Genomic DNA, 55,735 nt, shown 5'->3' on the forward strand with positions numbered 1-55,735 from the left:
AGGTTCATCCGGCCCTCGGCGCCGGACGGCACGGTGTCGATCTCGGCGGCGCAAATGGCTTACATGATCGGCATCGCGAGCTGTGCCGGTGTGAGCGTGATCGAGCCATCATAGCCCGCCATCACTGGCCATACGAAGCCGCCCTGGTCGATGTGTTTAGTGAACAGACAAAGCCCGTTTCCGTCCCGGAACAGGACCTTCAGGATCTATGCCTTTTTGCCGCGGAAGGCAAACAGATGACCGGGGGGCGTATCCTTCTTGAGCGTGTCCTGGACCTGCATTGCGAGCCCATCCATGCCTTTGCGCATGTCGGTGTAGCCGAGCGCCAGGTGCACTTTCACGCCCTGCAGGAACGAACATCATTGTGCGGCCTCTTTGCTCTCGATCTGCGCTCGCACGGCGTCCGGATCGCTCCCGGGGGGAGCGAAGACACGCCGTTCATCGACGAGGTCGATGGCCACCATGCCCTCCGGTGGGCGCACGAGATCGCGCAGGGCGCGCGCGGCGGGCAACACGACACGGGCGAGCTTGGAGCGCTTCTTTTGCGGGATGCCGGACTGTGCGCGCCAGCGGAACAGCAGCCCGGTGACGATGCCGTGCTTGCGCGCGACGGCAGAGACCTTGGCGCCCGGCAGCTCGGTTTCCTCGGCGATCGCGAGCCTTTCCTCGTCGCTGAAGAAGCGGCGAACCGGTGCCGGCGGCGCCGCCGGATCGCCGATTTCGGCGGCTGTCAAGCGGCGTTCGGGCCGTGAGTTCCTAGCACTAGTGCTAACGGCGGGGGCGGGCGGAGGGATGAAGATGGGCGCGCCCGTCGATCGTGACCTCCCCAGTCGCCAGTCGGTCGCGCCATTTGCGCAGCGAATGCGGCGACAGCTGCATCGCCGCGTAGGCGCGGAGCTCCATTCCGCTCCAGTTCAGCGCCTCGACATGCATCGCCCAGAACGCCTGGGACGCCCGATTGCGTACATCCGAGGTGATCGTGAACCTGCGCCGCTTCTGCTTTCGGAGCGCCTTTTCCCGCTCTTCCCGGGCGCGCTCGCGGCGCAATTCCGTCTGATATTTCTTGAGCCTAAGCGCAGTCTCGTTGCCGGCCAGCCGCTTCAGCCAACGCCGCAGAGTGTTCTCGGTCAGACGTTGTTGGTGGCAGTATTCGCGGATCCCGAGACCGCTGCGACGCCACGCTTCGATGTGCAGCGACCACTATTCGCGGCGCGCTCTGTTCTCGAAATGTGTGGATCCCACCGGAGATTCTCCACAGCAGCAGAGAACTCGAAATGGAACGACAACACACGAGGGGGGAAGGTGTGCAGGGACCGGACGGTTACAGGGCGGTAGGCGTCCGGCCGCTGCACATGCCTCAGGTCTTGACATGATCAGCCAGCTTCCAATTCCACGGCAGCAATTCGTCGAGGCGGTTGACCGGATGACCGTCGATCATCCGCTGCAGGACGTCCCGCAGATAGCCGTAGGGCTCGACCTTATTCAGCTTGCAGTCCGTGATCAGCGAGCTGATGACGGCCCAGCGATGTCCGCCACCATCGCTGCCGGCAAACAGGTGATTCTTCCGGCCAAGCGTGACAGGACGGATTGCACGCTCGACCGGATTGGTGTCGAGCTCGACGCGGCCATTGTTCAGGAAGCGCGTCAGGCCGTGCCAGCGCGAGAGCGCAGCGGATTGCTTCGGCGAGCGTGCTGCGGCCGGAGACCAGGCGGAGCTGTGCATCGAGCCAGACGTTCAGAGCGTCGACGATCGGCTTGGAGAAGGTCCTGCGTTCGGCAAGACGGTAGTCAGGCGATTGGCCGCGGATGCGCGCCTCAACCGCATAGAGCTCGCCGATCCGGCGCAGGGCTTCTGTCGCCACGGGAGACGCCGTGGCTTCGGCCACATCGTAGAACTTGCGTCGCGAATGGCTCCAACAAGCTGCGAGCGTGATGCCCTCCTTGTCGGCCAATTGCTCGAAGCCGGCATATCCGTCGACATGCAAGATGCCTTTGAAGGCGGCAAGATGTGCGACCGGTCGCTCGGCCTTGCGGTCGGGTGCGAACAGGTAGATGGCCGCGGGAGGTTCGGGTCCGCTACACGGCCGTTGCTCGCGTGCGTACACCCAGAGCCGTCCCGTCTGGGTTCGCCCACGGCCAGGATCGAGTACCGGGATCGGCGTGTCATCGGCAAAGAGATGGTTGGAGGCGAACACGTTCTTGCACAGCCGTTCGTGCAAGGCCTCGAGCCACCAGCATGCGCCGCCAACCCAGCCTGCGAGCGTCGAGCGGCAGAGATCGGCGCCATGACGGTCGAAGATCTGCGACTGCCGATAGAGCGGCAGGTGATCGCAGTACTTGCTGATCAACACGTGCGAGAGCAGCGCGGGTGTCGCCAAGCCACCGGCGATCGATCGTTCCGGCGCGCCGGCTTGCACCACGGTGTTGCAGGCGCGGCAGGCGTATTTAGGACGGGTCGCACGCACGACGCGAAGCTGGGCGGGCACCCAATCCAGCATCTCGCTGACGCTCTCGCCGATCAGATGGAGAGCGGCGCCACAGCAGCTGCAGACCCGCTCCTGGACGTCAAGCAGAACGTCCTCGCGTGGCAGATGATCGGGCAGCGCACGACGTCGCGGCGGAGAGTTGGCTTCCGGCGTGACCTTCGGTTGCGCTTCGTCGACGCGGCCAATGTCGCTGTCGAGATCCTCCAGACCGAGTGCAAGCTGGTCGGGATCGATGCGCTCGGAGCTGCGGCCGAACTGCATCCGCTGCAGCTGCTTGATGATGGACTTGAGACGCTCGATCTCGGTGTCGCGATGATCAATCGCAGCAGCAATGTCGCGCACCAGGCGCTGCAGAAGCTCAGGATCGGAGGGGAGATTGGTGAGATCAAGCTGCATGTCCGATGGTACTGGAACACGCTGATTCGTAGAAGAATCGCAACTCGGTTCATCACCAGTTTTTGCAGATCATCCTGCAATCGCAGGCTTCCATACGCGTTCTGGCGCGCGCCAGTCGATGCCTTCGATCAGCATCGCGAGCTGCGCAGGAGAGAGCGCTACGGTGCCTCCCGCATCGCTTACACGCGGCCATACGAAGCCACCTCGGTCAATTCGTTTCGTGAACAGGCAGAGCCCGTTGCCGTCCCAGAACAGGATCTTCAACATCGATGCCTGCTTGCCGCGGAAGGCAAAGAGATGGCCCGAGAACGGGTACTTCTTCAGCGTGTCCTGGACCAGCATTGCGAGCCCATCCATGCCTTTCCGCATGTCGGTGTAGCCGAGCGCAAGGTGCACTTTCACGCCCGCGGGAACGATCATCATGATGCAGTCTCCTTGTTCTCGACATGCGCCCGGACCGTCGCTGGATCTGTGCCCGACGGTGCAAAAACCCGGCGTCCATCGGACAGCTCAACGGTCACCATGCCGTCCGGCGGTTGCAGGAGATGGTTCAAGACGAGCTGTTCGGATGCCCCTCCGGTGAGCGTCACTGCTGCAAAATTCGCTTTCGATCGCTTACCGAAGCCGAACTGGACGCGCCAGCGGAACAGCATGCTGGTGACGATGCCGTGGCGCCGACAGAGTTCGGCAGCGGACGTACCCGCAACGTCGGACTCACGCACGATCGCGAGCTTCTCCTCGTCCGTGAACCGGCGCCGGTTCGCGCGTCCATCACGTGGCTCATCTGTCAAGCTCGTTTCGCAGTCGGGCGCCTTAGCAGCGCTGCTTACGACGCTGCTAACGATGGGCCGGGCGGAGGGATCAAGATGGGCGCGCCAGTCGATCATGACCTCGCCGGCGTCCAGTCGGTCACGCCATTTGCGCAGCGAGTGCGGCGACAACTGCATTGCGACAGCGTAGGCGCGGAGACCCATTCCGCTCCAGTTCAGCGCCTCGACGTGCATCGCCCAGAACGCTTGGGACGCCCGATTACGTACATCCGAGGTGACCGTGTATCTGCGTTGCTTCTGCTTTCGGAGCGCTTGTTGCCGCTCCTCCCGGGCGCGTTCCCGGCGCAATTCCGTCTGTTGTTTCTCAAGCTTGAGCGCAGCTTCTTCCCCGGCCAGCCGCTTGAGCCAACGCCGGAATGTGTTCTCGGTCAGACGGTGTTGTCGGCAGTATTTGCGGATCCCGAAGCCACTTCGGCGCCACGCTTCAATGTGCAGCGACCACCATTCGCGGCGGGCCTTGTTCTCGAAATGTTTGGGTCCCACCGGAGATTCTCCACAGCAGCAGAGAACCCGAAATGGAGCGACAATGTACTACCGAAAAGACGTGCAAGGTCCGGAAGCTTACACAGGGCGACGGTCTAGGGCAAGATAAAAGGGGCTCGCCGGTTGAACACCAAGCCATTGACATGGCTTATGTTCAACCGTGCCGGTCGGTCGGAGGGCGTGCCGCTGTTGAGAGTTTTGTTAGCAAAATCAAAGAGCATTTCGGCACTGATCGTACTGTAGCGAACGCTGGCGAAAGAACAGGGTCATTCCCATGATGCCCTATAGCGGCCGTCGTGCCTGCGCTGACGCAGACCGCGCGGGGCAGGCGCGAAAGCCGTCTTAGCTCATGCCTCGGAACGCGCATCAGGCGGTGTCGTTGTTGCCACCTTCGGCCTGCTGCGTGGTCGCATCGACCTCCGATCCCTGCCGCTCCAGCCAGAAGCCGGGCGCCTGATACCAGACCCGCTCGGACACGGCGGATGATGGAATGCCACGGTGGAGTGCTTGGATCGGAACATTCATCGTCGGCGAGTTCTTGAGGGCACTCTTCAGCCGGCGGCCGGCGTCGTCATCGCGTCCGTTTGTACAGGGATAGATGCTGACCCCTCCGATCGACGAAGCCGCGAAGGAGGCACCGCGGCGGACCACGCGCAGCAGGAAGCCGGACCAATCCTCGCAGGTCAGCGGGAGCAGCAGCCGGCCGTTGTCGGCGAGGCCATCCAGCCATTGCGGAGCGGGATGCGTGCAGCCTGCGAACACGACCACGACGTCATGGTCGCTCGCGTCGGCGTGGGCATCCCGGCCGTCGCCCGAGATCACCTGGACCTGCGGCCAGGCCTTCAGGTTGGTGTGGGCTCGAGCGGCGAGAGCCGGGTCGACTTCGATCGCCGTCACTTGCCCGGAGGGCCCGACGATTTCGGCGAGCACGGCTGAATAGTAGCCGCTGCCCGCTCCGATCTGCAGCACCCGTTCACCTCGGGTGATATCGAGGTGCTCGAAATTGCGCGCCCAAAAGCTCGGCATCCCATTGTTGAGCTTCCGGCTCGGGTCGATCGAGACCAGGACGTCGTGGTAGAGCCAACGCGGATCGTCGTCCGGGGTGATGAACGACTCCCGGTAGGGGTAGGGTATGATCCACCAAGGACCTGGGCCGACGAACGCCTCTCGCGGGACGGCGCCGAAGGCCTCGACGATGTGTGGGTTGCGCAGGATTGGCGTCTTGCAGCGTAGGTCCTCGGCATACCAGCGGCGTGCTTTTGATATCTGATCCATGGTTCGCTCCTCTCGCATGGAGAGGATGCGGATCGCGGATCGGTCGCGCGGACATGGCGGAAAATTTTTCCCGAGGCTGTCCGCAACGGATCTGCTCGGCCGCATAATAGGGGTGATGGAACGATCGATTGGCACCCCTGGAGTTGGCTCGAACGCCGGTCGCACTGTCGCCGATGCGGCGGCGGCGATCGAGGCCTTGTCCGAGACCGATCTGGTGCGGCTGAAGGCTCTGGCGCAATTGTGGAGCCGCGGGCTGCCCGGAGGGATCGGCTGGACCGACGTGCTGCATGAGGCCATCCTCCGCGTTCTCGACGGATCGCGGGTCTGGCCGCTGGGTGTGCCGATCCTGGCTTTCCTGTCCGGCGTCATGCGCAGTCTCTGCGACGATTATTGGCGGCGCGTTCGCAGCGAGCAGCGGTTGCTGGTCAGCCGCGATGATCCCGGCCAGCACGGCGTCCCGAGCGATCCCGTTGACGAACTGGCCGATCCCGAACGCGTGGCTGTGGCGGTCGCAGGGCTCGCCGAGGTGTTCCGGCTGTTTGCAGGAGATCGGGTCGTGTTGCAGATCATCGACGGGCTGGCCAACGGCCTCACGGCCAGGGACATCTGCCGGGCGTATGGCATCTCGGCTAACGATTACGATACTGCGCGGCGGCGAATGCGGCGCGCGCTGCTCCGCCACCAACGGAATTGGAGCTCGCCATGACACGTTGGCACCCGCGTCTCGAACTCGCGCGCCTGCTCCAGGCGCTCAGCGATGACGTCATCGCGGCGACTGATGAGGAGCTCCGGGAGATCCAGGGACGTGCCCTGGCCGGCACGGCACGGCAGGTCAGGCGTCTCGTCAAGGCGGCGCAAGCTGCCGAGGGCGGCGAGCCCCGAATTGTCAGCTCTAGCGATACAGAACGCGGCCTGGAGCCTGTTTTATCGCATCACAATCGGCACTGATCGAGTGGGAGAAGGCCTGGAAGAGGAGGGGAGCCGGCCTCTTCGAGGGGCGGTCGGTCGAGGAGGGGCGGCCGGTTTGGGGGACTGCATGCGGTGCACGGCGAGCCTCGCACTGGCGAAGCTCATTGCGGTCGACGCCTGTCGCATCTCCGACCCACGCGGACTTGTCCATCGTATAGCGGCGTAGCACAGCGAAGACTCGGCGATATGCGAGCCCGGAGTTGCTGTGGCACAATCGATCTATGTCGCCGTGCGGCCATCGCCAGTTTGAGTTGCGCACACGGACGATTGCGAGACCCGGCAAGCGGCCGAACGAGGCGAATACTCAGGTCGGCCTCGCACGCCGTTCCGTGGGAGCAGGGTGCCGTCGGCCGGCTGAAGTTCGCGCCGATCTGCGTGGTCTTACCTGGACGGTCACCCGCCCGTGACCATCGTCCGTCGCGAGCACAGGGCGCAGTTCACCATCGTTCCGAACGCGGTCTTTGCGGATACCCGCCTCTCTGTCGAGGCCAAGGGCGTCCTCGGCTATCTCTTGTCGCGTCCTCACAAGTGGCACGTCCGCCTCGATCATATCGGGCGAACCCTCCTCGTCGGCCGCAAGAAGCTGCAGCGCATCTTCCGAGAGTTGATCGCCGCCGGCTACGTCACCCGCGAAGCACAACGAATTGTCGACGGACATCGGTTCGGTGAGATTGATTACGTCGTCCGTGACGTGCCGGTGCCTGTGGATAAGTCGGCGCGTCCGCGGGGTCGAAAGGGACCTGCGGCTCCGCGGGTCCAAAAGGGACCTGCGTATAAAGACTCACCGCGGGGCCCTGAGGGACCTGCCTATAAAGAACTATATAAAAACAGACCTGATCTGCTGGGAGCACGCGCTTTCGATGATCGGCCTGACATCGTCGGCACGGCGCGCGATGAGATGGCCGAGCTCCAGGATGACGCCTGCCTCGATCCGAGGATTGTCGAGCTTTTCGACGATGCTGCTGAAGGTTGGGAGTTGATTGTCGCGCTTCCGGACCCAGCACGGGACGAGTTGCGTCAACGCTACCGGCGGGGTGAGCTCGACCGGTTTGCGATCATGGAGCTCCGGATCCGATATCGACATTTGCTGGATGGCGGTCGGCCGAACGGCAGGTAAGCGATGCTGGGTGCAGTGACTTGACGAAGCTCCAAACCGCTGGGGGGAGTTGGCGGGGCGATCCAGGGGCCGCACCGGAAGCTATGCCGCGGATCGTCTTGATCTCTGCCTCTTCGTGAACATGCGCTGCAAGGGCCAGAGCGGGCGCAGGAGATTGAAGCGAATGAACCGGCCTCCATCCGCGCCGATCTCCTCCGAGGCACTCCAAGACGTCCGGAAGGATTTTAAGAGCTGTTGATCCGAGGGCGCAGCAAAGGGGGCAACAGTCGCCACAGGATATTGGCACTACGTGCGGCCGCGCTCTTGGCTGGTCTCGGCATGCGCGCTTCGCTCAGTTCAGTTAAGTCAGAATTCTCAACCATCCCAATTGTACGACATCGTATCCGAAACTCCGTCTAACGGATTTCGGATGTTGCCAAGCATTCGCTTAGCCGTCATCCGTCGGATCTGCGTGCCTTCGATGTCGCCGCGGCCATCAAATGAAGCGAGACCACCTCGAAATGCCAAAGCGCGAACCGATGCTTCGAAACGCTGCGGAAAAGCTCTGCCTCACCATTCCTGAGGCTGCGGTACTGTCTTCGCTGGGCCAGACGTCGCTCTACAAGGCGATCAAAGAAGGACGGCTGCGAATCCGAAAGTATGGCACGCGGACGATCATCACGCGCGCAGATCTGGCGTCCTTCTTGGAGAGCCTGCCCGATGCGACCAGGCAGCCCGAGCGGTGACATCCTCGGCGGGGCAGGGGATGGTCTGACCTTTCAGGCGACCTTCATCGGGGTCACGTTGCTCTTTGGTGGTTGCGTTGCGAAGTCTGCGAATGTCTGCATCACATGCAGTCGCTTCTTCAGGGCCTCGCCGCGCTTATAGGCCTTCTCGGCATCATCGCCCGTGATGTGGTGCAGGCAATGCTCGACGATTTCCTCCTCGAAGTGGGTTTGCTCCTGCGCCCAGGTTCGAAACGTCGTCCGGAAGCCGTGCACAGTCAGGGAGTCGTCTCCGGTGAGCTCCTTGAGATACTTGAGCATCGTCATGTTGCTCATCGGTCGCTTTAGACTGCGACCGGGAAAAACGAATTCGTCATTGACGCGGCTCTCGTAAGCCTCGCGCAGATAGGTCAGCGTCTGCCGGGGCAACGGCGTGCGCTTCAACCGCTCATTCTTGGTGCCGAGAAAGCCAAGATCCCAGATTCCGTTTTCGAGATCGAGTTGCGCCCAGCGCATGTTCTGAACTTCGGCGGTTCGTCCCAAGGTCAGGATGATGACCTCGAGTGCCCGCGCGCTTTGCGTCGAGATGGCGCTGAGCTTGTGCATGAACGCCGGCAGGTCCTGGTAGTCCATCGCCTTGTGGCCGCCCCGGATCGTGCCACGCCGCCGTTGCCTGGGCATGATCGGTTGCAGTCGGCTGGCCCAATCAGCGGGGTTGTCTTTCGGTCGCAGGTTGTGGGCGATCGCCGCGTCGAGAATCTTCTTGATGATCTGGCGAGCGGAGCGGGAGGTCTCAGGCTGCTGCCAGATCGGCATGAGCACGTTGACGACATGGGCGGTTTCGATCTCGTGGACCCAGTGCTTGTGGAGCGGGCGGCAGATGACCTGCACGATGCGCTTCAGCTTTGCTCTTGCGGCCTTGTGCCTCATGCCGGTCTCGTAGGTTCGCCGCCATTCCTCGGCGAATTCACCGAACTGGCGCGATCCCTGGGTGCGGCGTTTCTCTACGTCACGGTGCTCTCGCGGATCGGTCCCCTTTGCCAGCAGCCGCAGAGCGTCAATCGCCTTGTCCCTGGCCTCGGAGAGCTTCAGGCCGGTCTCCTTCGCCGAACCGAAACCCATCTTCTTGACGATGCCGTTGCGCTGGTAGCGGAACGCCCAGCGGCGGCCGCCGCTTGGGGTGACGATCAAATAGAGGTTGTTGCCGCACGGGTATTCGCCGGGCCCGACGGAGAGATAGTTCTTGGCGGTGATCTCGGGCTTTTGAGTTAGAAACTGCATGGGAGATTCGAACTCTTGTCCCTCGCCGAAAAATGCAGCGTTTCAGGTGAGGGGGATTCTAACTCAGATCGAGGGATGGCCAAATGGACGGGTCTGGCGGAGTTCGCCGACGATCGCCGATCCTACGCTGCAGTGACCGAAAGCGCGAAAAACCACGATCTGACAAGCGCTTATCGTGCGCTTCGGTGATGATCGGCGATGGCGGGTGAAGGGGGGCGAAGGCGGGCCTGGCGCGCTCGGAGAGATTCGAACTCCCGACCCTCGGAATCGAAATCCGATGCTCTATCCAGCTGAGCTACGAGCGCGTGCTGACGGACCATGATCCGCACGAATCCGGATACCAGACTTGCGCGGCCAAGGCCAGCCTTCGCGGTGGATCGTCAGGTGGCCAAAAGCCGGCCGGCGGCCGCGTCAGAGGCAGGGGTGCCGGCGGCGGTCCTGGCCGATATAGGCGGCCGAGCTCTGGTAGCAGTGGTTGGTCGACGGACCGTCGTAGAAGCCAAAGGTGCCTGGCAGCGGGCCTGGACCATAATTGTGCAGGAAGCTGATCGCATAAGGCAGCCCGTGATGGTGGCGGTGATGCCGGTGGTGGCCACGCGCCTCCGACGGCACTGGTGCGAGGGCGACGGTGGCCACGATCAAGGCGATGGCAGATGATGCGAGCTTGCTCATGTCTTTTCTCCGAAACCGCCTTTAAGGCGAAGTATTGGGCCGGCAATCTAACTTCGAAGTGTCGAAAAGGGTGCGTCAAAGCGGCTGTTCTGTCAAAATTTTGGCCTTTTCCGCAGGCTTAACGAATCCGTGACAAGGTCGGCCAGGTGCCGTTGGGCTGCCGTGCCTGGCCGCAAACCTCGCCCACGAGACCAGGTTGACCGTCCCGCCGATGAACCGCCTGATCCCATGCGTGGTGCTTTCGTTGGTCGCCGCGACCCCGGCGCGCGCGGATCTGCACATCACGCGCGATCATGGCGGATACATCGAAGAGTACAAGGCCAAATACCAGCACATTCGGGATACGCGTCAGCGCGTGATCATCGACGGCATCTGCAATTCCGCCTGCACGCTGGTCTTCGGGATCGTGCCGCTCAACAGGATCTGCGTCACCCCCAAAGCGAGCCTCGGCTTCCACCAGGCCTATTACGACAAGGCCTTCACCTTCGGTATCAAGGTGACCAGCTTCGAGGGGACGTCCGAGCTGATGTCCTATTATCCCGAGACCGTGAAGGATTGGCTCCGGCGCAACGGTGGGCTGACCACCGAGATGAAGCGGATCAAGAATGGCGTCGACCTCTGGAGGATCGTCGACCCCTGTCCGGACTCCTGGTGAGCTGTCTGGCTCGGTCAGGGATCGCTGCGGGGCCGCGATGGGTTCGTTCCTGCTGACACCACGAGCACCGGCACCTGCGACGCGGCGAGGACCGAGGCGATCATGGCGCCGAAGTCGAGAGCCGCGCCCTGCAACCGGTCGACGCCGAGCACGACCAGGTCAGCCTTGATTTTCGATGCCTCGGCCAGGATGGCGATATCAGGTCCGGCATCGGCGACGGCCGTCGTCACCTCGATGTCGTAGCGGCGGGCGGCCGCTGCATTCTCTGCGAGAACCTGGTCGGCGCGGTCCTTCTCCTCTCCCGCGCGCGGCCCGCTCGAGCTGGCCTGCGTCGTTGAGACATAGAGCAGACGCAGCCGGGCCGGCCCGACATGCGCGAGCGCGACGGCCACGTCGACGCCACCGCGCGAGACCCCGCGCCCGGACACGGGGACGAGGATGCACGCATCACGCTGCGGGACAGCCTCGTTGGACCCTGCCGCAGGCGCAAAAGCCAGCGCGAGCGGTCCGTCGAAGCCGGATGCGATCTCTTCGCAGGCCTTGCTGAACCTGCCATGCGGCGTCAGGCCGTTCGCGAGACCGATCAGCATCAGATCGAAGCCCTTGCGCGCTTCGTCCTCGACCGCCTCGCGCAGGCCCATTGTCGGTATGCGCGTCGTGATGTCGACCTCGGCATTGCTCTCGCTTTTTTCCGCTCCCTGCTGCGCGGCGTCCTTGACGACCGCCTCGGAGTGCGACGGGCCGTCGGCCTCCGACCGGGCTGCGTGCCGGATGCCTTCCACGTCGAGCATCGTGACCGGACGGCCGCCAGGGCCGGCGAGCAGCCCGGCGATGCGGGCGGCGAGCCGACCGCTGCTGCTGTCGTCGGCGGCCAGCAGCAGCCGTTCGAGGCCGCCGACGAAGCCGCTGCGCTCATGCGCCTCGCGCTCGAGCCTCGCTTGCTCCGAGCGGTCCGGCGGCAGCCGGCGCAGCGCGGCGCGGAGCATCGGCGGCATCGCCAGGGTGGTGAGGATCGCCATGGTGACGATCATCGTGAATAGCGGCTGGCTGAGCACGCCGATCGAGAGCCCGATGGAGGCGATGATGACCTCGGTCGAGCCGCGCGCATTCATGCCGCTGGCGAGCGCCAGCGACTCGCCGCGCGTCAGCCCGCCGAGCTTGCCGCCGGCCAGTGCACCCGCGAACTTGCCGAGGCTCGCGATGACGACGAGCCCGGCGGTGAAGAGCAGCAGCTCGGGTGTGTGGAGCTGGGTGAGGTCGGTGCCGAGCCCGGCCAGGCCGAAGAAGACGGGCATAAACAGGCTGGTGATCAGGCCCCGCAGCCGCTCGTCGATCTGCCGCGTCAGGATCGGAGATTCGCCCACCAGCACGCCGGTGACGAAGGCGCCGAGCACGGTGTGCACGCCGATCAGATGGGTGATGAGCGCCATCACGCTCATCAGCAGCAGGATGATCGTGACGACGGGGGAGGCGCTGACCAGGTGATCATTGGCAAGGCGGATCAGGATCGACACCAGGCGGCGCCCGACGGTGAAGCTGAGACCGAGGAACACCAGCGTTCCCAGCACGGACTGCGTGATGCCGCGGAGGTCGAGGCTGCCGCGGGAGGCGAGGCTGAAGATCACGGCGATGATGATCCAGCCGAGCGTGTCGTCGATGATCGCCGAGGCCACGATGATCTGGCCGACGTTGCGGCGCATGAAGTTCATCTCGCGGACAACGACGGCGACGATCTTGACCGATGAGATCGACAGCGCCGTTCCGAGGAACAGCGAGGCCACCAGCCGCGCCTCGGGATGCGGAAGCAGCATCTCCGGCATCCATTGGCCGAGGGCGAAGCCGCAGGCGAAGGGGACGGCGATGCCGAACACTGATATCGTCAGAGCGGGGCGGCCGACCTTGCGCACCAGCTTGAGGTCGATCTCCATGCCCGTGAGCAGGAGCAGCAACAGGATGCCGAACTGCGCCAGGCCCTCGATCATGGCCTGCTGGGCCGGATCGTGGGGGAAGATCGCAGCTTGCGCCGAAGGCCACAGCCAGCCGAGTAGCGAGGGTCCGAGCAGCAATCCCCCTAACAGCTCGCCGAGCACCGAGGGCTGGCCGATGCGCTGCATCAGCTCGCCGAGGCCGCGGCCGACGCCGATCAGAAGCGCGACCTGGATCAGCAGCAGCACTTCGGAGCCGTGCCGGCCTGCGCCAGCCTCGGCATGGGCTGCAGAGACGGGCAGGGCGACAAGCAGGCTTGTCCAGACGAGTGGTCGCCGCCACGCTTTGAGCGGCCAGCGCTCGATCAACCGGCGCCCACTCTGCCCTTGCCGCATCAGCGCCTCGGTCTCGCATCTCCCGCCATTCGGGAGGGGCTAAGGCGCCTATGACGAATATGTTCCAGCCTGCAATGGCCGCCGATCGAGCCGCGGCAGCGAGGCCAGAGAAATGCACGAAACAATCCAGCGCCAGATTGTCCCCACGACCGGGCACTGGATTGTTTCGCCGAACCGGCCAAGCGGGCGATGGCTTGCCCTCGGGCCGCACCAAGCGAGGTTAGCGCTTGGCCTTCTTCGTCTTCTTGGCCGCTTTCTTGGTGGCCTTCTTCGCCGTCTTCTTTGCAGCCTTCTTGGCGGCTTTCTTCACGGTCTTCTTCGCAGTCTTCTTGGCCGACGTCTTGGTCCGCGACCTTCTTGGCCTTCGCGGCGGCTCGCTTCGGTGCAGCCTTCTTGGCTGCCTTCTTCGAAGCCCGCTTCGCCTTCGGCGCAGCGGCAGTCACTGGATCCGTCGCAGGCTCGGGCGGGGTGCTCGGCGCGGCGATGGTCGGGTCGGTGAGTGTGGTGTCGTCCATATCGGGTCCCCCGATCTGTTGGAAACGCTATGACGATAGCTGGATTCTCCGTGCTGTCAAAGTGAGCGCAACTAATCACTTGTGCGCAAGCTCGCATAGGCCGCCAGCGCCCGCTCGCGCCCACGCTTGTGATCGATGGTCGGCGCGGGGTAGGAGCGTCCCAGCGTCACGCCGGCCTCGGCGAGCTCGAGCGGCTTTGCCGCCCAGGGTTGGTGGATCAGCGCAGCCGGCAGGCGCGCGAGCTCGGGAACCCAGCGCCGCACATAGGCGCCGCTGGCATCGAACTTCTCGCCCTGCAGCACGGGATTGAAGACGCGGAAATAGGGGGCGGCATCGGCGCCGGAGCCGGCGACCCACTGCCAGCTCGCCGGGTTGCTGCCGGGATCGGCATCGACCAGCGTGTCCCAGAACCACTGCTCGCCCTGCCGCCAGTCGATCAGCAGGTGCTTGACCAGCAGCGAGGCGGCGACCATGCGGACGCGGTTGTGCATGCTGCCGGTGTGCCAGAGCTCGCGCATGCCGGCATCGACGATCGGATAGCCGGTCCGGCCGCGTTGCCACGCCGCCAGCGCGGCGTCGTCCTGGGTCCATGGAAAAGCGTCGAAGGACGGTTGCAGGTTGCGGGTGGCGAGGTCGGGATTGTTGTAGAGCAGATGTCGGCTGAACTCGCGCCAGCCGACCTCGCTCAGAAACTTGTCGATCCCCTTCGCCAGAGCCGGCCTCTCCTCCGCGGCAAAGCGCGCGGCGTGAAAGATCTGGCGCGGGCTGATTTCGCCAAAGCGTAAATGCGGCGACAGCCGCGAGGTGGCCTCGACGTCCGGCCGGTCGCGATCCGCCGCGTAGGTCCCGACAGAGCTCGTGAGGAAGTCGTTCAGCCGCTGCTGCGCCGCGCGCTCGCCGGCCTGCCATGTTTCGCGCAGGCCACCCGCCCAGTCCGGCTTGGTCGGCTCGAGACCCAGTGCGTCGACTGCAAGGCTTGCGATCCCGGGCACCGGCGGCAGACGGACCGGCGTGGGCAAGGGCTTCGGCGGATCGCCCAGCGCCAGCACGCGCTTCCAGAACGGGGTGAACACGCGCGGGCCGCGCCCGTCCTTGCCGCGCATCTCCGCGGGATCGACCAGCAGGTCGTCAGCAAACACGCGCGAGGTGACGCCGATCTCGCCGAGCGCGGCTTCCACGCGCTCTGCGACGGCGCGCGGGCCGCGCTGCGCGACGTCGTTCCAATACACCGCGCCGGCCTTGGTCTCGCGCGCCAGCTGGCTGAGCACCGTCGCTGCCTGGCCGCGGCGGATCACCAGATCGGTGCCAAGCGACTGCAACTCTATGCGGAGTGCACGCAGTGATTGCGCCAGCCACCATCGCGTTGCGCCTCCAAGTGGACGAAGTCCACAACTCTCCTGATCGTAGATGTAACTACAAACAACCGGCACGCCGGCCTGGGCTGCGGTATACAACGCGGGGTGGTCAGAAAGTCGCAGGCTCTCGCGAAACCATACGATGATAGGGGTGGGAGCCATGCTCAGGTATCTTGTTGCTGCTTTTTGGGGTGATGTCCGTATTCTTCCGGCCGGAAAATAATCGGATGGAAACGAAGTACGGGCACTTTAAGTTTTAGTTGCAGTTCCCTCGGAAGGTTTCTGACGTGTCCGTCAAGTTGAAGCTCGGCACCAAGGCGCTGATCGGCGCCGTTGTCGTCATTGCGCTGAACACGGCCCTCGTGGTCGGCGCAGCCTACTGGTCCCTCACCAACGATTTCGCGGATCGCGCCAAGCGCGACATCGAAGGCAATCTGCGCACCTTCGCCCTGACTTTCGCTGAGACGTTCAAGGACGCCAAGGTCAGCGTGCAGAACGGCGCCGTCACACGCATCGAGATTCCGGCAATCCCCGAAATCAAGGATCACGCGATCGTTGACCGCGCGGTGTCCTATGTCGGCGGCAGCGCGACCTTGTTTGTTGTCGACGACAGCGGCCAGTTCGTGCGCCGCTCGACCAATGTGAAGAAGGAGAATGGTGATCGCGCCGTCGGCACGCAGCTCGCGGCCGACCATCCGGCACAGGCGCTGCTGCGCAAGGGCGAGGCCTATAAGGGCCCGGCGACGCTGTTCGGCAAGCCGTTCATGACCGCCTATTTCCCCGTCACCAACCCCGCGGGCAAGGTGACCGGCATCCTCTATGTCGGCGTGCCCATGGCCGAGCTCGACGCGATGCTGGCGCAGGCGATGCAGACCATGATCATCGCTGCCGTGGTCGCCGCGCTGCTGGTGCTCGCCCTGACCATGCTCGCCGTGAGCCGCGTCACTAAGCCGCTGAGCGCGGTGACGGAAGCGCTGACCGCGATCGCCGAGGGACGCGAGAATGTCGACATCAAGTCGGATGAGCGCGGCGACGAGATCGGCGAGATCGCCCGTAGCCTGGTCGTGTTCCGCAGCGCCGCCAGCGAGCGCCGCCGCATGCGCGAGGAGCAGGCGGCGGCCGCGACGGCCGCGGTCGAGCAGCGCAAGGCCGAGCTGCAGCGCTTCGTGGATTCGTTCCAGGCCAGCATCGGCGGCATCATCGAGAACGTGCTGACCTCGTCGGGCGAGTTCGAGCGCGAGGCGCGCCAGCTCACGCAGACCGCGCGCACGACCGCCGATCTGTCGGGACAGTCCGCCGGCGCCTCGGAGACGGCGTCGGAGCACGTCCGCACGGCGGCGGCGGCCTCTGACGAGCTGTCCGGCTCGATCGCCGAGATCATCCGCCGCGTCCAGGAATCCAACGCCATCGCGGCCGAGGCGGTCAAGCAGGCCACGGCCACCGACCAGCGCATCAAGGAGCTGTCCGATGCCGGCAACCGCATCGGCGACGTCGTCAAGCTGATCACCTCGATCGCCGAGCAGACCAATCTCTTGGCGCTGAACGCGACGATCGAGGCCGCCCGCGCCGGAGACGCCGGCCGCGGCTTCGCGGTGGTCGCCCAGGAGGTCAAGACGCTCGCCGGCCAGACCGCCAAGGCGACCGAGGAGATCTCCAGCCAGATCGCCAATATGCAGACCGTGACGCAGGAATCGGTCGACGCCATCAAGGCGATCGGCTCGACCATCGAGCGCATCAACGAGATCGCCGCCTCGATCTCGGGCGCGGTCGAGCAGCAGCGCGCGGCGACCCAGAACATCACCCAGAGCGTCCGCTCGGCCGCGAGCGGCACCGCCGAGGTCGTCAACAACATCCGCAGCGCGGCGCGCGGGGCCGGCGAGACCGGCGAGAGCTCCAACCGGATGTTCGCCTCCGCGCAAGCCTTGTCCAGCGAGAGCCTGCGGCTGAAGGCCGAGGTGCAGAAGTTCCTCGACGGCATGCGCGCGGCGTGATGTCGCTGCGCGGATGATGCTGACGCTCGTCCGAGCCTCCGCTCTCTCGTCATTCCGGGGCGCGCGAAGCGCGAGCCCGGAATCCATACTCACGAACCGCCATTGGTTCGAAGAACAACGCCAGGCCGCTCTCGCCATGCCACGACCGCTTGTGGCTATGGATTCCGGGCTCATTCGCGCTGCCTCGAAACGGCTTCGCCGTTTTGCGCGCGAATGCCCCGGAATGACGGCCCGGAGAGATCTCATCGCGGTCACATGGTTCATCAGCGGAGCGGCCGTTCACCGCGTCTGCCCATAGACCTTTGCCGCATTCTCGGCAGACACCAGCCCGCTCTCGACGTCGCTCCGCACCAGCTCCGCCGTGCGCTCGCGGGGATCGCCGATGCCGGCGCCGCCCGGTGTCAGCACCACCAGCCGGTCGTCCGGCGGCACGGTCTGAAAGCCTTTTCCGCGCAGCTTCTTTCCCGATGCGAGCCCGACATAGCCGGCCTCACCATTGTGGCCGCCGTCGCGGCCGCGGGGCGGGTGGTCGATGCGGTCGAAGGCGGCGAGGATGTCGAACGGCGCGTCGACGCCGCTGCCGACCTCGATGATCTGGCCGAGGCCTCCGCGGGTGCGGCCGGCGCCGCCGGAGTCCGGCCGCAGCTCCTTGCGCCAGAAGATCAGCGGCGTCTGGGTCTCTGCGATCTCCACCGGCGTGCCGCGCACGCCGGATGGATAGGCCGTCGCCGACAGCCCGTCCTTGTCGAAGCGCGCGCCGGTGCCGCCGTTCGAGGTCACCGCCATCGAGAACCCGTAATTGCCGCCGGCGCCGGAGCGGGTCTGGCCGCGGACGTTGAGATTCCACAGGCACGACGTGCCCTCGGCCGGCACCCGCTCCGGGATGATCTGGCGCAGGCAGCCGAACACGACGTCGGGCAGCATCTGGCCGATGACATGGCGCGAGGCCACCGGCGCAGGCTTTGGCGCATTGAGGATCGCGCTCGATGGGGCCGAGACCGTCAGCGGCGACAGCGAGCCGGCATTGTTGGGGATCGCTGACGCGACCACGCAGCCGAGCCCGAACACCGTGTAGGCGGTGGTGTAGGACAGCGGCACGTTGATGCCGAACTTCGAGGCTGTCGACGTGCCGTCGAAATCGACGTGAATGCCGTCAGCGCTGATCGTCAGCGCAGCCTTCAACGTCACCGGCGCATCGTAGCCGTCGACCACCATCTCGTTGCGCCAAGTGCCCTTCGGCAGCTTGGCGATCTCGGCCAGCACGGCCTCGCGCGAGCGATCGCAGATGGTGTCGCCGAGCTCGTCGAGCGAGGCGATGCCGAACTCGGTCATCATCTCGACCAGGCGCTGGCAGCCGACATCGTTGCAGGCGGCGAGCGAGTAGGTGTCGCCTTCGGTGTCGACCGGAAGCCGCGTATTGGCGCGGATCATCGCCATGAGCGTCTCGTTGACGACGCCCTGGTCGATCAACTTGAGCATCGGGATGTACAGGCCCTCCATGAACACGTCGGTGCCATCGGGGCCGAAGCCGATGCCGCCGATGTCCATCAGATGGCTGGTGCAGGAGAACAAAGCGACCGGCTGGCCGTCCTTGAAGCACGGCGTCGTCACGACGAAGTCGTTGAGATGGCCGGTGCCCATCCAGGGGTCGTTGGTGATGTAGGCATCGCCGGGCTTCATCGTCTCTATCGGGAAATGCGTGATGAAATGCTTCACCGACTCCGCCATCGAGTTGACGTGGCCCGGCGTACCGGTGACGGCCTGGGCCAGCATGCGACCCTTCAGGTCGAACACGCCGGCGGAGAGGTCGCCGCATTCGCGCACGATCGGGCTGAAGGCGGTGCGCAGCAGCACCTGGGCCTGCTCCTCGACCACGGCGATCAGCCGGTGCCACATGATCTGCAGGTCGATCAGGCTGGTTGGGGATGCGCTCATGGTCATGCCGCCTTCCGTTCCATGACGATGCTGCCGGCACCGTCGATATGCGCGTCAAAGCTGTCGGAGATGAAGGTCGAGGTCTCGTCCTCGGCGATCACGGCGGGACCTGCGACGACCGCGCCCGGCGTCATCTGCTCGCGGCGATACAGCGGGATGTCGACGAAACGGCCGGCGCGGCCGTCGAAGAATTTGCGGTGGCCCGCGGCGGCGCCGGCGGGCTTGCGCGTGACCTCGGCGACGGTGGCCGGCTGGCGCGCGTCCGTGGTTGCCAGCACCGACCAGCTCAGCACCTCGATCGCGGCACCCGGGATGGCGCGCTCGAACAGCGCGGCATAGCCGGCCTCGAACGTCTTGCGGAGGGCAGGGAGGTCCTCCGCCGTCAGTGCGCGGTTCGGCAACTCGACGCTGATCTCGTGACCCTGGCCGACATAGCGCATGAAGGCGGAGCGGCGCTCGCGCACGGCAGCGCCGGCTGCGCCGGGCTCGACGAGGGCCCGGGCTTCGTCGGCCATCTCCTGCAGCAGCTCGGAGACGAGCGCGGTGTCAAACGCGTCGAGCCGGGCATGTCGGCTGCGCACCAGCTCATAGGCGATGGGTGCCGCGAGGAAGCCGACCGCCGAGCCGACGCCGGCATTCGACGGGACGATCACCCTGGCGACGCCGATCTTCTCGGCAACGCGGGCGGCATGCAGCGGCGCGGCACCGCCGAACGCGATCAGCGTGTGCTGTCCGATGATCGCGCCGCGCTCGACGGCATGGACGCGAGCCGCGCTCGCCATGTTCTCGCAGACGACCTCGTGCACCGCATAGGCTGCGGTCTCGGCGTCCAGCCCGAGCGGCGCGCCGACGTCACGGAGCAGGGCCTGCTTCGACAATTCGGGATCGAGCTTGATGGTGCCGCCAGCGAATGCGTCGGGATCGATCATGCCGAGCGCGACGTCGGAATCGGTGACCGCCGGACGCTGGCCGCCGCGGCCATAGCAGGCCGGGCCGGGCTCGGAGGAGGCGCTTTCGGGGCCAACGGTGACGCGCTTCATCGCATCGATGCGGGCGATCGAGCCGCCGCCGGCGCCGATCTCGACCATCTCGATGACGGGAATGCGCACCGGCAGGCCGGAGCCTTTGAGGAAGCGCGCGGCGCGATCGACCTCGAACACGCGCGAGCTCTCCGGCTCGAAGTCCTCGATGAGACAGATCTTGGCGGTGGTGCCGCCCATGTCGAACGACAGCACCTTGCGCTCGCCGAGTCGGGCGGCAATCTGGCCGGCGAAGATCGCGCCGCCGGCGGGGCCGGATTCGACGAGGCGCACGGGGAAACGCCGCGCGGTCTCGATCGAGGTGACGCCGCCGCCTGACGTGACGAGATAGATCGCGCCGCGGAACTGCTCGACGCGCAGCGCCTGATCCATGCGGGCGAGATAGGAGTCCATCAGCGGCTGCACATAGGCGTTGGCGACCGCGGTCGAGGTGCGCTCATATTCCCGGATTTCGGGACAGACCGCCGACGAGAGCGTGATCGAGAGTTCAGGCATCGCCTCGGCCAGGATTTCGCCGGCACGGCGCTCATGCGCGGGATTGGCGTAGGCGTGCAGGAAGGCGATGGCGAGGCTGCTGACCTCCAGCGCACGGAGTTGCGGCACCAGCGCGCGCACCGCCGCTTCATCGAGCGGCAGCCTGATGTCGCCGTGAGCATCGACACGCTCGGGCACCGTGAAGCGCAAGCTGCGCGGCACCAGCGGCTTGGGCTTGTCGATCGAGAGATCGTACTGGTCGTAGCGGCTCTCGGTTCCAATATCCAGAACATCGCGGAAGCCTGATGTGGCGATCAGCGCGGTCTTGGCGCCGCGGCGCTCGATGATGGCGTTGGTCGCGAGCGTGGTGCCGTGAATGAAGACGTCGATATCGGAGACACGGGCGTTCGCATCGGCCAGGATCAGGCGTGTGCCATCGAGCACGGCCTGCTCCGGCTGCGTCGGCGTCGTCAGCACCTTGCGTGTGCGGCGCTGATCGCCGATGTCGAGAACGATATCGGTGAATGTGCCCCCGATATCGACGGCCAGCCGGACTTCGGCTCCTTCATGCATTCGGTCATCTCCGCAAGCGACGAATTGATGAGCGAGTTGAGCAAGTCCGATGCCATTGCGCCAGGGGAGATGCGGGGTGCTGCTCTGCGCTTTTTGCGATGCGGATTTGAGGTCGATGTCGTGCGGGCTCAATCTTGCTGATTGTTCGGCAGCAACATCGATGCAGCGTTGCGTGTAGAGCTTCGGTGCCTCCGCTGTCGTCCCGGCCTAGTGCGCAATTGCGCACGCGGCGCCGGGACCCATAACCCCAGGGAGTGGTTTGGGGCAGGCTGGTCGTTTCGCACCGTCCACCTCATACCCGCCGCGGCGTATGGGTCCCGGATCGGCGCCGCGTCGCGCTGGCGCGCGCCGTGGCTTGTCCGGGACGACGGCGGAGGTTGAGGCGGGTGCGGAGCATCTCATGGACATGCGTTGTCGTTCCCGCGGCACAAACAGCCCGAGCTCTGCGATCAGTTCACCCCCTCCGTAGAACGAGAGGGTGCAGGGAATGCCGGGTGAGGGCCTCACCCATGGCCCGCCTGCGAACAAGAATGCAGGCGGCAGGTACCACAGGCAAAGCCGGTCATCCGGCATTCCCTGCGCGGTGTCTTCACGCTTATACGCAGTCTCCCTGGTGCGCCGGGCTTGTTGGCCACCATGCCGCGACAATGCTTGCGCCTTGCGCGGGGGATACCAGCTTCGGGGTATCAGGACGCTGCGACTTCACGTCCGCAATCCTGCCGGTCGTCTGCGCTGAAAGCGCGTCCGACATGGCCTGCGGCACCGCATCCCACCCCGACGTTCGTGACGACGCGTACGTCCCTCTGCATGGGGCAGGACGCGCGGATCATACATGATTTCTGGAAATAAGAAAGTCTTTTTTCGGGAAAGCGGAACGCGGGCGGCCGTGAGACGGCCGGCGGGGAGGGGGATCAAATCCGTCGATTCGGTCGGTGACTGCTCTCGTGTTCCGGCGCGCGTTGGCGTAAAGCAGCCGGAATCGAAGAGAGGTCCTTCCTTGTCATTCCCCGTGACCAACCCGCCGCTGGCCCGCGCCCTGGCCGAGCGCAATTATGTGAATCCCACGCCCGTTCAGCTTGCCGTGCTCGACGCAGACGCCGAGGGCCGCGACCTCTTGGTGTCGGCGCAGACCGGCTCGGGCAAGACCGTGGCCTATGGGCTCGCGATGGCGGCGAACCTGCTCGGCGAGGCCGAGCGCTTCGGCCCGGCCGCGGCGCCGTTGGCGCTGATCGTGGCGCCAACGCGCGAGCTGGCGCTGCAGGTGCAGCGCGAGCTGGCGTGGCTGTATCAGCATGCCGGCGCGCGGGTGATCTCCTGCGTCGGCGGCATGGATCCGCGCCGCGAGCAGCGCGAGCTGGAGACGGGGGCGCATATCGTGGTCGGCACGCCCGGGCGTCTGTGCGATCATCTGCGCCGCAACCGTCTCGACATCACCGAGCTGAAGGTGGTGGTGCTCGACGAGGCCGACGAGATGCTCAATCTCGGCTTTCGCGAGGATCTGGAGTTCATCCTCGAGACCACGCCGGAGACGCGCCGGACGCTGTTGTTCTCGGCGACCTTTCCGCGCGGCATCGTGGCGCTCGCCAAGCAGTACCAGGACGATGCGTTCCGCATCGAGGTCGAGGGCGACGAGGGCGGGCACGCCGACATCGAGTATCGCGCCATCCGCATTGCGCCAGATGATGCCGAGCATGCGGTGGTCAATCTGCTGCGCTTCTACGAATCGCCGAGCGCGATCGTGTTCTGCAATACGCGGGAAGCGGTGCGGCATCTGCAGGCGGCGCTGCTGGAGCGCGGCTTCTCGGTGGTCGCGCTATCAGGCGAATTGACCCAGAACGAGCGCACAATGGCGCTGCAGTCGCTGCGCGACGGCCGCTCGCGGGTCTGCGTGGCGACCGACGTCGCGGCGCGCGGCATCGATCTCGCCAATCTCGATCTCGTCATTCATGCCGAGCTGCCGAACGATCCCGAGGTGATGCAGCATCGCTCGGGCCGCACCGGGCGGGCCGGGCGCAAGGGCGTCAGCGTGCTGCTGGTGCCGCCGGCGCGGCGGCGGCGCGCGGAGGCGCTGCTGAAGCTCGCGGGCATCGAGGCCGAGTGGGGCGCGGCGCCACAGGCCGAGGAGATCCGCAAGCTCGACCAGGAGCGCATGTTGCAGGACTCGGTGCTGACCGAGGAGGCGACGGCGGAGGATCTGGCGCTGGCCCAGGCGCTGCTCGCGGAGCGCTCGCCGGAGGACATCGCCGCCGCGCTGGTGCGGCTCTATCGCACCCGGCTGCCGTCGCCGGAGGACATTCTCGATCCCGGCGAGGACCGTGGCCGCTCGCGGCCTGATCGCGGCGCTCGCGAGAAGCCGGTGCGAGGCGAGGAGCGCGCGCCGGCGCCGCGCACCAAGGGTGGAAAGCCGTCGCGCCATGGCATGGGCGAGCCCAGCGTCTGGTTCCGCGCGGCAATCGGACGCCGCAAGAATGCGGAGGCACGCTGGCTGCTGCCGATGATCTGCCGACGCGGCGGCATCGACAAGCAGGACATCGGCGCGATCAAGATCTCGGACACGACGACCGAGTTCGAAATCGCTGCGCGCGTCGCCGACAGTTTCGCGGCCAACATCCGCCGTCCCGACAAGGAGGACACCATCCGCATCGAGCCGCTCGGAGCAGCGCCTGCGGAGCAGCAGGGCGCCACCGAGAAGCCGCGGCCCGACAAGCCGCCGCGGCGCAAGGCGGACGAGGGCGCCTATCATCCACTGAGCCGTGACGAGCGTGACGAGCCGCGCGAGCGAGCCGACACGAAGCCCCGCGGCAAGCCGCATCGCGACGGTCCGTCCAGACCGTTCCACGAACCGGCGTTCGCGAAGAAAAAGAAGCCGCGCGACAAGTCCGGCCTTGGCGGACAAGCGTTTCCTTTGAAGTCACCGCGCGCCAAGCCGCCCGGTGGCAAGAAGCCGAAGACCAAGCGTCGCGGCTGATGGGGCCGGTCGGCGCGCTGACGTCGGCTGGTGAACGTGAAGGAGGAGCCGTCCTTGAGCCGCTACGCCGTCCTGTATTTTGCAACGCTCGCCGTGCTGCTCGGCTTCGATATCCCGTTCCTGGCGATCGTGGCCAAGGGCTTCTTCCAGTCACAGGTCGGCGACATGCTCGGCGAGGTCCGCCCCGTGCCGGCGGTGCTGTTCTATCTGATCTACATCTTGGGCGTGCTGATCTTCGTCAGCGGCACGGCCGATGCGAATTGGCGCTCGACCTTGCTCTACGGCGCGCTGTTCGGCCTGTTCTGCTATGCGACCTTCGAGCTGACCTCGCTGGCGATGCTCAAGCAGTGGACCTGGACGGTGGTCGCGGTCGACATCAGTTGGGGCGTGTTCGTGACCGCGGTGTCGGCGACCCTCGGCCTGCTGATCGCGGACTGGGCCACGCCGCGGGGCTGACCTCGTGCAGGTCTGCCGAGCTGAGCTCGGCTCGAGGGGCTATGCTGCGCGTTCAGCAAGCAGCTTCCGCATCATCTCTGGGTCACGTTCGATCGCCAGCAGCAGCGCGCGCGCCGGTGCGTCTGGTGTGCTTCGCTGTTGCTCCCAATCGCGCAACGTGGTGATTGGAAGATGAAAAGCATGAGAGAACTCGACTTGAGTCATCCCCAGACGCTGTCGCAGCACCTTGACCCGCGAGACGGGACGCATCCGGGCAAGCTGTTCCGATGAAAGCGGCTGGGCGTCGGGATCGGCGAGAGCAGCGGCGGTGAGCGCTTCCTCGGACATGCCGTCCAATCGCGCCCAGTCGGTTTCGCCCTGAGACAGCGGCTCACCAGCTTTCACGCTGACCCGCGTAGTACCAGTCTTGCTCATGTCGTGTGGCCTTTCGGGCCGAAATGATCCTGCAGATATCCTCATCGCGCAGCGTCGCGACGACGAACAGCACGCCGCCTCGCGACATTCCGATCACCTGTATACGATCCTCGCCGTAGTCGAGCCGATCATCGAGCTCTTCCATTCGATTCGGATCTTCGAGCGCAGGTATGGCGTCGAGGAAGTCGACACCGTGCTTGAGCAGGTTCTCGGCAGCCTTGCCGTCGTCCCATTCATACTGCACGGGTTGATGGTACGGGATATCGGTAGTCGATACAAGCCGCTTCGTCGACCACACGCGCGGGCGAGGGCAGGCCGGCAAACTTGATCCGCTTAAAAAATGTAATCCCGGAGGCAACGTCGAGCGTCGCCCCCGGGAGATAACAACCCCTAAAGTCAGTTCGTCACTTCGGCTGCGGCACGACGCGCAGATAAGGCTTCGGTGCCTTCCAGCCATCCGGATAGATCGTCTTGGCCTCGTCATCGGACACCGAGCCCGCGATGATGACGTCCTCCCCCTGCTTCCAGTCGGCGGGAGTGGCGACGCGGTGCTTGGCGGTGAGCTGCAGCGAGTCGATGACGCGCAGAATCTCCTGGAAGTTGCGGCCCGTGGTCATCGGGTAGACCAGGATCAGCTTGATCTTCTTGTCCGGGCCGATGATGAACACGTTGCGGACGGTCAAATTGTCGGCCGCGGTGCGCTTGGCCGGATCGCCGGAGACGGCCGCCGGCAGCATGTCATAGAGCTTGGAGACGTTGTAGTCGGTGTCGCCGATCATCGGGTAGTTCGGCGCCGCGCCTTGCGTCTCGCGGATGTCCTCCGACCATTGCGCGTGCTTGTCGACCGGGTCGACCGACAGGCCCAGCAGCTTGACGCCGCGCTTGTCGAACTCCGGCTTCAGCCGCGCCAGCGCGCCGAGCTCGGTGGTGCAGACCGGGGTGAAATCCTTCGGGTGCGAGAACAACAGCGCCCAGCTGTCGCCGATCCAGTCGTGGAATTTGATCTTGCCTTCGGTGGTCTCAGCCTCGAAGTCGGGCGCGGTGGAGCCGATTTGAAGAGCCATGATGTCCTCACGTGAAGAATTGAAGGGGCGGCATAAATCGTTCTCTCGACTATAGGAAATACCTCCCGCTCTGGGAACCGTTCCAGAAAAAAGAGAACATTCTTCTCCTGCGCCCCACACGTGCAACAACTTCTTTTGAGTTCAGCCCCTGCGGCGAAACATCCGTGAGACTACCGGCTGCCCAGATTTCGCCACGTCTCGGTCGCAACACGCCGGCCCCGCCGACAGCCGCTTTGAACCGTGATCGAGGTCACTGCGGCAAAAGGGCAACCGATACAAAAACCCACAACGCCGTTTCGAACCGTTAACCACTCGTTCAGACGCGGACCGACAAGGTGGGTCAACACAGCAACTGAGAAGAGAACATGGCTACCTCTGCACCAAAAACCATCGATGGTCTCGAGCCGTCCTCGTGTGAGACCGCTGCGTCCGCGCTCGGCATCGTGCGTGACGGCGTGATCACCGGCGAGGGCCCGACCACCGCAGGGCGTGTGCATTTCTCCCGCATGCTCGATGCCGAGGACGCCGCTTGGTGCGCGCGCATTCTCACCGCAACCGCGCTCAACGACACGCCGGTCAGCCGCGCCGAGGCCGAGGCGCTGTTCGAGATCGACGCCGCCGCGACCGAGCGCAAGGATGACGGCCGGTTCGAGGATCTGCTGGCCAAGGCGATCGCGCACCACACCGCTGCGGCCTCAGGCCTGCCGGTGCCGCCGCGCAGCGTGGCGCTGTCGCGGGAGACGGCGATCGAGAGCTGGGCCCCGATGAATGCGCGCGGCGTGCGCACCGATGCGCTCGAATGGGTCGCCAAGCGCATGCGCGGCAAGCACCACGGCAATCGCGCGCTGCGGGCCATGGTCGCCACGCTGGTCGGCGTGAGCGTGCTGCCGCTGGCGCAACTGCCGTCGATGATCGACATCGGGATGTAAGGCGCAGCGCCTCATCCACATGCAGTGTCGAGAGCGCGATGACCTCATCGCGCTCTTTTCGTTTGGAGCGCCATGGCGTTGCGGCCCTGAGCTCAGCCTCTTGATGATGTGCGCCTGCCGGTCAATAGATCGTGTGGTGATGGGATCGAGCACGGAGAGATCGACATGAGCCGATGGAGCTTTGCCGCGCGCCTGCTTGCGGTCGCGGCGACGGCGCTGCTGCTCATGATCGCCTGGCAGAGCTTTCCGCTGATCCAGGCCGAGCTGCTCGGCCTGCGCGCAAAACCCCGCGACATCACGCCGCGCGGCGATCTCGCCGCCGACGAGAAGAGCACGATCGCGCTGTTCGAGAGCCGCAGCGGCTCCGTGGTGTTCATCACGACGGTTCAACAGTCCGTCAATCCGTGGACCGGCAATGCGCAGCAGGAGCGCTCCGGCACCGGCTCGGGCTTCGTGTGGGACGAGCTCGGCCATGTCGTCACCAACTATCACGTGATCGAGGGCGCCACCGAGGCATTGGTCAGTCTCACCGATGGCCGCTCGTTTCGGGCGGCGCTGGTCGGCGCCAGCCCGGAGAATGATCTCGCGGTGCTGGTGATCGGGGTCGGCGTCGACCGGCCGAAGCCGCTGCCCGTCGGCACCAGCGCCGACCTCAAGGTCGGGCAGAAGGTGTTCGCGATCGGCAATCCCTTTGGTCTCAGCAGCACGCTGACCACCGGCATCGTCTCGGCGCTGAACCGCAATCTGCAGGTCACTCAGGAGCGGACGTTGAACGGCCTGATCCAGACCGATGCGGCGATCAATCCCGGCAATTCCGGCGGGCCGCTGCTCGACAGCGCGGGACGGCTGATCGGGGTGAACACCGCGATCTACAGCCCGTCGGGCGCTTCCGCGGGCATCGGCTTCGCGGTGCCCGTCGACAAGGTCAACCGCATCGTACCGCGCCTGATCGCGAGCGGCCGCTATGTCAGCCCGAGCCTGGGCATCCGCACTGACGCGAAGGCCAACGAGGCGCTGGCTTCGCGGCTCGGCGTCGCCGGCGTGTTCGTGCTCGATGTCGAGCAGGACTCGGCGGCGGAGAAGGCCGGGCTGATCCCGGCACGGCTCACTCGGGACGGCGGCTTCGCGCTCGGCGATGTCGTGCTGGCGATCGACGGGCAGGCGGTGGATTCGCCTGACGATATGACGCGGGCGCTGGAAGCCAAGAACCCGGGCGATCGCGTCGCTTTGCGCGTGCTCCGCAACGGCAAGACGATCGAGATCCGGGTGACGCTCGATGTCGCGCGGTGAGGCGGTCGAAAAAAGAATGCCTCGCGTGAGCGAGGCATTCTGTCGTTCGTGGGGGCGATGATCTGACTACTTCGCCGCCGCCTTCTGCTTCGGCGCTTCGTCATCCAGGCCGACGGTGCGGCCGGGGAAGCCGGCAGCGTCGAAATAGCGCTGGCTGCCGACGCGCTGCAGCTTCAGCACGGTACGCAGGCCGCCGGCGGCGGGGTCCGACTTGATGACGTCGGTCGTGGCCTTCGGCGTCGCGCCGTTCGGCATCGCTTCGGTCATCACACGTCCCACCAGTCTGCCCTTCGGCGCGACCTTGAGGTCGAGCAGTTTGGCTGCGGTGATGCCGACATCGGCATTGCTGACGGGCAGCGGATCGACGAAGCCCGCTTTGAAATCAGGACCGATCGCGGCCATGAAATTGTAAGTGTCGCCGCGATTGAACGAGCCGTGCATGCCCTGGCCCTGGCGCAGCACCGTGTCGGCGACCTCGACCGCGCAATTGGTCGGCTGGTCGCAGCCGGGCGCGACATAGGAGCGGAAGTTGACCACGATCGCCGGGTGCGGCGTCACCGCCTTGCCCTGCAGATTGATCTCCGACAGCGGCAGGGTGCCGGGGATCTCGCCGAGCTTGTCGTCGACGAAGATGCCCGAGACATAGTCCTGCGCCAGCAGTGCCTTGACGGTGCGCTGCGCCAGCTTCTTGTCGCCGTTCGGCAGGTAGATCAGGTCGGAGCCGCCATTGGTGGCGACGACGAGATCAGGCTTGGTCGGATCCTTGCCGAGCACGCCGTTGCCGGCCTTCGGATGCTTGCCCTCGGGCACCGCGGCGTTCTTGTCGTTCGGGTCGAACAGCGGCAGGTCGAGCGCCTTGGCGAGGTCGATCGCCAGGAAGCCCATCGGCAGGAAATCCTTCGGCGTGTCGTCATAGCTGACCTTGGCCGAGGGCGAGGTCTTGCTCTCCTTGGAGATGGTCGAGAAGCCGTGGTCGGCCTGCACCATGATGTTGGTCGAAGCGGCCAGGCCGAGATCGTCGAGCGCCTTGCGCAGCGACGCGAGATTGTCGTCGGCGTTCTTGATGCTCGCCATCGAGGTCGGGCCGTTGATGCCGGGCGTGATGGTGTTGAGGCTGTCGCCCTGATTGTGCTGGCTGCCGTCGGGGTCACGCGACCAGAACACCAGCACGAACGGCTTGTTGCGGGCCTTGAACATCGGCAGCACCACCTTGGTGGCGACGTCGACCATGTAGGCCTGCTGGGCGACGTTGGCCGAGGTGGTGCCCGGCGTCTTGGCATCGCCCGCCTTGCCGTTGTCGCCGCGCGACGGCGTCGCCAGCGGCAGGCCGGCCTTGGTCAGGGCATCCTTGATCTCATCGGTGATCGGTACACCGGCCTTGTTGCCGGTGGAATCGTCGATCACCACCGAGGAGGTCGCGCCGGGCTTGCAGGGGCAGCCGGTGTGGTCGAACAGATAGGTCGGGCCGAGCTTGCCGATCGCAGCCGTCGAATAGCCGGCCTTGCGGGCGAGCTTCAGGATCGTGTCCTCGTTGAGATAGTCGCCGTTGAAATGCTCGTCGATGTCGCCGAGCACGGCGTCGTTCTCGATGAAGGGCACCACCGTGTCGCCGGCCGGGACCGAGGTGTAGCCGGTGAAGATGGTATTCGAGAACGTGCCGGTGTCGCCGAGATAGTGCCCGGTCGCCATGGCCGAGCCGTTGGCCATGGTGAAGGTCGGAAACAGCGAGTGCGAGTTCTTGAAATTGACGCCCTTGTCGCGGACGGCGGCCATGGCCGGCGCCGTCTCCGGCGTCACCTTCGCCGCGCGCAGGCCGTCGGGAATGAAGAGGATGAGGTTACGGGGCGTGGCGTTCTGCGCAAATGCGGCGCTGGACGACAAAAGGGTCAGTCCGGCGCACAGCAGCACGAGCGGGCGGCGCATTGAAAACTCCTGAAAGCAATCGGCGGAATCGCGGCGTCTCGCCGCAGGGAACAGCTTTAGTTTTGCCGGGTGACGGTTTTGTTACAAGGGGGGCGGGGAGGCTGGCCGGTTCGAGACAGGAATTTCAGGCAGCAGTAGCCAAAGGCAGGAACCTGGGTGTGGCTTTCCGGTTGTCGGCTCGCAACAACCCCAGGGAGCACACCATGGCTGCAGACAAAGACCTCAACGAACTCTTCCTCGATACGCTGAAGGACATCTACTACGCCGAGAAGCAGATCCTGAAGAACCTGCCGAAGATGGCCAAGGCGGCGCAGTCGCAGAAGCTGTCGGCGGCGTTCGAGAAGCACCAGGAAGAGACCGAGGGCCAGATCGAGCGTCTGGAGCAGATCTTCGAGCTGCTCGGCAAGCCGGCCCGCGGCAAGCGTTGCGACGCGATCGAGGGCATCCTGGACGAGGGCAAGGAGATCATGACCGAGTACAAGGGCACGTCCGCCCTCGACGCCGGCCTCCTTGCTGCCGCTCAGGCCGTCGAGCACTACGAGATCTCGCGCTACGGCACCTTGAAGTCCTGGGCCAACAAGCTCGAACTCAAGCAGGCCGTCAAGCTGCTGGATCAGACCCTCAATGAGGAGAAGAAGACCGACGATCTCCTGACCAAGGTCGCCGAGAGCGAGGTCAACTACGAAGCCGCGGCCTGATCGCGACTTCGTTCTATCCGAGGATGGCCGCCGCCAGTGCTGCAATCAGCGCTGGCGGCGTTGTCACGAGTCCGATCTTGAGGAACTGCCAGGCCGACACCTCGATCTTCTCGCGTCGCAGCGCCGTCAGCCACAGGATGGTTGCGAGCGAGCCGGTGACGGAGATGTTGGGGCCGAGATCGACCCCGATCAGGATCGCCCGAATGACCTCGTGCGGCAGGTGATCGCTGTCCGCAACCGAGCCGGCGACGAGGCCGACCGGCAGATTGTTGGCGATGTTGTCGGCCACAGCTGTGACGAGACCCGCCGCCCAGGCGGTGCCGGCCGGTGAACTGGCGACGCCCTGATGCAGCCAGGCACTGAGCTGGCCGATCGCACCGAGGCGGCTCAGTCCCTCCACCATGACGAACAGGCCGCCGACCAGGGGCAGCACGCCCCAGGACACGCCCTTGACGATCGGCCAGGGCGACTGCCGGCTGACCAGCAGGATCGCGGCCGCCGTGACCACGCCGCAGACGAAGGTCGGCAGACCCAACTGGACGTCGAGCGCTGAGGCGGTCAGAAGAACTGCGGCGATGGCAATGATGCCCATCGCGGCGAGCCGACCCTCACGGCTCAGCTGCGGCTTGTCGACATCGGTGCGCAACTGCTCGTCGCGCAGGGCGCGGCGCTGGGTCAGCCACAGCGCGACATAGGTCAGGGCAATGGCCGCGATCGAGGGCAAAGTGAACTGGCGCAGCCATTCGGTCAGATGCGGCATGCGCTCGCCGAACACGACGAGATTAGCCGGATTGGAGATCGGTAGCACGAAGCTCGCGGCATTGGCGATGAAGGCACAGACATAGAGATAGGGCAGCGGCGAGGCGCCGGCGGCGCGAGTCGCGGCATACACGGCGGGCGTCAGCACGATCGCGGTGGCGTCGTTGGAGAGCAGCACGGTGACCAGCGTGCCGACCGCGTAGACCAGCAGGAACAGGAGCTGCGGCGAGCCGCGCGCATGCTCCACCGCATAGGCGGCGAGATAGTCGAACAGCCCCTCGCGGCGGGCGAGCTCGGCGATCAGCATCATGCCGATCAGGAACAGGTAGACGTCGACGCCCTTGCGGACGCCAGCGAGCGCGTCGGTCCAAGGCAGCAGCCCCAGCGCGACGAGCAGGATCGCGCCAGCCACCGCCCAGATCGCTTCGGGCAGGCGGAACGGGCGGATGATGACGCCGGCGGTGGCGAGGATGATGATGGCGTAGGCGATGACGGTCGGGTGTGGGAGCATGATCGGGGATGGTTAGAGCAAATCATTCGGCGGGGATAGCGGGCGCGGCGGCCGCGTCCGGATGGGCGGCCTCCGCTCCACCGGTCTCCGGCAGCAGCAGCCAGCACACGACCACGGCGAGGGCCGCCGTCGCGCCGAGCACCAGGAATGCGGCGCTGTAGCCGCCATGGACCACGACGAGGCCGGCCATCGCGGTGGAGAGCGCGGCCCCAATGCTCTGCGCGGTGATGACGGCACCCTGCGCGACGTTGAAGCGGCCGGTGCCGCGCATCAGGTCGGCGACGATGACCGGCATGATCGCACCGAAGATGCCGGCGCCGACGCCGTCGAGCAGTTGCACGCCGACCAGCCAGGCCTTGTCGTCGGACAGGGTGTAGAGCACGGCGCGCAGCGGCAGGATCAAGAGCGCCGCCAGGAAGAAGCGCTTGTGGCCCCAGCGGTCGGCGCGGGCGCCGACCAGCAGCGCCATAGGCACCATCACGAGCTGGGCCGCGGCGATGCAGGCCGACATCAGGCTGGTGCCGAGGTTCTTGTCCCGCAATGCCAGCTTCTGTCCGACCAGCGGCAGCATCGCCGCGTTGGCGAGGTGAAACAACGCGACACAGATGGCGAAGATGAGCAGCGGGCGGCAGGTCAGGAGAATGCTCAGACCGGACGGCTGCTCATCGCGCTTCGCCGCGTCACCTTGGTTCTGGTGCGACAGGCCGCGCGCCGCATCGTGATCGATGGCGCGTTCGGGAATGGCGATCACACTGATCAGGCTGCCGGCGGAGGTGACGGCCATCAGGTAGAACACGGCGGATGGTCCGAGCGCATAGGCCGCGGCGCCAGCGATGACCGCACCGACGGCGTTGCCGGCATGGTTGAAGGTCTCGTTGCGCCCGATCCGCGCCGTAAAGGCGCGAGCGCCGACGATGCCGAGCGACACCGCCGCGATTGCTGGCGCGAAGATCACGCCGGCCGCATTCGCGATGCTCTGCGAGATCGCGACCGGCCAGAAGCTCGACATCAGCGGCAGCGCCAGGGACGCTGCCGTGACGATGATCGCGGCCACGATCATGATCATGCGTTTGGCCCTGGTCGCATCGACCAGGGCGCCCGCCGGAGTCTGCGCGACGATGCCTGCGATCGTCGCGAGTGACATCACCACGCCGATCGAGGCCTCATCCCATTTCTGCTCGGTCAGCAGGTAGATCGCGAGATAGGGGCCGAGGCCGTCGCGCACGTCGGCCAGGAAGAAATTGGCGGCGTCGAGCGCATGGCCGGCGCGGCGCGTGGTGGTTTCATCCTGGGACATGCTCTCGGCCTCGGCTGTTCGTCATGACGTTCGCAGGCGATCACGCGTGGGCGTGATCGTGCTTGGGTCCGTGTTTGGGGCCGTGCTTGTGCTTCGGCCCGTGCTTGGGACCCGGGCCATGCTTCGGCCCCGGCTTGCCATGCTTGAGCGGCACAACGTCCTTGAGGCTCGGACCGGCCTCACGCGCGTGGATGACGCGGCCGAAGCGCGTGTCGATGCCGTCGCCGCGGACCGCCAAGGTGGCTTTCGGCGCGAGCAGGGCGGAGATCTCAGCGGCTTCCTTCGGCCCGACCCTGACGACGGTGCCGTCCGTCAGGAGCGCGCCGCGCAGTTCGCCCTTCGGCCCGAACAGCGACAGCTGTACCGTGCCTTCCGCGTCCATCTTCTGATGATCGTGCTTGGGATGCTCGCGTTCCTCGTCGGGCCCGTGATCGACGATCGCCTTGCCATTCGCGCCGGTCACCGCGACTGCGGCGAGCAAGTCGGCGCCGCGCGGCCTGACCGCGTGCACGCCGACCTTGTCGCCGGCCTTGATGTGACGCGTCAGCTCCGCCTCCATGTGCGGCGGGGTATGAACAAGGAAGTCCTTGTCGGCGGCACGCATGACGAAGCCGTCGACCTCGCCGTGCGGATTGAGCACGAAGCGCTCGAGAACGCCGGTCACGGCCGGCAGGCTGTCAGGGTCGATCCAATGCATGATTGTCTCCTAAGTTCTGTTTGTTGGGTTCTTGCTTAGCCGCGCGGCGGGGGCGGCGGCGGAGGAGGACCAAGCCGGTCAGGCCCGCCCTTCGGACCGCGCGGCGGCCGCGGGCCTTCGATCTCGGTCAACTGATCCGGCGAGGTGCCGATCGCCCTGACGTCGACGAGCTTGCCGAGCGCGGTCTCGAGCAGGTCGCCGCGGACCGCGATCGCCTGTCCCACGCGCAGCGTGTCGGCGAGCCGTTCGGCCTCGGGCGGCGGCAGGCGAAGCTCGGTGCCATCGTCGAGCACCGCGCCGTTGACCTCGCCGCGCTTGCCGTGCAGCACCGTGGCGATGCGGCCGCTGATCGTCTGATCAGCGCCGCGCCGGCCCGGGCCCTCGGGCGGACCGTTGTCGACCACGCTCTTGCCGGTCGCGATGTTGGTGACCTGGCTGGCATCAACCAGCGGCAGCGCGCGGGCGCGCAGGCCACGCACGGACACGCCGTCGCCCGGCTTGATCGTGAACACGATTTGCGCGGTCAGATGCGGCGGCAGCTTCACCTCGGTGCCATCATTGAGGATCAGCCCGTCGACGTCGCCGCGCGGCGTCAGGGTGTACTGCTTGACGATGCCGCGCGTCTCCGGCAGCTGCGATGCATCCCATGTCGCATCGGGTGGGGACAGCGGCGCCTGGGCGTGGGCATAGGTGCCGATGCCGGCTGCGGCGAGCACGAGCGCACCCATGATCGGTGTCATCTTTCGCGTCATCCTGAAACTCCTTGTCGAGGTTGGTGACGCGATCAGCTTCGCAACGGCCGTGCCAGCTGCCGAGCGACGAGAAATCAATGGGTTGCAGGAGGAGGCGTAGGACTAGCCGTCGTCTTTCCCGACGGCGCGCGTCAGATTTCCTGACGCCTCCTCGGCCAGCCCATAGCGCTGCATCTTGGTGTAAAGCAGCTGCCGGTTGATGTTGAGCTGACGCGCCGCTTCGGTGCGGTTGCCGCTGCAGTCCGCGAGGGCACGCCGGATCATGCGTTCCTCGAGGCGCGCGACTGCCGTCGGCAGATCGGTTGCCGAATCGATGTCCTCAGCCGCGGGGGCCGTGGCAATGTCGATGTCATCGACATCGATCAGGCCGCCGCGCGTCAGCACGCAGGCGCGCTCGATCACGTTGCGCAACTCGCGCACATTGCCCGGCCAGGGCGCGTGCACGAGCTTGTCGCCGGCGGCTCCGCTCAGCCGCGGCCGCGCGCGGCCGTCGGAGGTCTGCGCGAGAAAGTGATGAGCCAGCGGCAGGATGTCCTCGCTGCGCTCGCGGAGCGGCGGCAGCTCGATCGGGATCACGTTGAGTCGATAGTAGAGATCCTCACGGAATGCGCCGCCCGCAACCTGCCGGGGGAGATCGCGATGCGTGGCAGCGACGACGCGTGCCGCGACCTTCACGGGCTTGCCGCCGACCGGCGTGATGATGCGCTCCTGCAGCGCCCGCAGGATCTTGGCCTGCATCGCAAGCGGCATGTCGCCGATCTCGTCGAGGAACAGCGTGCCCGCGCCGGCATCGCGGAACGCGCCGGAGCGATCGGAGGTGGCGCCGGTGAAGGATCCCTTCACATGGCCGAACAACTCGCTTTCGAGCAGGTCCTGCGGGATCGCCGCGCAGTTCACCGCGATGAAGGGGCTGGTGTTGCGCCGGCTATGCACGTGCAGCGCGCGCGCGACCAGCTCCTTGCCGGTGCCGGTCTCGCCGCGGATCAGCACCGTCGCGTCAGAATCGGCCGCGAGACCGATCGTCTTCTGCACCCGCCGCATCGCTTCGCTGGTGCCGATCAGGCCGCTGTCACCGGTGCTGCGACTGTCCTGCTGCGGAGAGGCCCGTGGCGGCAGCCGCTCAATCAGCTCGCGCAGCGCCTCGCGGCCGATCGGCTTCACGAGATGGTCGAACGCGCCGAGCCGCATCGCCTCGATGGTGTTTTCCGGGCTTGCATAGGCGGTCAGCACGATCACCGGCGGCGCATCGCCATCGGCGCGGATGCGGCGCAGGGTCTCGATGCCATCGATTCCTGGCATACGCAGGTCGAGCAGGATCGCATCGGTCTCTTCTGACACCATGCCGATCGCCTCGCGTCCTGAGGCGGCGGTGAGCGCGATGTGACCGAGGTCGGTCAGCGTCTCCGCGAGACCGTCGCGCAGTGCGGCGTCGTCGTCGACGATCAGGATGGTGGCCATGGCAGGGAAATCTCGAAGCTGGTGCCGGTGCTGATGGGAGCTAATCTGGCCTCGCCATGATGGGCGCGCGCGATCTCGCGCACGATGGCGAGGCCAAGTCCGGTGCCATCGGTGCGTGTGCTGACGAAGGGTTCGAACAGACGATCCTTGATGCCGGCGTCGACGCCCGCGCCGCTGTCGGTGACGCGAAACAACAAGCGCCCGTTCTGGATCTCGGAGGCCACGACGATCTCGCCGCCCTCGGGCGTATTCTGGATCGCGTTGAGGATCAAATTGTCGAGCGCCCGCTGCATCTGGGTGGGATCGAAGCAGGCGGTTTCAGTCGAGGAGGGCGCGAGCACGCGCAGTTGCAGGCCATGACGCGCGGCCAGCTCGCGATGCGTCTCGATCGTCGCCTGCAGGAAGCCTGCGAGATCGACGGAGCGCTTGGCTGGCTGGCTCGTTTGTGTCATGGCGAGCAGATCGCGCAGCAGCGCGTCGAGCCGCGCGACCTGCTGCAGGATCGCTTCGAGGGCACGACTCTTGCGCGCTGGATCAGGCGAGGCGAGCGCGTTCTCGGCCTTCAGGCGCATCGCCGCGATGGGGTTGCGGATCTCGTGCGCGAGGTTTGCTGAGAGACGGCCGACCGCGGCGAGCCGCTCCGCCGCGGTCGCGCGGTCGCGCTCCGCCGCGAGCCGGCGGCCGGCATCGTTGACGGCATCGACCAGGCGGTCGAGCTCGCGCGCCCCCGTCCGTGGCAACTGCGGCAGGTCGGCCGTGGTGGAGGATGTGCCGAGCGCGGTCTCGATGATCGCGATGCGGCGCGACCACGACGCCAGGATGAAGGCCAGCCAGATGGCCGAGCCGAGCAGAGTGAGCGCCAGCACCGAGAGCCCCGTCAGCAGATGCGCGTAGGCCGGACCTTCGGTGGTGGCAGCGCGCGTCATCGTCCACGCCGTGATGTTTGGCAGCGGACCACGCAACGGACAGGCGTGGACGATCAGGGTCTGCGAGCGGCCGGCGTTCTCCGTCGTCGCGGGACGGCCGTTGCGCTGGGCATCGGCATTGACCTGCTGGATGACGCTGAGCTCCGCGGCGGGAAGATCAGTCTTGGGTCCGGTCCCCTCATAGGTCGGATAGGCATAAGCGAGCGAGCCGTGGTCGGCCTGCCAGATGCCACCCTCGACGCCAGGCGAGCCGGCCAAGGCGGACTGCACCACGGGGATGAGATCCTGCTTGATGCGATCATCGATCGGTGCGCCGCTCCAGCCCGAGACGAAGAACTGATAGCGGTCCGCGATATCACGGCAGCCGCGCACCACCAGATCCTGCGCGCGCGCCACGCGCGCCTGCGATGATTGCTGAAACGACTCGACCAGGAGATAGGCGGTCGCCGCGCCGGAGACTGCCAGCATGAGCCAGAGCGCCGACAGCCGCGAGCGTAGGGAGCGCATCGATTGGTCCGCAATGACAAGGGATGCCCGAGCATGCAGCGCGATGCGCCTGACGCCGATCGCTACATCTCATCTGCGGAACATAACGCTCCCGCAGCTACATTGGTTCCCGTCACTGCGCGTCGTAACGGCTGTTAAGTTTCCCGACGATCGTCACCAGTCAGCCAGGAGGCGTCGACATCGAGCGCAGCCGCAATCGCCTTGAGCGTCTCGTGAGTCCCGACCTTGCGGCGGGTTTCGAGATCGCTGATGTAACCCTGCGCGAGATGGGTCCGGTCCGCCAGCTCAGCCTGCGTCAGCTCTTTCCAGCGCCGCAACGCGCGGAGCAGACTGTCCCCGGACAACATGGCGGCCGTGACTTCGGCTGGGAGCCGTGCATCGCCGCCCTCGCGAAGTGCGGCCATGCGTTCATCGAAGATCGCGGCATCTTCGGCATCCTCAAGGTGATCTGCAGCCGCTGCGATCAGCGCGTCAAACTCGGCGCGGGTCAGCACGATCAGCTCCTCGCCGGATGATGAGCGGATGGTTTGAGGGCGGATCGGAATCATCTCAGTTCCTCCCACAGGTGGTCGTCGAGGGGCGGCCGATGTCGATTGCGAGGATAGGTGAGGCGTCCTCGCTGCGGATGATAAGATAAATGCCCCAGAGTGTCGCGTGTGAGAAATCGAGCCGAGCTTATCGCAGCAGCGGCGCCTTCTCGGCCATGGCCTTGCGCAGGATGCGCGACAGCGATTCCACCGAATAGGGCTTCTTGATCAGCTCGAAGCCGTGATGGGCGTTCTCGGCCAGCACGTGGCTGTAGCCGGAGGTCAGCACCACCGGCAGGCCGGGATAGCGGTCGCGGATGATGCCGGCGAGCTCGAGGCCGTTGATGCCGGGCATGATGACGTCGGAGAACACCAAATCGACCGCGAACTCGTTGTCCGCGAGGATGGCGAGCGCATCCTGGGCGTTCGATACGCGCCGCGTGACGTAGCCGAGGTCCTCGAGCAGCTCGGTCGAGAACTGCCCGACCTCGTCATTGTCCTCGACCACGAGCACGCGATAGCCGCGGCCGATCGTGGCGGGCTCGACGCGCGCCGTCGTGGCGTCCACGCCGGATTGCGGCGCGGCCGCCTGCGGCAGATAGATCGTAAACGTCGCCCCATGGCCGAGCCGGCTCTCCACCGCGATGTCGCCTTCGGACTGCTTGGCGAAGCCGAAGGCCTGGCTGAGGCCGAGGCCGGTGCCCTTGCCGACTTCCTTGGTGGTGAAGAACGGCTCGAAGATGGCGTTGATGTTTTGCGGCGCGATGCCGGCGCCGGTGTCAGTCACCGAGATCGCGATGAAGGCGCCCGGGCGCGCGCTCTGGCCCCGCAATGAGGGGATTTGGTCCGTCCGCTGCACGCCGATCGTCAGCCGTCCTTCGCCGTTCATCGCGTCGCGCGCATTGACGGCCAAATTGATCAGCGCGGTCTGGAATTGGGCGACGTCGGCGAGGGTGAACAGATTGGCGTCCTCGACCGCGGGCTCGATCTGGATGCGGCTGCCGACCAGCGGCCGGATCAGCTGCACCACGCTCTCGACCTGCTCGCCGACATTGAACACCTGCGGCGTCAGCGGTTGCCGCCGTGCGAACGCGAGCAACTGCCCGGTCAGCTTGGAGGCGCGCTCGACAGTCTCGGAGATCGCATCGACATAGCGCCGCCGGCGCTCCTCGGCGAGATCGCGGCGGCGCAGGAAGTCGGTCGCCGAGCGGATGATCGTCAGCAGATTGTTGAAATCGTGCGCGACGCCGCCGGTGAGCTGGCCGACCGCCTCCATCTTCTGCGATTGCCGCAGCAGATCCTCGCCCTCGACGCGCTCGGTGATGTCGATGGCCTCGGCGACTGCGCCCGTGATCGCCTCGTGCTGATCGAGCAGCGGCCGCATCGACAGCTCGAAATGCCGATCGCCATTAGGGAATTCGAGCCGCACCTCGGTGCGGAAGCTGTCGCCGGCGAGCACGCGCGCAAACGCGGTGCGCAGCATCTCGCTCACCCCGGTCGTGTAGGTGAACCACGGGGCGTCCCAGAGCGGCTGGCCGATGACGTCAATGCCGCCGGCGCGCATGCCCATCACGGCGATGCGATTGGCGTGGGTGATGCGGCCTTCGACGTCGAGAATGGCCTGATACTGATTGCTGGTGTCGAAGATCGCGCGCATGCGCGCCTCGTTGGCGGCGAGCTGCGCGGTGCGCTCGCGGATGCGCTCCTCCAGCGTCTCGTTGATGCGGCGCAGCTCGATCTCGCCCTGCTTGGCGGCGGTGACGTCGTGGGCGACGCCGATGAAGCCGATGTGCTGGCCGTTCGCATCCCAGCGCGGCTGGGATTCCGAGCGCAGCCAGCGCCATTCGCCATCGGCGCGGCGATAGCGCGCCTCCAGGACAAACGGCTTCAGCGAGCACTCGCCGGATTGCTGCTGCTCGAGCACGCGCGCGAGGTCCTCCGGATGCAGCGCCTTGCGCCAATCGAAGGCCAGCGCCTCCTCGTGCGACACGCCGAGGAAGTCGACATAGGCGCGATTGACGAAGGAGCGGGTGCGGTCGAGCTTCGTCACCCAGATCGGCACCGGCGCACTGTCCGCGATCAGGCGAAAGCGCTGCTCGCTCTCGCGCAGCTTGGCCTGCGCCTGCATCTGATCGGTGACGTCGATATGCGCGCCGACCAGTCGAATCGCTCGTCCGCTCCAGTCGCGCTCGATGCGAGCGATGACGCGGATCCAGCGGGTCTCGCCGTCGCTCGGCCGGACGATGCGGTATTCCGTGGTATAGTCTTCCTGCTGGCTCTTGACCGCGGCAATGAAGTCCTGCTCGGCCTTGGCGCGATCGTCGGGATGAACGCGCTTGACCCAGTCTTCATGCGTCTCGTTGGCGGCCTCGGAGGGCAGGCCGTGAATGATCAGATATTCGGGCGAGCGGCGGTTGCGAAAGCCTTCGCGGAGATCGACCTCGACGCCCCCGACCCGGGCGATGCGCTGAATGCGCGCGAGCTCGGCTTCGCGCTCCTGCAGCGCGCGATAGGCCTGATCGCGGTCGCGCGCGATCTCCTCGATGTGCTGGCGCAGCTCGGCCGCCACGGCGGCTTCGGGGGCGATTTCGTCTCGGGGCGCATCCGCGCTGCTCATGCTGACCTGCACCGGGAAAGCAAGGGGTCGCCGGACCATTTCACCTGACGTGTTCGGAAGCGTGGCGACATTGGGTTCAACGACAACAAACTGGCCAGCGATTGAGGCGGACGAACGCCCGCGCAATGAAAACGTAGGGGCAGATAAAAAGTTCCGCAGCCCCGGAACGGACTGTTACTGTCATGCGTCGTCAGGCGCTAGACACCGCAACGCGTAGGTCCATACCGTGAAGCTCTTCGTCTGTCAGGCCTGCAAGAACATCCTGTATTTCGAGAATCGCAGCTGTGGCCGCTGCGGTCATCAGCTCGCCTTCATGCCGGAGCGGCAGACGCTGTCGGCGATCGAGCCGCTGGAGCAGGGCTTTCGGACCTTGGCCGACGGCGGCGAGGGGCGGTTCTTCTGCGCCAATGCCGAGCACGATGCCTGCAACTGGCTGCTGGAAGCCGGTGAGACCGCGGGCTTTTGCCGCGCCTGCCGGCACAATGGCACCATTCCCAATCTGTCCGACCCGGCGCAACTCGCCGGCTGGCGCGAGTTGGAGCTGGCCAAGCACCGGCTGTTCTACTCGCTGATTCGCTGGAAGCTGCCGTTGAGGACACGGATCGAGGACCCGCAGCACGGTCTCATCTTCAACTTCCTGGCCGACGACCCTGCTGGCCAGCAGAAGGTGATGACCGGCCACGACAATGGCCTGATCACCATCGCGCTTGCCGAGGCCGACGACATCGAGCGCGAGCGGCGGCGGCTGGAGATGGACGAGCCGTACCGGACCTTGCTCGGCCATTTCCGCCACGAGGTCGGGCATTATTTCTGGGACGTGCTGGTGCGCGATGCCGGCAAGCTCGAGGCCTGCCGTGCGGTGTTCGGCGATGACAGCCAGGATTACGGCGAGGCGCTGAAGCAGCATTACGAGACGGGTGCGCCGGCCAATTGGCAGGACAATTTCGTCTCGGCCTACGCCACCACGCATCCCTGGGAGGATTTCGCCGAGACCTGGGCGCATTACCTGCACATCGTCGATACGCTGGAGATGGCCTCCGAGTTCGGCATGGAAATCGATCCGCCGGCCGACCAGATCGGCGGGCTGACCGCGCGCGTCACCTTCGATCCGTATGTGGCTGATGATTTCGACCTGATCGTCAATGCCTGGCTGCCGTTCACCTTCGCCATGAACAGCGTCGCTCGGGCGATGGGCGCGCGCGATCTCTATCCGTTCATCCTGAGCCCGCCGGTCATCGCGAAGCTCGGCTTCATCCACGAGCTGGTTCGGCAAGGCGCCGACGCCAGGCCGGTCGCCTTGGCGCCGGAGACGCCGGACGTCGAGCCGCAGCACAAGGAGGCCGTCGGGGCGGCGTGATCCGTCTTGACTCCTGAGAACATAAAGTGAACATGTTGACGGGTCGGAGCAAGGGACCGTCAGCACGCCATGTCATCTGAACTGCATGCCAACACGGATGAACCTGAGGATGTCGCGCTGGAGGCGGCTGTTGACCAAGCCATCGCAGCCTGCGGTGGCGACCTCCGGGCGACCATTCGCGCGCTGATTGTTGCAAATGATTATCTCGAGACCGAGGTTGCCGAGCTGATGAAGGCGGTGTCGCACGCCTACACGCGCGGGCGTTTTCAAAGCTATTCCGGCTGACGGGACACGGCAGGGCTGGCATGCCTGCCAATGCGCAAGGGGAGCGCCGAGAGTCGGGTTGCGCGCGGGCGATTTTGCTATAGACGAACCGGTCAAGCCCGCGGTCCGTTGCTTCGCCGCGAGCGGGGAGCCCGCCCAAAGGTATCAAGCAAGAACATGTTCAAAACCATTCTGATCGCGAACCGCGGCGAGATCGCTTGCCGGGTCATCAAGACCGCCCGCCGCATGGGAGTAAGGACCGTTGCGGTCTATTCGGAAGCCGATCGTGATGCGCTGCATGTCGAAATGGCCGACGATGCCGTGCTGATCGGGCCGCCCGCCGCCGCCGAGAGCTATCTCTTGATCGACCGCATCGTCGAGGCCTGCAAGAAGACGGGCGCGGAAGCGGTGCATCCCGGCTACGGCTTCCTGTCCGAGCGCGAGGCGTTTCCGCGCGCGCTCCAGGAGAATGGCATCGTCTTCATCGGCCCCAACCCCGGCGCGATCGCCGCGATGGGCGACAAGATCGAATCGAAGAAGGCCGCCGCCAAGGCCAAGGTCTCGACCGTGCCGGGCTTCCTCGGCGTGATCGAGGACGACAAGCATGCGGTGCGCATCGCCGACGAGATCGGCTACCCCGTGATGATCAAGGCCTCCGCCGGCGGCGGCGGCAAGGGCATGCGCATCGCGCATTCGACCGCGGAGGTCGCCGAGGGCTTCAACCTGGCGAAGGCCGAGGCGAAGGCCTCGTTCGGTGACGACCGCGTCTTCATCGAGAAGTTCATCGTCGATCCGCGCCACATCGAGATCCAGGTGCTCGGCGACAAGCATGGCAACGTGATCTATCTCGGCGAGCGCGAATGCTCGATCCAGCGCCGCAACCAGAAGGTCATCGAGGAGGCGCCGTCGCCGCTGCTCGACGAGGAGACCCGGCGCAAGATGGGCGAGCAGGCGGTCGCGCTCGCCAAGGCCGTGAACTACGACTCCGCCGGCACGGTGGAGTTCGTCGCCGGCCAGGACAAGAGCTTCTACTTCCTCGAGATGAACACCCGCCTGCAGGTCGAGCATCCCGTCACCGAGCTCGTCACCGGCATCGATCTCGTCGAGCAGATGATCCGCGTCGCGGCCGGCGAGAAGCTCGCGCTTCAGCAGAAGGATGTCGCACTGACCGGCTGGGCCGTTGAGTCGCGCGTCTATGCCGAGGATCCGTTCCGCAACTTCCTGCCCTCGATCGGTCGCCTCACCAAGTATCGCCCGCCGGCCGAGAGCAAGGCTCATGGCATCACCGTGCGCAACGACACCGGCGTGCAGGAGGGCGGCGAGATCTCGATCTACTACGATCCGATGATCGCCAAGCTGGTCACCCACGCGCCGTCGCGCGCAGCCGCCATCGAGGCGCAGTCGACTGCGCTCGACGCGTTCTATGTCGACGGCATCCGTCACAACATCCCCTTCCTGTCGGCGCTGATGAATCATCCGCGCTGGCGCGAGGGCCGGCTGTCGACCGGCTTCATCGCCGAGGAGTTTCCCAAGGGCTTTGCCGCGCGCGCGCCGGAAGGCGAGATCGCGCGCCGGCTCGCCGCGGTGGGTGCTGCGATCGATCACGTGCTCGGCGAGCGCAAGCGGCAGATTTCGCAGCAGATGATCGGCCGTCCCGTAACCCGCCAGGGCCGCCGCGCGGTCTGGCTCGGCCGCGACGAGATCCTGCTCGACATCACCAGGAACAATGGCGCGATCACCGTCCGCTTCGTCGGCGCCGACGGCAAGGTGGGTCCGGCGCATGCGCTGGTATCCGAATGGAAGCCGGGCGATGCGGTCTGGCACGGCACCATCGATGGCGCTGAGATCGCGGTGCAGACGCGCCCGATCCCGAACGGCGTTCGCCTCGCCCATCAGGGCGTCGAAGCGCCGGTCTACGTCTACACCGAAGCGGAAGCCGCGGCGGCGCGGCTGATGCCAGTGGTGACCGCCGGTGACAGTGGCAAGAAGCTGCTGTGCCCGATGCCCGGCCTCGTCGTCTCGATCGCCGTGACCGAAGGGCAGGAGGTCAAGGCCGGCGAGACGCTCGCCGTGATCGAGGCCATGAAGATGCAGAACGTGCTGCGCGCCGAGCAGGACGGCACAGTGAAGAAGGTCCACGCCGCGGCGGGCGCGACGCTGGCGGTGGACGCGCTGATCCTGGAGTTCGCGTAAGTCTAACCGCCATCATTGCGAGCGCAGCGACGCATTCCAGGACCCAGCGCGCGACTCTGGATTACTTCGTCGCTTCGCTCCTCGCAATGAGGGAGAGAGAGGGCGTGATGACATTCCGTGCTCGCCGAGAAGCGTTGCGCTCCATCCTTGCCAGCGACCGCTGCGTTCATCCGGGCTCCGTCTACGACGCGATCTCGATCCGCATCGCCGAGGACCTTGGCTTTCCCCTCGGCATGTTCGGCGGCTCGGCTGCATCTCTTGCGATCCTGGGCGATCCCGACATCGCGCTGATCACGCTCACCGAGCTTGCCGAGCAGATGCGGCGGATGTCGCGCGCCGCCGTGCTGCCGGTGCTGGTCGATGCCGATCACGGCTACGGCAATGCGATGAACGTCCGCCGCACCGTGCAGGAGCTGGAAGCGGCTGGTGCTGCCGGTCTCACCATCGAGGATACGCTGCTGCCGCAGGCGTTCGACGCTGCCAAGCCGCAACTGATTTCGCTCGATGAGGGCGTCGGCAAGGTCAAGGCTGCGCTCGACGGCCGCGGTGATCCGTCCTTGGTGATCCTCGGCCGCACCGGCGCCGTGTCTGTCTCGTCGCTCGACGACGCGATCGCGCGGGCCAGGGCCTACGAGGCCTGTGGTGTCGATGGGCTGTTCTTCACCGGCATCACCACGCGCGGTCAGCTCGACGCCATTGCGGCGGCCACCGCACTCCCGATCGTGCTCGGCGGCGCGCCGGAGGAGATGTCCGATCTCGGCTATCTCGCATCGCGCCGCGTCCGGATCGCGCTGCAGGGCCACGCGCCGATCGCCGCCGCGACGCAGGCGGTCTATGAGACGCTGAAGGCGCTGCGCGACGGCGCCTCACCCAAACAGCTCAAGGGCCTGCCCTCGGCCGAGCTGACGTCGCGCGTGATGCGCGAGGCGGATGTAAAGCAGCGCCTGCGCGATTATCTCGGGCTCACATCATGAGCGAGCGCGTCATCGTCCACGTCACCGTGCGCGGCCGCGTTCAGGGCGTCGGCTACCGCGCCTGGGTCGAGGATCAGGCCATCCTGAACGCGCTCGAAGGCTGGGTCCGCAACCGCGCCGATCGCAGCGTGGAGGCGGTCTTCGCAGGTCCGGCCGATGACGTCTCAGCCATGGTTGCGGCCTGCCGCAAGGGGCCGCCGGCTGCGCGCGTCGACGACGTGACGGACACGCCCGCCACTGTCGATCAGCTTGCGCTGCGCCGGCCCGGGGAAGCCTTCTCCGTTCGGCCGACGGTGTAGTTGCGGCGCTCACCGCGCTGAGATCACCAGCGCCTGGACTTGCCCGACGACGGGCCCACTGCCGAACCGTTGCCGAATGGCATCTGCTGCGGCCTGCGTGACGGCAGCCAGATCGGGCGTGCCCCGCGCCTCGATCTCGCCGCGCATCGGTGTGCCCTGGCAGAAGGCGATGGCCGGATCTTGCGCAGATGCGGCGCGGCTGCGGTGGGGCAGGGTCTCGATGATGATGTCGGAGAAGCCGGCTTCACTCAGGTCGGTCCTGATCTTCACGGGATCGAAATAGCCGTGCGGCGTTCGGGTGAAAAATAGCGGTGGGTGGTCCGGAAACACCTGTTGGAGTGTTTCGTGCACGACGTGCGCGAACTCATTGTCCTCAATGCGGTCCCAGACGTTGAAGACGAAGCGTCCGCCAGGCCGCAGCACGCGTCGCGCCTCGGCATAGCCCTTCACGCGATCCGGGAAGAACATGACGCCGAACTGGCAGGCAACTGTATCGAAGCTGGCATCGGCAAAAGGCAGGGCCAGCGCGTCGGCCTGCTGGAATGCGACGCGGCTGGAGTCGGCGAGGTGAGCCTTCGCCTGCGCCAGCATCGGCTCGTTGAGATCGGTCGCCGTAAGCAGCACCTCCGGCGGCAGCTCGGCATCCAGCGCCCGGGTGACGACGCCGGTGCCCGCGGCTGTCTCCAGCACGTCGCGCGGCCGGAGCGTCTTGATGCGCTGCGCAAGATCCTGCGCGTAAGGCGTGAAGATCAGTGGAACCAGCAGAGAATCGTAGATCTGCGGAATCGAACCGGTGAAGGCCTTGTCGGATGCCGTCATGGCTTGCTCCTGTTCCAGCGGGGCAGGGACGATCAGGGCTTTGATCGTCAGCGGGCAAACTCTGCGCCTTCATCTCCGTCTTGCCAATCGGCCCTCCGGTTCAGCGCCACATGCGCTCTTGACATTCATCTCCATCGGTCAGATATTTCTGTCATGACAGAAATTACAGGCAAGAAGAAGCTTCCTCCCGCTGTCGAGCGCTTCATTCTCAATTGGGGCGACATGGGCGACCAGTGGGGCGTGAACCGCTCGGTGAGCCAGATCCACGGCCTGCTGTACCTCGCCGAGAAGCCGATGACGGCGGAGGACATCGCCGAGACCCTCGGCATGGCGCGCTCCAACGTCTCGAACTCGCTGAAGGAGCTGCTCGCCTGGGACCTGATCCGGCGCGTGCCGATCATGGGCGACCGCCGCGATCATTTCGAGGCGGAGACCGACATCTGGGAGGTGGCGCAGCGCATCGCCGCGGGCCGCAAGCAGCGCGAGATCGATCCTGCGATCGCAGCGCTGCGCGCCTGCGTCGCGGAGGCGACCGCCGATCCCGGCATCAGCTCGGTCGCGGCCAAGCGGCTGAAGGACATGCTGGCGTTCACCGAGCTGGTCGACCGCTGGTACGCGCAGATGCTCAGGGTGCCGCGGCCGCGGCTCGTGGCGCTGATCAAGCTCGGCGAGAAGATCGCAAACCTGCTGCCATCAGGACGATCCAGGTCCGGCAGCGATTAGTTCATTGGAGGGCGTCATGGTGAGCCTACGACATCTCGGACTTTCAGCACCTTCAAATGTCCGGCTCCATGACGATCACCGTTTCCGCGCGCTGCTCTCGCCGGAGGATTGGGGACGGCTGCCGGTCTCGATCTGGCGGCGCTTCTCCAAGCGTCTCGCCGACGGCGCCACCGTCGTCTATGTCGGCGAGGTCGAGCACGCGGAGATGAGCCGCGCCGGATTCTGGTTCGCGCAGGCCGCACGGCTGATCGGCGGCCCGCTGCCGATCACGGCGAATACCGGCGTGCCGATGATCGTGGCGGTGACGGAGGATGCCGCCAGCGGCGGCCAGATCTGGACGCGCATCTGCGGCCGCCCGCATGGCTTTCCGCAGGTGATCCATTCCGCCAAGCGCTTCGCCGGACCGACGGGGCTGGAGGAATATCTCGGCTGGGGCCTGAGCATGAGCCTGCGCGTCTGCGTCACGGAGGGGGCGCTCGCCTTTCACAGCGCCGGCTACACCCTCGCAGTCGCGGGCTGGCGCTGGCGGCTGCCGTCCTGGCTGACACCCGGCGATCTCACCGTCACCCATTCCGATCTCGGCGCCGGCGCCTTCCGCTTCGTGCTCGAGATCGTCCATCCGCGCTTCGGCCGGATCATCCGCCAGAGCGCCGTGTTCCGGAGTCCGCACCATGACGACGCTGCTTTGGTCTTTGATCGCCGTTCAGGTCGTGATGGGGGTGTTCGACACCTTCTATCATCACGAGTTCACCGAGCGGCTGGCGTGGCGGCCGTCGCAGCGGAATGAGCTGAAGCTGCACGGCATCCGCAATCTGCTCTATGCGCTGCTGTTCGCCGTTCTCGGCTGGTGCGAGCCGCATGGACTGTTCGCGATAGCGGTGCTCGCGGTGCTCATCGCCGAGATCGCGATCACCCTGACCGACTTCGTCGAGGAGGACCTGACGCGCAAGCTGCCGCCGAGCGAGCGCATCAATCACACGCTGCTCGCCATCAACTACGGTGCCATCCTGATGCTGCTGGTGCCGGTGCTGATCGACTGGGCGATGCAGCCTTCGGCCGTCGTGCTGGCCTATGCCGGCCTTCTGAGCTGGATCGCCGCCGCGGCCGCCATTGGCGCCAGCCTGTGTGGCCTGCGTGACTTCGCGGCCGCCGCGCGGCTCGGGCGGATGTCCCATCCTGACGCGAGCGGGCTGGTGGCAGCGCTGCCGCCGGCACAGACGATCCTCATCACAGGCGCCACCGGCTTCATCGGCGCGCGTCTCGTCGCGAGCCTTGCCGCGTCCGGCCATCACGTGATCGCGCTGGTGCGCGACCCGGCCAAGGTCGCGAACCTGCCGCCGCCGCTGACCTTGATCACCAACCTCGATCAGATCGCTTCGGACACCCGCATCGACGCGATCGTCAATCTCGCCGGCGAGCCGATCGGCAATGCGCCGTGGACCGCCGCCAAGCGCGCGGCGATCGTGCAGTCCCGGCTCGCCACGACCGAGGCCGTCGTCGCCCTGGTCGCGCGGCTCGGGCGCAAGCCGAAGGTGCTGGTGAATGGCTCGGCGATCGGCTGGTACGGCCTGTGGCAGGACCAGCCCCTGACCGAGTCCGCGAAGTCGCACCCCTGCTTCAGCCACGATCTCTGCGACGCCTGGGAGCAGGCGGCACGCGGCGCCGAGGCGCATGGCGTGCGCGTGGCGCTGCTGCGCATCGGGCTCGTCGTTGGCCGCGACGGCGGTGTCCTGTCGCGCATGCTGACGCCGTTCGAGTTTGGCCTCGGTGGTCCGTTCGGCTCGGGCGCGCAATGGATGTCGTGGATCGAGCGCGACGATCTGATCCGGCTGATCGCGCATGTCATCGCGACCGACGCGATCAATGGCCCCATCAACGCGACGGCGCCGCTGCCGGTGCGCAACTTCGCCTTCACCGCCGAGCTCGCGCGCTGCCTGCGGCGGCCGGCCCTCCTGCGCGTGCCGGCGGGGCTGCTGCGCCGGATCGGCGGCGACTTTGCCGAGGAGCTGCTGCTCGGCGGCCAGCGGGTGGTTCCGAACAAGGCGCTGTCGAGCGGCTTCGTGTTTCGGCATCAAAGCCTGCGCAGCGCACTCGAGTCGATCCTGTGATCTCAGCGGATCAGCGCCGTTCGGCGCGGGCCATCGTCGCCGATGGCAGCTCGCCGAACGTGGCGCGGTAGTAGCGCGCGAAATGTCCGGCATTGGCGAAGTTGCAGGCCGCCGCCGCGACGGCCACCGTCACGCCGGGATCGCCGGAGCGCAGCATCTCATGCGCGTGGCGCAGGCGCACCGCCTTGGCGAAGGCCATCGGCGAATAGCCGCGGACGCGCTCGAACACCCGGAAGATCGAGCGCGCGCTGACGCCGGCTTCGCGCGCCAGGCGCTCGATCGTGATCGGCTCGCGCCAATTGGCCTCGATGTAGTCCTCGAGCCGCTTGACCAGTCCGAAATCCGGCATCGGCGCCGGATCGATCAGCATCTCGCGGAAGCGATGGCGGGCGGCGCAGAGAAAGGCGACATGCACGGCGTCTTCCAGCTCGCGGTAAACGGCAACTGGAAAGGCGGCGTCCTGCTCGCTGAGCTGGGTGGTGAGGAATTCAAGCAGCCGCAGCAGGCTGCGGGCCTGCGGATCGGCGGACGGGATGGCCGGGTCGATTGCATAGTCGGCCCGCGGCTGCACGCCGATGAGAGCGGCGAGCCGCTCGTGCAGCACCTTCGGATCGAGCCGCAAGGTGAGCCGCCGGTGGCCGCCTTGGCAGGCCATCTGCCACGGCACCCCCGCCGGCGCGACGGCGAATTGCTGCTCGCTGACATCGGTCGCCTCGCCGCGGGCGCAACTGACGGCGCGTCCCCTCATGGCGATCTGCAGGCGGATGTAATCGGCCGGGCGGTGGTCGCAGACCATGTCGCAGGTCGTGGTGCCGAAGGCGAGGCCGATGGTCTGGAGCTCGATCAGGTTGACGACCGCCTCGAAACGTTCGGCGTGGCGAAAGTCGATGCGCTCGGCGCCGAGCTTGCGGCCCGCGAGATCGCGCAGCACCTCGGCGTTGGAGGTGCGAATCAAAGCATGGCGATGCAAGGGTTCCAGGCCGCTCGAAGCAACGCTGCTCGAAGCAACGCCGGCTACGCCCGTGGCCGCCGGGCTCGGCTGTGGTGAAGCGCTGACAAGGTCAGTTGCGGTCAAGAGACGGTTCAAGCCGCTTCTCCTGAGCTTCGAATGTTAACCTATGCTACATGACGGTGGCTCCGCGTCAAACTACTTCGCCGGCGCAGCGCTCCGGAACGCGGCCGCCAATGTGCGCAACGCTGCGCGCTTTGCAGCGTCACCGACCTTGGCATGAAGGATGACCTTCGACCGGCCGAGCTTGGGCAGGCCAAGAGCTGGGCCGTGATCGACCAGACCTGCCGGCGCGATTCGGCGCGCCAGCGGTGCGACCGCAAGCCCGGCCTGTGCGGCGGCCACGACCGCAGCGACGCCGCCGCCGACGAAATTTTCGACATAAGGCCACTTTGCCTTGTCGAGCGCGCGCACCGCAAGGGCGCGCACGCCGCATGGCGCAGCCAGCGTCGCGAGCGGCAGCGGCGTGCCTGCCGGCGCACGAAATCGCGGGCTTGCGAACCAGCCGAACTCGTCGTCGGCGAGGGTCTCGCCGCCGCGGCGGGAGGCTTCCTGGCGAATGATGATCGCATCCAGCGTGCCCGCATCATAGCGGTCGAGCAGGTCGCGCGAGAAGCCGATGCCGACCGACAACGAGAGCTCGGTGGTGATGGCGTGAAACTGCTGCAGCATGGGGACCAATTCCGGGCCCGCCGCATGATCGCTTATGCCGAGCGCCAAGCGCGGACGGATCCGGGGCGCCGCGGCCAGCGCGGCGTCGTGCGCGGTCACCAGAGCGCGGGCGTTCTCGACGAAGGCGGCGCCGTTGGCCGTGAGTCGCACGGCGCGCGGGGAGCGCTCGAGCAGCCGCTTTCCGAGCACGGCCTCCAGCCGCTGCAGCTTCAGGCTGACCGCGGCCTGGGTCGTGCCCAGCGCTTCGGCCGCCCGCGTGAAGCTTTGCAGGTCGGAGACCAGCAGGAAGGTGCGGACCGCGGCGATGTCGAGCGTCGGCGTCATTTCAATTGCTTATCATTGATATCTCTCATGATAGCATACAGAAATGATGGGCCACGCGCTAGGTTCTGGATCGTAAGGCGGCTTGCCGCCGTTCACGAGAAAGAGCCGACCCATGCCCCTGATCAACATTGTCTATGCGAGCTCGCATCGCTCACCTGCGCTGAAGAAGGACATCGCGGATGCCGTCACGGCGCTGACCGCGGGCATCCTCGGCAAGGATCCCAAGGTCACCGCGGTCATCGTCTCCGAGGCCGATCCGGCCGACTGGTTCGCCGGCGGAGCCTCGCTGGCCGAGCAGGGGCTCGCCAGCTACTGGATCGATATCCACGTCACCGAAGGCACCAACACCAAGGACGAGAAAGCGGCCTATCTCGCCGCGGTGTTCGCCCGCATGGCCGAGCTGATCGGTCCGCTGCATCAGGAGACCTATCTGCATGTCGACGAGGTCAAGGCGGATGCCTATGGCTTCGGCGGCCTGAGCCAGGAGCGCCGCTATGTCGCGGGCCGGCTCGGCGTGCCGCCGCAGCCGGCCGCCTGAGATCACACGGTCTCCGGCAGGGCGGCCACTGTGGCGCCGAACACGCTCTCGAACGCCTGCCGGAGCGCCACGTCGACATCGGCCATGGTCACCGGCAGCCCGAGATCGACCAGGCTGGTGACCCCGTAGCGCGGATCGGTGACGCCGCAGGGCACGATGGCCTGGAAGTGCGACAGGTCGGGCTCGACATTGATGGCGATGCCATGAAACGTGACCCAGCGCTTCAGCCGCACGCCGATCGCGGCGATCTTGTCCTCGAAGCCCTGGCCCTTGTCGGGTCGCCTGACCCAAACGCCGACCCGGTCCTCGCGCCGCTCGCCGCGCACGTTGAAGGCGTCGAGCGTGCGGATGATGGTCTCCTCCAGCGCCGCGACATAGGCGCGCACATCCGGCCGGCGCCGCTTCAGGTCGAGCATGACATAGGCCACGCGCTGGCCGGGGCCGTGATAGGTGACCTGGCCGCCGCGTCCCGTGGCAATAAAGGGAAAGCGCGGGTCGCGCAGATCCTCCGGCTTGCCGGACGTGCCGGAGGTGTAGACCGGCGGATGCTCTAGCAGCCAGACCAGCTCCTCCGCCTCTTGGGCCGCGATCGCCGCCGCCCGGGCCTCCATGAACGCGGTCGCCTCGGCGTAATCGACCAAAGCATCGGAGATGCGCCACGCCGCCGCATTGCCGGGCGGTCCGGCGAAGGTGGAGAGGTCGAGCGTTTCGCGGCTGTTAACCATTGGCTAACCACAACATGGTGATGTCTCGGGTAACGGAATCCAGTGACTTCGGTGCTCTCGCAGTGTCAACCCTCGATAAAGTGACAGTCGACCTGATGGTCGTTCTCGGCACCTGCTCAATGCCCATCCACCAGGTTCTGCGGCTGTCCCGCGGCGCCATCATCGAGCTGGACGCGACCGAGGCCGACGACGTCAAGGTGCTCGCCAACAATCTGCCGATCGCCAACGGCGTGGTGCTGGTCGACCGCAACCGCATTGCGGTCGAGGTCAAGCAGATGCTGCCGCGCTCGCCGACGCCGACCACGCGATAGCCGTCCGGGCGCCTGCGAAAACCATCCACAATCCGGTATTTTAGGGCAGGGCGGGCCTTGTCCCCCCGACATCGATTTGATACACGGGCGCCACTGATCCGGTGCCGCTGTTTCCTCTGGCGCCGGCTTCTTTTAGCGCTCGTGGCGGAATTGGTAGACGCGCTGCCTTGAGGTGGCAGTGGGTAACACCGTGGGGGTTCGAGTCCCTCCGAGCGCACCATCCCTCTCTCCTTTAAAAGCTGAATCTGTTTCCTGTTCGTTCTGAGAACGGCAGTTGTGCTAGGCGTGACGCTATGGTCCCGCGGCGCCAGGGCGTCCGAGCTTTGCCGGTCGTTCCGCCCTCAAGGTGAGAGGGCGCGGGGAATGCCGGGCCCTGGCCGCACCCATGGCCCGCCTGCGACAAGAAAAGCAGGCGGCCGTCACCACAGGTTCAGCCGAGAACACCCGGCATTCCCCGCCTGATGGTTTTCACGCTTATGTCGCGCTCCCCGGTGTCCGGCCTGTGAGCCACGGTCGCCGTCCGGATCATCATCACCAGACCACTTGGCGCCAGCCTCGGGGCGCCAGGACCACGCGTCTTCACGTCCGCAGGCCTGCCGTTCGTCGGCGAGCATGACGCCCGCTGCAGCCGGCTCGCAGCCACCGCATCTCCGGCCCACGTCTCGTGACGATCGCGATGCGCCCCTCTCGGCGGGCCGGGGTGAAGACAGAGAAAAGTAAATTCGAAAAAAACGAAAATAGTATTATTTTTTTCAGAATGTCGGCGAAAGGCGGCCGCAACCTCGTAGGATCAACTGATCATCGTGGGAGGCCGGCAGATGAGTTTGTCCGTAAAGGACTCGCGGCGGAGCGGCGACGTTGCGACCCGCAGAAGAGGTATGCTATCGCGCTCGCGCATGTCGCCGTTCTATCATCTACAGTCCGCCGGCTGAGAAATAGCCTTCGACAACACGGTGGCAGCAGGCAGGCTCGGAACTCCGGATGGTTTGTAGACGATGTGTCGTGTTGATGTCGTTCTTGGCTGCACCAATGGAAGGCGATAGGGATCTGAGGATGCAAGACTTCGTGCGCCTGACATCGTTCGAGCTATTTCCGCAGGACATCGCGACCGTCGATCTCAAGCTGCTTCACGCTCTCACGATCAGCGTCGGCTGGCCGCACCGCCCGAACGATCTGGAGCTCATGCGCCGGGCGGGCAGGGGGATCGTGGCGGTCGACGGCATCGGGCGCGTGTTCGGAAGCGCGATGTGGTTTCCTCACGGCGATGATTTCGCCACGATCGGCCTCGTGATTACGGTGCCGCGCACGCAGGCGCAGGGCAACGGACGCTGGCTGATGGACCACGTCTTCTCGCAATGCGGGTCCCGGCGCCTCAGTCTCAACGCGACGAGGGCGGCCTACGGCCTCTATCACTCCCTGGGCTTCATCAAGGAGGCGATCGTTCAGCTCTACGATGGCGAGGTCTCGTGGAGTGGAGGGTCTCTATCCCCCGTGGATGGTCGTCTCGAGGAGCTACCGGCGGAGGCCATCAGCGAGATCATGCCGCTCGACCTGGCTGCATTCGGGGTGGATCGTGAGCGCCTTCTCACCCTTTTGGCCGAGGTGTCGAGCGTGCGTGTGCTCCGGCGTCACGGTCAGATCGTCGGCTACTCGATGTGCCGCGAGTTCGGCAGAGGGCATGTCATCGGACCGATCGTCGCGTCCAATGACGATGATGCCATCCATCTTGCGGCGGTTCACATGGAAGCGCTCAAGGGACGATTTGTTCGAGTGGATACGCGCTCACACGGCGCCTTCGCGGAATTCCTCACCCGCAGCGGGCTCGTCGCCGGCGAAGCTGTCACCAGCATGTGGAAGGGACGCCCGTTCCTGAACGAGGTCGCGGGCAACCCGATCGTCTACGGCCTGGCCGGCCACTCCTTCAACTGATCCCCTGCGCCGAACGTCACGTTCGACAGGTCTCGAGGCGGAGCCTGTGGGACGCGGGCTGATCGCCATCTCCCCGTGTGAGCTCGGGACGATGGCGAATACGTTGGCCTCTCATCAACGCTCATCGGTTCGGCCGAGCCGGAGGACGCCTCAGTCAGGGCACGCTCCGGCGCCAACGCCGGTTACGCGCTCGGCCGGATGCCGGCGATGTGGAACGTCTTCACTTCGAGATATTCTTCGATGCCCAGATAGGATCCCTCGCGCCCGACACCCGACTGCTTGACGCCGCCGAAGGGAGCGACCTCGGTGGAGATGGCTCCGGTGTTGAGACCAACCATGCCGAATTCGAGCGCCTCGCCGACGCGCCAGGCGCGCGAGAGTCCCTCGGTGTAGAAATAGGCGGCGAGGCCGAACGGCGTGCCATTGGCGATCGCGATCGCCTCGTCCTCTGTCTGGAAGCGGAAAAGAGGGGCGACGGGGCCGAACGTCTCCTCGGAGGCGAGCAGCATGTCGGTCGTTGCTTCTCCGATCACGACAGGGCGTGCATATTGCGCGCCGGGCGGGATGTCAGCGCTTTCCGCGAGGATGCGGCCGCCCTTGGCCTTGGCGTCGGCGACATGCCGCT

The 55,735-nt window shown here is 66.0% G+C and carries 51 protein-coding genes, 2 tRNA genes and 4 pseudogenes (2 of these 57 only partly in view); 25 read left to right on the plus strand and 32 right to left on the minus strand.

The genetic code is table 11. The annotated features are described in order from the left end of the window. On the plus strand, positions 1 to 114 hold the 3' end of the coding sequence (tnpB, locus tag ACVILH_RS22420) for an IS66 family insertion sequence element accessory protein TnpB (protein WP_456714821.1). Its footprint begins 195 nt before the window's first position; 114 of the gene's 309 nt are visible here — the last part of the coding sequence; its start codon lies off the left edge, out of view; it ends in the stop codon at positions 112 to 114. On the opposite strand, the pseudogene tnpB (ACVILH_RS22425) reads toward tnpB (ACVILH_RS22420), so the two are convergent. The 8 genes and pseudogenes from tnpB (ACVILH_RS22425) to ACVILH_RS22460 all read right to left on the minus strand — a co-directional run bounded on the left by tnpB (ACVILH_RS22425) (position 60) and on the right by ACVILH_RS22460 (position 5,470). Beyond that, positions 60 to 308, minus strand: a pseudogene (gene tnpB, locus ACVILH_RS22425) (IS66 family insertion sequence element accessory protein TnpB). The gene tnpB (ACVILH_RS22420) and the pseudogene tnpB (ACVILH_RS22425) sit on opposite strands and share 55 nt — an antisense overlap. Positions 309 to 359: 51 nt before the next feature. Next, positions 360 to 734, minus strand: coding sequence for a transposase (locus ACVILH_RS22430; RefSeq protein ID WP_456714822.1), 375 nt, complete (start codon positions 732 to 734; stop codon positions 360 to 362). A 34-nt stretch (positions 735 to 768) separates the two neighbouring features. Further along, entirely contained in the window at positions 769 to 1,047 is a 279-nt protein-coding gene (locus ACVILH_RS22435; protein WP_456714823.1) for a hypothetical protein, read from the minus strand. Between the two features lie 87 nt (positions 1,048 to 1,134). Then, positions 1,135 to 1,194 (minus strand): annotated as a pseudogene (locus ACVILH_RS22440) (hypothetical protein); the annotation flags it as partial. Between the two features lie 163 nt (positions 1,195 to 1,357). Further along, a pseudogene (tnpC, locus tag ACVILH_RS22445) lies at positions 1,358 to 2,882 on the minus strand (IS66 family transposase). Positions 2,883 to 2,951: 69 nt separating this feature from the next. Then, positions 2,952 to 3,305: an IS66 family insertion sequence element accessory protein TnpB gene (gene tnpB, locus ACVILH_RS22450; protein WP_456714824.1), complete on the minus strand. Its 354-nt coding sequence runs from the start codon at positions 3,303 to 3,305 to the stop codon at positions 2,952 to 2,954. Next, positions 3,302 to 4,195: an IS66 family insertion sequence element accessory protein TnpA gene (gene tnpA / locus ACVILH_RS22455; protein ID WP_456714825.1), complete on the minus strand. Its 894-nt coding sequence runs from the start codon at positions 4,193 to 4,195 to the stop codon at positions 3,302 to 3,304. Before tnpA ends, tnpB (ACVILH_RS22450) begins: the two co-directional genes overlap by 4 nt. Positions 4,196 to 4,561: 366 nt before the next feature. Then, positions 4,562 to 5,470, minus strand: coding sequence for a protein-L-isoaspartate O-methyltransferase family protein (locus ACVILH_RS22460; protein ID WP_456714826.1), 909 nt, complete (start codon positions 5,468 to 5,470; stop codon positions 4,562 to 4,564). Between the two features lie 25 nt (positions 5,471 to 5,495). Between ACVILH_RS22460 and ACVILH_RS22465 the strand changes: the two genes are divergently transcribed. The 4 genes from ACVILH_RS22465 to ACVILH_RS22480 all read left to right on the plus strand — a co-directional run bounded on the left by ACVILH_RS22465 (position 5,496) and on the right by ACVILH_RS22480 (position 8,281). After that, positions 5,496 to 6,176 carry an RNA polymerase sigma factor gene (locus ACVILH_RS22465; RefSeq protein WP_456714827.1) on the plus strand — a complete coding sequence of 227 codons (681 nt, stop codon included), beginning with the start codon at positions 5,496 to 5,498 and terminating at the stop codon, positions 6,174 to 6,176. Beyond that, on the plus strand, positions 6,173 to 6,418 hold the full coding sequence (locus ACVILH_RS22470; RefSeq protein ID WP_456714828.1) for a hypothetical protein: 246 nt from the start codon (positions 6,173 to 6,175) through the stop codon (positions 6,416 to 6,418). Before ACVILH_RS22465 ends, ACVILH_RS22470 begins: the two co-directional genes overlap by 4 nt. A 424-nt stretch (positions 6,419 to 6,842) precedes the next feature. Beyond that, entirely contained in the window at positions 6,843 to 7,556 is a 714-nt protein-coding gene (locus ACVILH_RS22475; RefSeq protein ID WP_456714829.1) for a hypothetical protein, read from the plus strand. A 500-nt stretch (positions 7,557 to 8,056) separates the two neighbouring features. After that, a complete protein-coding gene (locus ACVILH_RS22480; protein ID WP_456714830.1) occupies positions 8,057 to 8,281 on the plus strand; it encodes a helix-turn-helix domain-containing protein in 225 nt (74 codons plus the stop codon). A 33-nt stretch (positions 8,282 to 8,314) separates the two neighbouring features. Here ACVILH_RS22480 and ACVILH_RS22485 read toward each other — a convergent pair whose 3' ends face one another. The 3 genes from ACVILH_RS22485 to ACVILH_RS22495 form a co-directional block, all read right to left on the minus strand. Then, positions 8,315 to 9,541 (minus strand): tyrosine-type recombinase/integrase, encoded by a 1,227-nt coding sequence (locus ACVILH_RS22485; protein WP_456714831.1) that lies wholly within the window; start codon positions 9,539 to 9,541, stop codon positions 8,315 to 8,317. 228 nt (positions 9,542 to 9,769) lie between these two features. Next, positions 9,770 to 9,846: transfer RNA gene (locus ACVILH_RS22490), tRNA-Arg, on the minus strand. A 106-nt stretch (positions 9,847 to 9,952) separates the two neighbouring features. Next, positions 9,953 to 10,213: a hypothetical protein gene (locus ACVILH_RS22495; protein ID WP_456714832.1), complete on the minus strand. Its 261-nt coding sequence runs from the start codon at positions 10,211 to 10,213 to the stop codon at positions 9,953 to 9,955. A 211-nt stretch (positions 10,214 to 10,424) separates the two neighbouring features. On the opposite strand from ACVILH_RS22495, the gene ACVILH_RS22500 reads away from it, so the two are divergent. Next, positions 10,425 to 10,868: a hypothetical protein gene (locus ACVILH_RS22500; RefSeq protein ID WP_456717050.1), complete on the plus strand. Its 444-nt coding sequence runs from the start codon at positions 10,425 to 10,427 to the stop codon at positions 10,866 to 10,868. A 14-nt stretch (positions 10,869 to 10,882) separates the two neighbouring features. Here the strand turns inward: ACVILH_RS22500 and ACVILH_RS22505 are convergent, their stop codons facing one another. Both ACVILH_RS22505 and ACVILH_RS22510 read right to left on the minus strand, forming a co-directional pair. After that, positions 10,883 to 13,189, minus strand: coding sequence for a cation:proton antiporter domain-containing protein (locus ACVILH_RS22505; RefSeq protein WP_456714833.1), 2,307 nt, complete (start codon positions 13,187 to 13,189; stop codon positions 10,883 to 10,885). A 586-nt stretch (positions 13,190 to 13,775) separates the two neighbouring features. Next, positions 13,776 to 15,221 carry a cryptochrome/photolyase family protein gene (locus ACVILH_RS22510; RefSeq protein ID WP_456714834.1) on the minus strand — a complete coding sequence of 482 codons (1,446 nt, stop codon included), beginning with the start codon at positions 15,219 to 15,221 and terminating at the stop codon, positions 13,776 to 13,778. Positions 15,222 to 15,346: 125 nt separating this feature from the next. Between ACVILH_RS22510 and ACVILH_RS22515 the strand changes: the two genes are divergently transcribed. Then, complete coding sequence (locus ACVILH_RS22515; protein ID WP_456714835.1) at positions 15,347 to 17,050, plus strand: Cache 3/Cache 2 fusion domain-containing protein; 1,704 nt, start codon at positions 15,347 to 15,349, stop codon at positions 17,048 to 17,050. Between the two features lie 279 nt (positions 17,051 to 17,329). Here the strand turns inward: ACVILH_RS22515 and ACVILH_RS22520 are convergent, their stop codons facing one another. Next, positions 17,330 to 18,985, minus strand: coding sequence for a hydantoinase B/oxoprolinase family protein (locus ACVILH_RS22520; protein ID WP_456714836.1), 1,656 nt, complete (start codon positions 18,983 to 18,985; stop codon positions 17,330 to 17,332). Positions 18,986 to 18,987: 2 nt separating this feature from the next. Continuing rightward, positions 18,988 to 21,072, minus strand: coding sequence for a hydantoinase/oxoprolinase family protein (locus ACVILH_RS22525; protein ID WP_456714837.1), 2,085 nt, complete (start codon positions 21,070 to 21,072; stop codon positions 18,988 to 18,990). Between the two features lie 997 nt (positions 21,073 to 22,069). Between ACVILH_RS22525 and ACVILH_RS22530 the strand changes: the two genes are divergently transcribed. Together ACVILH_RS22530 and ACVILH_RS22535 are read left to right on the plus strand one after the other, a co-directional pair. After that, positions 22,070 to 24,040: a DEAD/DEAH box helicase gene (locus ACVILH_RS22530; RefSeq protein ID WP_456714838.1), complete on the plus strand. Its 1,971-nt coding sequence runs from the start codon at positions 22,070 to 22,072 to the stop codon at positions 24,038 to 24,040. A 54-nt stretch (positions 24,041 to 24,094) separates the two neighbouring features. Beyond that, a complete protein-coding gene (locus ACVILH_RS22535) occupies positions 24,095 to 24,496 on the plus strand; it encodes a DUF2177 family protein (protein WP_456714839.1) in 402 nt (133 codons plus the stop codon). Between the two features lie 39 nt (positions 24,497 to 24,535). Here the strand turns inward: ACVILH_RS22535 and ACVILH_RS22540 are convergent, their stop codons facing one another. The 3 genes from ACVILH_RS22540 to ACVILH_RS22550 all read right to left on the minus strand — a co-directional run bounded on the left by ACVILH_RS22540 (position 24,536) and on the right by ACVILH_RS22550 (position 25,974). Further along, a complete protein-coding gene (locus ACVILH_RS22540; protein WP_456714840.1) occupies positions 24,536 to 24,910 on the minus strand; it encodes a helix-turn-helix domain-containing protein in 375 nt (124 codons plus the stop codon). Then, a complete protein-coding gene (locus ACVILH_RS22545; protein WP_456714841.1) occupies positions 24,867 to 25,154 on the minus strand; it encodes a BrnT family toxin in 288 nt (95 codons plus the stop codon). The genes ACVILH_RS22540 and ACVILH_RS22545 overlap by 44 nt, the downstream gene beginning before the upstream one ends. A gap of 160 nt (positions 25,155 to 25,314) precedes the next feature. Beyond that, positions 25,315 to 25,974 (minus strand): peroxiredoxin, encoded by a 660-nt coding sequence (locus ACVILH_RS22550; protein WP_011926194.1) that lies wholly within the window; start codon positions 25,972 to 25,974, stop codon positions 25,315 to 25,317. Between the two features lie 365 nt (positions 25,975 to 26,339). Between ACVILH_RS22550 and ACVILH_RS22555 the strand changes: the two genes are divergently transcribed. Together ACVILH_RS22555 and ACVILH_RS22560 are read left to right on the plus strand one after the other, a co-directional pair. Further along, complete coding sequence (locus ACVILH_RS22555) at positions 26,340 to 26,903, plus strand: hypothetical protein (protein ID WP_456714842.1); 564 nt, start codon at positions 26,340 to 26,342, stop codon at positions 26,901 to 26,903. A 165-nt stretch (positions 26,904 to 27,068) separates the two neighbouring features. Then, positions 27,069 to 28,193 (plus strand): S1C family serine protease, encoded by a 1,125-nt coding sequence (locus ACVILH_RS22560; protein WP_456714843.1) that lies wholly within the window; start codon positions 27,069 to 27,071, stop codon positions 28,191 to 28,193. Between the two features lie 66 nt (positions 28,194 to 28,259). Here the strand turns inward: ACVILH_RS22560 and ACVILH_RS22565 are convergent, their stop codons facing one another. Further along, positions 28,260 to 30,116, minus strand: a complete 1,857-nt coding sequence (locus ACVILH_RS22565; RefSeq protein WP_456714844.1) for an alkaline phosphatase family protein — start codon at positions 30,114 to 30,116, stop codon at positions 28,260 to 28,262. Between the two features lie 203 nt (positions 30,117 to 30,319). On the opposite strand from ACVILH_RS22565, the gene ACVILH_RS22570 reads away from it, so the two are divergent. Next, positions 30,320 to 30,814, plus strand: a complete 495-nt coding sequence (locus ACVILH_RS22570; protein ID WP_006610550.1) for a YciE/YciF ferroxidase family protein — start codon at positions 30,320 to 30,322, stop codon at positions 30,812 to 30,814. 13 nt (positions 30,815 to 30,827) lie between these two features. Here ACVILH_RS22570 and ACVILH_RS22575 read toward each other — a convergent pair whose 3' ends face one another. The 4 genes from ACVILH_RS22575 to ACVILH_RS22590 are packed head-to-tail and all read right to left on the minus strand — an operon-like array spanning position 30,828 to position 34,818. Continuing rightward, positions 30,828 to 32,084, minus strand: coding sequence for an arsenic transporter (locus ACVILH_RS22575; protein WP_456714845.1), 1,257 nt, complete (start codon positions 32,082 to 32,084; stop codon positions 30,828 to 30,830). A gap of 22 nt (positions 32,085 to 32,106) precedes the next feature. Continuing rightward, positions 32,107 to 33,381 carry an MFS transporter gene (locus ACVILH_RS22580; RefSeq protein ID WP_456714846.1) on the minus strand — a complete coding sequence of 425 codons (1,275 nt, stop codon included), beginning with the start codon at positions 33,379 to 33,381 and terminating at the stop codon, positions 32,107 to 32,109. A 40-nt stretch (positions 33,382 to 33,421) separates the two neighbouring features. Next, positions 33,422 to 34,078 (minus strand): hypothetical protein, encoded by a 657-nt coding sequence (locus ACVILH_RS22585; RefSeq protein ID WP_456714847.1) that lies wholly within the window; start codon positions 34,076 to 34,078, stop codon positions 33,422 to 33,424. Positions 34,079 to 34,113: 35 nt separating this feature from the next. After that, entirely contained in the window at positions 34,114 to 34,818 is a 705-nt protein-coding gene (locus ACVILH_RS22590) for an OB-fold nucleic acid binding domain-containing protein (RefSeq protein ID WP_456714848.1), read from the minus strand. Between ACVILH_RS22590 and ACVILH_RS22595 the strand changes: the two genes are divergently transcribed. Continuing rightward, positions 34,805 to 34,930, plus strand: coding sequence for a hypothetical protein (locus ACVILH_RS22595; protein WP_456714849.1), 126 nt, complete (start codon positions 34,805 to 34,807; stop codon positions 34,928 to 34,930). The genes ACVILH_RS22590 and ACVILH_RS22595 overlap by 14 nt on opposite strands. 2 nt (positions 34,931 to 34,932) lie before the next feature. Here ACVILH_RS22595 and ACVILH_RS22600 read toward each other — a convergent pair whose 3' ends face one another. The 4 genes from ACVILH_RS22600 to ACVILH_RS22615 form a co-directional block, all read right to left on the minus strand. Continuing rightward, positions 34,933 to 36,288 (minus strand): sigma-54-dependent transcriptional regulator, encoded by a 1,356-nt coding sequence (locus ACVILH_RS22600; protein WP_456714850.1) that lies wholly within the window; start codon positions 36,286 to 36,288, stop codon positions 34,933 to 34,935. Beyond that, positions 36,273 to 37,721 (minus strand): sensor histidine kinase, encoded by a 1,449-nt coding sequence (locus ACVILH_RS22605; RefSeq protein ID WP_456714851.1) that lies wholly within the window; start codon positions 37,719 to 37,721, stop codon positions 36,273 to 36,275. Before ACVILH_RS22605 ends, ACVILH_RS22600 begins: the two co-directional genes overlap by 16 nt. A 134-nt stretch (positions 37,722 to 37,855) precedes the next feature. Further along, a complete protein-coding gene (locus tag ACVILH_RS22610; protein ID WP_456714852.1) occupies positions 37,856 to 38,269 on the minus strand; it encodes a helix-turn-helix domain-containing protein in 414 nt (137 codons plus the stop codon). Positions 38,270 to 38,396: 127 nt separating this feature from the next. Continuing rightward, on the minus strand, positions 38,397 to 40,865 hold the full coding sequence (locus ACVILH_RS22615; protein ID WP_456714853.1) for a PAS domain S-box protein: 2,469 nt from the start codon (positions 40,863 to 40,865) through the stop codon (positions 38,397 to 38,399). Between the two features lie 226 nt (positions 40,866 to 41,091). On the opposite strand from ACVILH_RS22615, the gene ACVILH_RS22620 reads away from it, so the two are divergent. The 5 genes from ACVILH_RS22620 to ACVILH_RS22640 all read left to right on the plus strand — a co-directional run bounded on the left by ACVILH_RS22620 (position 41,092) and on the right by ACVILH_RS22640 (position 45,952). After that, the gene (locus ACVILH_RS22620) at positions 41,092 to 42,222 is read left to right on the plus strand and encodes a zinc-binding metallopeptidase family protein (RefSeq protein ID WP_456714854.1); all 1,131 of its coding nucleotides are present in this window, start codon (positions 41,092 to 41,094) and stop codon (positions 42,220 to 42,222) included. A 69-nt stretch (positions 42,223 to 42,291) separates the two neighbouring features. After that, on the plus strand, positions 42,292 to 42,507 hold the full coding sequence (locus ACVILH_RS22625) for a hypothetical protein (RefSeq protein WP_456714855.1): 216 nt from the start codon (positions 42,292 to 42,294) through the stop codon (positions 42,505 to 42,507). Between the two features lie 156 nt (positions 42,508 to 42,663). After that, complete coding sequence (locus ACVILH_RS22630; RefSeq protein WP_456714856.1) at positions 42,664 to 44,679, plus strand: acetyl-CoA carboxylase biotin carboxylase subunit; 2,016 nt, start codon at positions 42,664 to 42,666, stop codon at positions 44,677 to 44,679. A 107-nt stretch (positions 44,680 to 44,786) separates the two neighbouring features. Then, positions 44,787 to 45,653, plus strand: a complete 867-nt coding sequence (locus ACVILH_RS22635) for an isocitrate lyase/PEP mutase family protein (protein WP_456714857.1) — start codon at positions 44,787 to 44,789, stop codon at positions 45,651 to 45,653. Next, positions 45,650 to 45,952 (plus strand): acylphosphatase, encoded by a 303-nt coding sequence (locus ACVILH_RS22640; RefSeq protein ID WP_456714858.1) that lies wholly within the window; start codon positions 45,650 to 45,652, stop codon positions 45,950 to 45,952. The genes ACVILH_RS22635 and ACVILH_RS22640 overlap by 4 nt, the downstream gene beginning before the upstream one ends. A gap of 9 nt (positions 45,953 to 45,961) precedes the next feature. Here ACVILH_RS22640 and ACVILH_RS22645 read toward each other — a convergent pair whose 3' ends face one another. Then, a complete protein-coding gene (locus tag ACVILH_RS22645) occupies positions 45,962 to 46,771 on the minus strand; it encodes a class I SAM-dependent methyltransferase (RefSeq protein WP_456714859.1) in 810 nt (269 codons plus the stop codon). A gap of 153 nt (positions 46,772 to 46,924) precedes the next feature. Between ACVILH_RS22645 and ACVILH_RS22650 the strand changes: the two genes are divergently transcribed. From ACVILH_RS22650 to ACVILH_RS22660, 3 genes and pseudogenes are all read left to right on the plus strand, one after another. Next, complete coding sequence (locus tag ACVILH_RS22650) at positions 46,925 to 47,494, plus strand: GbsR/MarR family transcriptional regulator (protein WP_456714860.1); 570 nt, start codon at positions 46,925 to 46,927, stop codon at positions 47,492 to 47,494. A 16-nt stretch (positions 47,495 to 47,510) separates the two neighbouring features. Then, positions 47,511 to 48,155: pseudogene (locus tag ACVILH_RS22655) on the plus strand (DUF4166 domain-containing protein); the annotation flags it as partial. Positions 48,156 to 48,165: 10 nt separating this feature from the next. Next, the gene (locus tag ACVILH_RS22660) at positions 48,166 to 49,602 is read left to right on the plus strand and encodes a TIGR01777 family oxidoreductase (protein ID WP_456714861.1); all 1,437 of its coding nucleotides are present in this window, start codon (positions 48,166 to 48,168) and stop codon (positions 49,600 to 49,602) included. 10 nt (positions 49,603 to 49,612) lie between these two features. Here the strand turns inward: ACVILH_RS22660 and ACVILH_RS22665 are convergent, their stop codons facing one another. Further along, the gene (locus ACVILH_RS22665; RefSeq protein ID WP_456714862.1) at positions 49,613 to 50,557 is read right to left on the minus strand and encodes an AraC family transcriptional regulator; all 945 of its coding nucleotides are present in this window, start codon (positions 50,555 to 50,557) and stop codon (positions 49,613 to 49,615) included. Between the two features lie 192 nt (positions 50,558 to 50,749). Next, positions 50,750 to 51,607, minus strand: coding sequence for a LysR family transcriptional regulator (locus ACVILH_RS22670; RefSeq protein ID WP_456714863.1), 858 nt, complete (start codon positions 51,605 to 51,607; stop codon positions 50,750 to 50,752). Between the two features lie 112 nt (positions 51,608 to 51,719). On the opposite strand from ACVILH_RS22670, the gene ACVILH_RS22675 reads away from it, so the two are divergent. Continuing rightward, on the plus strand, positions 51,720 to 52,145 hold the full coding sequence (locus ACVILH_RS22675; protein WP_456714864.1) for a tautomerase family protein: 426 nt from the start codon (positions 51,720 to 51,722) through the stop codon (positions 52,143 to 52,145). 2 nt (positions 52,146 to 52,147) lie between these two features. On the opposite strand, the gene lipB is transcribed toward ACVILH_RS22675, so the two are convergent. After that, the gene (gene lipB / locus ACVILH_RS22680) at positions 52,148 to 52,870 is read right to left on the minus strand and encodes a lipoyl(octanoyl) transferase LipB (protein ID WP_456714865.1); all 723 of its coding nucleotides are present in this window, start codon (positions 52,868 to 52,870) and stop codon (positions 52,148 to 52,150) included. A gap of 20 nt (positions 52,871 to 52,890) precedes the next feature. Between lipB and ACVILH_RS22685 the strand changes: the two genes are divergently transcribed. The 3 genes from ACVILH_RS22685 (at position 52,891) to ACVILH_RS22695 (ending at position 55,110) form a co-directional block, all read left to right on the plus strand. After that, on the plus strand, positions 52,891 to 53,181 hold the full coding sequence (locus ACVILH_RS22685; RefSeq protein WP_371507592.1) for a FliM/FliN family flagellar motor switch protein: 291 nt from the start codon (positions 52,891 to 52,893) through the stop codon (positions 53,179 to 53,181). Positions 53,182 to 53,316: 135 nt separating this feature from the next. Continuing rightward, a tRNA-Leu gene (locus ACVILH_RS22690) sits at positions 53,317 to 53,401 on the plus strand. Positions 53,402 to 54,234: 833 nt separating this feature from the next. Beyond that, the gene (locus ACVILH_RS22695) at positions 54,235 to 55,110 is read left to right on the plus strand and encodes a GNAT family N-acetyltransferase (protein ID WP_456714866.1); all 876 of its coding nucleotides are present in this window, start codon (positions 54,235 to 54,237) and stop codon (positions 55,108 to 55,110) included. Between the two features lie 182 nt (positions 55,111 to 55,292). Here ACVILH_RS22695 and ACVILH_RS22700 read toward each other — a convergent pair whose 3' ends face one another. Next, positions 55,293 to 55,735: the final stretch of an NAD-dependent succinate-semialdehyde dehydrogenase gene (locus ACVILH_RS22700; protein WP_456714867.1), read on the minus strand. It continues 1,021 nt past the right edge of the window; the window shows 443 of its 1,464 coding nt (coding positions 1,022–1,464); its start codon lies beyond the right edge, outside the window; the stop codon is at positions 55,293 to 55,295.

The sequence above is a fragment of the Bradyrhizobium sp. USDA 4353 genome (assembly GCF_054063215.1).

Coding starts and splice junctions, on each gene's coding strand:
- ACVILH_RS22600 (WP_456714850.1), bottom strand. CDS start 36,288: ATGGCCACCATCCTGATCGTCGACGACGACGCCGCACTGCGCGACGGT.
- ACVILH_RS22575 (WP_456714845.1), bottom strand. CDS start 32,084: ATGCTCCCACACCCGACCGTCATCGCCTACGCCATCATCATCCTCGCC.
- ACVILH_RS22580 (WP_456714846.1), bottom strand. CDS start 33,381: ATGTCCCAGGATGAAACCACCACGCGCCGCGCCGGCCATGCGCTCGAC.
- ACVILH_RS22650 (WP_456714860.1), top strand. CDS start 46,925: ATGACAGAAATTACAGGCAAGAAGAAGCTTCCTCCCGCTGTCGAGCGC.
- ACVILH_RS22590 (WP_456714848.1), bottom strand. CDS start 34,818: ATGACACCGATCATGGGTGCGCTCGTGCTCGCCGCAGCCGGCATCGGC.
- ACVILH_RS22595 (WP_456714849.1), top strand. CDS start 34,805: ATGATCGGTGTCATCTTTCGCGTCATCCTGAAACTCCTTGTCGAGGTT.
- ACVILH_RS22660 (WP_456714861.1), top strand. CDS start 48,166: ATGACGACGCTGCTTTGGTCTTTGATCGCCGTTCAGGTCGTGATGGGG.
- ACVILH_RS22520 (WP_456714836.1), bottom strand. CDS start 18,985: ATGAGCGCATCCCCAACCAGCCTGATCGACCTGCAGATCATGTGGCAC.
- ACVILH_RS22470 (WP_456714828.1), top strand. CDS start 6,173: ATGACACGTTGGCACCCGCGTCTCGAACTCGCGCGCCTGCTCCAGGCG.
- ACVILH_RS22505 (WP_456714833.1), bottom strand. CDS start 13,189: ATGCGGCAAGGGCAGAGTGGGCGCCGGTTGATCGAGCGCTGGCCGCTC.
- ACVILH_RS22510 (WP_456714834.1), bottom strand. CDS start 15,221: ATGGCTCCCACCCCTATCATCGTATGGTTTCGCGAGAGCCTGCGACTT.
- ACVILH_RS22670 (WP_456714863.1), bottom strand. CDS start 51,607: ATGACGCCGACGCTCGACATCGCCGCGGTCCGCACCTTCCTGCTGGTC.
- ACVILH_RS22685 (WP_371507592.1), top strand. CDS start 52,891: ATGTCTCGGGTAACGGAATCCAGTGACTTCGGTGCTCTCGCAGTGTCA.
- ACVILH_RS22495 (WP_456714832.1), bottom strand. CDS start 10,213: ATGAGCAAGCTCGCATCATCTGCCATCGCCTTGATCGTGGCCACCGTC.
- ACVILH_RS22555 (WP_456714842.1), top strand. CDS start 26,340: ATGGCTACCTCTGCACCAAAAACCATCGATGGTCTCGAGCCGTCCTCG.
- ACVILH_RS22485 (WP_456714831.1), bottom strand. CDS start 9,541: ATGCAGTTTCTAACTCAAAAGCCCGAGATCACCGCCAAGAACTATCTC.
- ACVILH_RS22525 (WP_456714837.1), bottom strand. CDS start 21,072: ATGCATGAAGGAGCCGAAGTCCGGCTGGCCGTCGATATCGGGGGCACA.
- ACVILH_RS22695 (WP_456714866.1), top strand. CDS start 54,235: ATGCAAGACTTCGTGCGCCTGACATCGTTCGAGCTATTTCCGCAGGAC.
- ACVILH_RS22675 (WP_456714864.1), top strand. CDS start 51,720: ATGCCCCTGATCAACATTGTCTATGCGAGCTCGCATCGCTCACCTGCG.
- ACVILH_RS22615 (WP_456714853.1), bottom strand. CDS start 40,865: ATGAGCAGCGCGGATGCGCCCCGAGACGAAATCGCCCCCGAAGCCGCC.
- ACVILH_RS22540 (WP_456714840.1), bottom strand. CDS start 24,910: ATGAGCAAGACTGGTACTACGCGGGTCAGCGTGAAAGCTGGTGAGCCG.
- ACVILH_RS22500 (WP_456717050.1), top strand. CDS start 10,425: ATGAACCGCCTGATCCCATGCGTGGTGCTTTCGTTGGTCGCCGCGACC.
- ACVILH_RS22460 (WP_456714826.1), bottom strand. CDS start 5,470: ATGGATCAGATATCAAAAGCACGCCGCTGGTATGCCGAGGACCTACGC.
- ACVILH_RS22610 (WP_456714852.1), bottom strand. CDS start 38,269: ATGATTCCGATCCGCCCTCAAACCATCCGCTCATCATCCGGCGAGGAG.
- ACVILH_RS22465 (WP_456714827.1), top strand. CDS start 5,496: ATGCGGATCGCGGATCGGTCGCGCGGACATGGCGGAAAATTTTTCCCG.
- ACVILH_RS22635 (WP_456714857.1), top strand. CDS start 44,787: ATGACATTCCGTGCTCGCCGAGAAGCGTTGCGCTCCATCCTTGCCAGC.
- ACVILH_RS22640 (WP_456714858.1), top strand. CDS start 45,650: ATGAGCGAGCGCGTCATCGTCCACGTCACCGTGCGCGGCCGCGTTCAG.
- ACVILH_RS22560 (WP_456714843.1), top strand. CDS start 27,069: ATGAGCCGATGGAGCTTTGCCGCGCGCCTGCTTGCGGTCGCGGCGACG.
- tnpB (WP_456714824.1), bottom strand. CDS start 3,305: ATGATGATCGTTCCCGCGGGCGTGAAAGTGCACCTTGCGCTCGGCTAC.
- ACVILH_RS22565 (WP_456714844.1), bottom strand. CDS start 30,116: ATGCGCCGCCCGCTCGTGCTGCTGTGCGCCGGACTGACCCTTTTGTCG.
- ACVILH_RS22605 (WP_456714851.1), bottom strand. CDS start 37,721: ATGCGCTCCCTACGCTCGCGGCTGTCGGCGCTCTGGCTCATGCTGGCA.
- lipB (WP_456714865.1), bottom strand. CDS start 52,870: ATGGTTAACAGCCGCGAAACGCTCGACCTCTCCACCTTCGCCGGACCG.
- ACVILH_RS22480 (WP_456714830.1), top strand. CDS start 8,057: ATGCCAAAGCGCGAACCGATGCTTCGAAACGCTGCGGAAAAGCTCTGC.
- ACVILH_RS22550 (WP_011926194.1), bottom strand. CDS start 25,974: ATGGCTCTTCAAATCGGCTCCACCGCGCCCGACTTCGAGGCTGAGACC.
- ACVILH_RS22630 (WP_456714856.1), top strand. CDS start 42,664: ATGTTCAAAACCATTCTGATCGCGAACCGCGGCGAGATCGCTTGCCGG.
- ACVILH_RS22570 (WP_006610550.1), top strand. CDS start 30,320: ATGGCTGCAGACAAAGACCTCAACGAACTCTTCCTCGATACGCTGAAG.
- ACVILH_RS22645 (WP_456714859.1), bottom strand. CDS start 46,771: ATGACGGCATCCGACAAGGCCTTCACCGGTTCGATTCCGCAGATCTAC.
- ACVILH_RS22585 (WP_456714847.1), bottom strand. CDS start 34,078: ATGCATTGGATCGACCCTGACAGCCTGCCGGCCGTGACCGGCGTTCTC.
- ACVILH_RS22625 (WP_456714855.1), top strand. CDS start 42,292: ATGTCATCTGAACTGCATGCCAACACGGATGAACCTGAGGATGTCGCG.